The organism is Shewanella olleyana (genome assembly GCF_023283825.1).
In the GTDB taxonomy this organism is placed as follows: Bacteria; Pseudomonadota; Gammaproteobacteria; order Enterobacterales; family Shewanellaceae; genus Shewanella; species Shewanella olleyana.
The window spans coordinates 115,343-155,980 of record NZ_JAKILD010000011.1 but is presented as its reverse complement, the minus strand read 5'-3'; the positions used below and the strand labels follow the sequence as shown (position 1 = coordinate 155,980).

The 40,638-nt window shown below is 40.7% G+C and carries 32 protein-coding genes (1 of these 32 running past the window's edge); 11 read left to right on the top strand and 21 right to left on the bottom strand.

Annotation, left to right across the window (positions count from 1 at the left end):
* Positions 1–454: 454 nt before the first annotated feature.
* From L2735_RS09985 to L2735_RS09970, 4 genes are read left to right on the top strand one after another with little or no spacing between them, the layout of a single operon-like run.
* On the top strand, positions 455–850 hold the full coding sequence (locus tag L2735_RS09985) for an STAS domain-containing protein (RefSeq protein WP_248984564.1): 396 nt from the start codon (positions 455–457) through the stop codon (positions 848–850).
* Between the two features lie 60 nt (positions 851–910).
* Positions 911–2,119 carry a polysaccharide biosynthesis/export family protein gene (locus L2735_RS09980; protein WP_248984563.1) on the top strand — a complete coding sequence of 403 codons (1,209 nt, stop codon included), beginning with the start codon at positions 911–913 and terminating at the stop codon, positions 2,117–2,119.
* 10 nt (positions 2,120–2,129) lie between these two features.
* Complete coding sequence (locus L2735_RS09975; RefSeq protein WP_248984562.1) at positions 2,130–3,797, top strand: GumC domain-containing protein; 1,668 nt, start codon at positions 2,130–2,132, stop codon at positions 3,795–3,797.
* Positions 3,737–5,020, top strand: a complete 1,284-nt coding sequence (locus L2735_RS09970) for an O-antigen ligase family protein (protein WP_248984561.1) — start codon at positions 3,737–3,739, stop codon at positions 5,018–5,020. Before L2735_RS09975 ends, L2735_RS09970 begins: the two co-directional genes overlap by 61 nt.
* Positions 5,021–5,123: 103 nt before the next feature.
* Here L2735_RS09970 and L2735_RS09965 read toward each other — a convergent pair whose 3' ends face one another.
* The 3 genes from L2735_RS09965 to L2735_RS09955 form a co-directional block, all read right to left on the bottom strand.
* Entirely contained in the window at positions 5,124–5,780 is a 657-nt protein-coding gene (locus L2735_RS09965; protein WP_248984560.1) for a nitroreductase family protein, read from the bottom strand.
* Positions 5,781–5,899: 119 nt separating this feature from the next.
* Positions 5,900–6,445 carry a thioredoxin family protein gene (locus L2735_RS09960; RefSeq protein ID WP_248984559.1) on the bottom strand — a complete coding sequence of 182 codons (546 nt, stop codon included), beginning with the start codon at positions 6,443–6,445 and terminating at the stop codon, positions 5,900–5,902.
* 253 nt (positions 6,446–6,698) lie between these two features.
* The gene (locus L2735_RS09955) at positions 6,699–7,064 is read right to left on the bottom strand and encodes a hypothetical protein (protein ID WP_248984558.1); all 366 of its coding nucleotides are present in this window, start codon (positions 7,062–7,064) and stop codon (positions 6,699–6,701) included.
* Positions 7,065–7,473: 409 nt separating this feature from the next.
* Here L2735_RS09955 and L2735_RS09950 point away from each other — a divergent pair, with 409 nt between their 5' ends.
* Both L2735_RS09950 and L2735_RS09945 read left to right on the top strand, forming a co-directional pair.
* On the top strand, positions 7,474–8,817 hold the full coding sequence (locus L2735_RS09950) for an oligosaccharide flippase family protein (RefSeq protein ID WP_248984557.1): 1,344 nt from the start codon (positions 7,474–7,476) through the stop codon (positions 8,815–8,817).
* Positions 8,818–8,827: 10 nt separating this feature from the next.
* Positions 8,828–9,886, top strand: coding sequence for a glycosyltransferase family 2 protein (locus L2735_RS09945; RefSeq protein ID WP_248984556.1), 1,059 nt, complete (start codon positions 8,828–8,830; stop codon positions 9,884–9,886).
* An 84-nt stretch (positions 9,887–9,970) separates the two neighbouring features.
* On the opposite strand, the gene L2735_RS09940 is transcribed toward L2735_RS09945, so the two are convergent.
* Positions 9,971–10,183: a hypothetical protein gene (locus L2735_RS09940; RefSeq protein WP_248984555.1), complete on the bottom strand. Its 213-nt coding sequence runs from the start codon at positions 10,181–10,183 to the stop codon at positions 9,971–9,973.
* On the opposite strand from L2735_RS09940, the gene L2735_RS09935 reads away from it, so the two are divergent.
* The 4 genes from L2735_RS09935 (at position 10,154) to L2735_RS09920 (ending at position 15,334) form a co-directional block, all read left to right on the top strand.
* Positions 10,154–12,118: a WecB/TagA/CpsF family glycosyltransferase gene (locus L2735_RS09935; RefSeq protein WP_248984554.1), complete on the top strand. Its 1,965-nt coding sequence runs from the start codon at positions 10,154–10,156 to the stop codon at positions 12,116–12,118. The two genes, L2735_RS09940 and L2735_RS09935, sit on opposite strands and share 30 nt — an antisense overlap.
* An 8-nt stretch (positions 12,119–12,126) precedes the next feature.
* Positions 12,127–13,521, top strand: coding sequence for a sugar phosphate nucleotidyltransferase (locus tag L2735_RS09930; protein ID WP_248984553.1), 1,395 nt, complete (start codon positions 12,127–12,129; stop codon positions 13,519–13,521).
* Positions 13,522–13,583: 62 nt separating this feature from the next.
* Complete coding sequence (tagD, locus tag L2735_RS09925) at positions 13,584–13,976, top strand: glycerol-3-phosphate cytidylyltransferase (protein ID WP_248984552.1); 393 nt, start codon at positions 13,584–13,586, stop codon at positions 13,974–13,976.
* 107 nt (positions 13,977–14,083) lie between these two features.
* Complete coding sequence (locus L2735_RS09920) at positions 14,084–15,334, top strand: CDP-glycerol glycerophosphotransferase family protein (protein WP_248984551.1); 1,251 nt, start codon at positions 14,084–14,086, stop codon at positions 15,332–15,334.
* 143 nt (positions 15,335–15,477) lie between these two features.
* On the opposite strand, the gene L2735_RS09915 is transcribed toward L2735_RS09920, so the two are convergent.
* The 4 genes from L2735_RS09915 to L2735_RS09900 all read right to left on the bottom strand — a co-directional run bounded on the left by L2735_RS09915 (position 15,478) and on the right by L2735_RS09900 (position 23,256).
* Positions 15,478–15,855, bottom strand: coding sequence for a hypothetical protein (locus tag L2735_RS09915; RefSeq protein WP_248984550.1), 378 nt, complete (start codon positions 15,853–15,855; stop codon positions 15,478–15,480).
* Positions 15,856–15,991: 136 nt separating this feature from the next.
* Positions 15,992–16,810, bottom strand: a complete 819-nt coding sequence (locus L2735_RS09910) for a hypothetical protein (protein ID WP_248984549.1) — start codon at positions 16,808–16,810, stop codon at positions 15,992–15,994.
* Positions 16,811–17,922: 1,112 nt separating this feature from the next.
* Complete coding sequence (locus tag L2735_RS09905; protein ID WP_248984548.1) at positions 17,923–21,183, bottom strand: DEAD/DEAH box helicase; 3,261 nt, start codon at positions 21,181–21,183, stop codon at positions 17,923–17,925.
* Positions 21,184–21,303: 120 nt separating this feature from the next.
* Positions 21,304–23,256, bottom strand: coding sequence for a monovalent cation:proton antiporter family protein (locus L2735_RS09900; protein ID WP_248984547.1), 1,953 nt, complete (start codon positions 23,254–23,256; stop codon positions 21,304–21,306).
* 190 nt (positions 23,257–23,446) lie between these two features.
* On the opposite strand from L2735_RS09900, the gene dgcS reads away from it, so the two are divergent.
* Positions 23,447–24,343, top strand: a complete 897-nt coding sequence (gene dgcS / locus L2735_RS09895) for a diguanylate cyclase DgcS (protein ID WP_248984546.1) — start codon at positions 23,447–23,449, stop codon at positions 24,341–24,343.
* A gap of 71 nt (positions 24,344–24,414) precedes the next feature.
* On the opposite strand, the gene tilS is transcribed toward dgcS, so the two are convergent.
* The 13 genes from tilS to uppS form a co-directional block, all read right to left on the bottom strand.
* Positions 24,415–25,815 (bottom strand): tRNA lysidine(34) synthetase TilS, encoded by a 1,401-nt coding sequence (gene tilS / locus L2735_RS09890; RefSeq protein ID WP_248984545.1) that lies wholly within the window; start codon positions 25,813–25,815, stop codon positions 24,415–24,417.
* A 116-nt stretch (positions 25,816–25,931) separates the two neighbouring features.
* The gene (gene dnaE / locus L2735_RS09885; protein WP_248984544.1) at positions 25,932–29,405 is read right to left on the bottom strand and encodes a DNA polymerase III subunit alpha; all 3,474 of its coding nucleotides are present in this window, start codon (positions 29,403–29,405) and stop codon (positions 25,932–25,934) included.
* A 205-nt stretch (positions 29,406–29,610) separates the two neighbouring features.
* Positions 29,611–30,240, bottom strand: a complete 630-nt coding sequence (gene rnhB / locus L2735_RS09880; RefSeq protein WP_248984543.1) for a ribonuclease HII — start codon at positions 30,238–30,240, stop codon at positions 29,611–29,613.
* Positions 30,240–31,406 carry a lipid-A-disaccharide synthase gene (gene lpxB, locus L2735_RS09875; RefSeq protein WP_248984542.1) on the bottom strand — a complete coding sequence of 389 codons (1,167 nt, stop codon included), beginning with the start codon at positions 31,404–31,406 and terminating at the stop codon, positions 30,240–30,242. Before lpxB ends, rnhB begins: the two co-directional genes overlap by 1 nt.
* Before the next feature lie 8 nt (positions 31,407–31,414).
* A complete protein-coding gene (lpxA, locus tag L2735_RS09870; RefSeq protein WP_248984541.1) occupies positions 31,415–32,185 on the bottom strand; it encodes an acyl-ACP--UDP-N-acetylglucosamine O-acyltransferase in 771 nt (256 codons plus the stop codon).
* A complete protein-coding gene (gene fabZ / locus L2735_RS09865) occupies positions 32,182–32,643 on the bottom strand; it encodes a 3-hydroxyacyl-ACP dehydratase FabZ (RefSeq protein ID WP_248984540.1) in 462 nt (153 codons plus the stop codon). The genes lpxA and fabZ overlap by 4 nt, the downstream gene beginning before the upstream one ends.
* Positions 32,644–32,681: 38 nt before the next feature.
* Positions 32,682–33,701, bottom strand: coding sequence for a UDP-3-O-(3-hydroxymyristoyl)glucosamine N-acyltransferase (lpxD, locus tag L2735_RS09860; RefSeq protein WP_248984539.1), 1,020 nt, complete (start codon positions 33,699–33,701; stop codon positions 32,682–32,684).
* A complete protein-coding gene (locus L2735_RS09855; protein WP_248984568.1) occupies positions 33,701–34,198 on the bottom strand; it encodes an OmpH/Skp family outer membrane protein in 498 nt (165 codons plus the stop codon). Before L2735_RS09855 ends, lpxD begins: the two co-directional genes overlap by 1 nt.
* 56 nt (positions 34,199–34,254) lie before the next feature.
* Positions 34,255–36,738, bottom strand: a complete 2,484-nt coding sequence (gene bamA, locus L2735_RS09850) for an outer membrane protein assembly factor BamA (protein WP_248984538.1) — start codon at positions 36,736–36,738, stop codon at positions 34,255–34,257.
* 30 nt (positions 36,739–36,768) lie between these two features.
* Positions 36,769–38,139, bottom strand: coding sequence for a sigma E protease regulator RseP (gene rseP / locus L2735_RS09845; protein WP_248984537.1), 1,371 nt, complete (start codon positions 38,137–38,139; stop codon positions 36,769–36,771).
* A 14-nt stretch (positions 38,140–38,153) separates the two neighbouring features.
* Complete coding sequence (gene ispC, locus L2735_RS09840; RefSeq protein ID WP_248984536.1) at positions 38,154–39,344, bottom strand: 1-deoxy-D-xylulose-5-phosphate reductoisomerase; 1,191 nt, start codon at positions 39,342–39,344, stop codon at positions 38,154–38,156.
* 6 nt (positions 39,345–39,350) lie between these two features.
* Entirely contained in the window at positions 39,351–40,208 is an 858-nt protein-coding gene (locus L2735_RS09835) for a phosphatidate cytidylyltransferase (protein ID WP_248984535.1), read from the bottom strand.
* A 22-nt stretch (positions 40,209–40,230) separates the two neighbouring features.
* A protein-coding gene (uppS, locus tag L2735_RS09830) for a polyprenyl diphosphate synthase (protein WP_248984534.1) crosses the window boundary here: on the bottom strand, positions 40,231–40,638 show its final stretch. The gene runs 417 nt beyond the window's last position; only the last 408 of its 825 coding nucleotides appear in the window; its start codon lies off the right edge, out of view; its stop codon occupies positions 40,231–40,233.

Below are 40,638 nucleotides of genomic sequence, written 5' to 3'. Positions count from 1 at the left end.
ACGTTGTTGCGCTAATTTATAAGGTACCTACATTACCGCATTAACGCGCCTAGTATTGAAAACACGGTGAAGCTCTGAAACACGTATCTTCAAGTTGTTTGGGTATATAAGCCAATGAGCTTGTAATCAGCAAGTTTAAAACTCAACTACCTTCAAAGTCATTTAGCTTACAACGTAATTCTCCTTTAATTCCTTTAATTCCTTTAACTTATAGCAAGCCAACATCTTATTTCACAGCATTATTTGCATTTCGCAAAATGCGAAATTGTCTATTGGCTCACTTTCTTCTTTTGCAAACAGCAATAATTGGCTTCGCAAACAGCAAACCTATTTCCATTCAACATAAACAAAACAATCTAAACAACTGAATTATAACAACTTAAAAGTTGGCACGCTAACTGCTACCTATAGATTATCAATAAAGCGTAAGCAGAGAATTATCTAGGAGCAGGTTATGAAATTTGAATTAAAAGTCGCACAACATGCAAGTGTCGTCACGCTTCCAATCAGAATGTTTATGGCGCACACACCAACTTACAGAGCGGCCCTTGTTGATTATATCGATAGAGGACATACCCGTTTAGTGATTGATATGCAGCATCTTGAATATATTGATTCAAGCGGTCTGTCAGTACTCATCTCAGCACGTAATCAAGCACTGAATTATCAAGGCAATATCGTGTTGTTATCGCCATCACCAGCAGTGAGATCGTTAATTGAATTGACACGCTTGCACCACATTTTTGAAATTTTTGAAACTGAAGCGCTGGCATTAGATTTTCTGCGTCATAGCAGCATTGTTGAAGAGTCAGACTTTGATAAACGTGTCATCGCAGATTTAGCAAGTTAGCCAAACCATAAATAGATTCAACAGTTAGATTTATCTAAATCACTAATAGGGAATAACGCAATGAAAACGATTAATACTCTAGTTTCAATCGCAATGATCGCAGGCTTAACCGCTTGCGTGACCCCTTCGCAACCTGCACAACAGGATGTCTGTGATTTAGAAAAACAGTTAACCAGCTGTCACTACTTCGGTCAGCAAACACCCTATAACCGAAAAGTCAGTGCGGTAACGTCAAATCACACCACATTCCCTACCGCGCCTATATTTGGCAATAAAGCCATGATTGTCGATACTGAACAAGCACTATCATTGTCAGTCGGAGATAAAATCTCGATTAAGATATTGAATGGCGAAGAATTTAGTAAAGATGTTGAGGTGGATGCCGATGGTAATATTTATCTACCTTACTTGCCTGCTATTGCAGCAAAGGGCTTAACGCTTGCGCAATTAAACCAATTAATTAATGACTTATTAATTGATGAAAACTTAATGTTATCCCATGCGGTTCGCATCAGTATTTTGCCTATTAGCTGGGCACCGATTGAAATCACCACCTCAGGTGCAGTGTTCGAGCCTGGACAGCACATGATAAACAAAAAACTACCAATAGAATTAAAAGATGATGGTAGTAACTTTGCAGGTGACCAAGCGATTAAACGTAGTGTGGGATCGGCTGTAAAATCTTCTGGTGGCGTGCGCCCAGATGCCGACATTTCAGCCATAAAAGTGATCCGTGATGGACAGGTTTTCAATATGGATTTACGTGGTATGCTAACGGGTGAGAAAGTACCCAGTATGACCTTAATGGCGGGTGATCATATCCATGTTCCATCAACACATTCTTTTAATGATCAATTAGCTAGACCATCACAACTGACAGCACCAGGGATTAGGGTTTTTATGTCAAACTTAACACAACCAGCAAGCTCGAACAGTCAATCTGCGGTTGACCGTGAAGCCACTCGCTTCCCTTATGGCACTCGACTATTAAATGGTGCTATTGCTGCAAACTGTGTTGGTGGCGCCCAAACAACCAATGCCAGTCGTTACGTGATTTTAGTGACTAAAAACCCACTTTCAAATCAAATTGACATCGTTGAACGTTCAATTGATGGCTTAATACAAAGTGCATGGAACGACCAATCAAACCCAGTGTTATTACCTGGTGATGGATTAGCTTGTTATGACTCTCGTGTAACCAATATGCGTGAAATTGCCAGAACAGTGACTGAGCTAGTAGTACCAACCACCCTTATTGGATGGTTGTAAGGAGCAAGCAATGAGCCGAATTCATGATGAAGATAAGACTCAACAGAGCACGGATAGCCAACAAAGCGGCGAAAGCACTAATCAAGTGACCTCCCAATCAAACTCTGTTAATAAAGCCGCCTCTGTGCAAGAACAGCTTGAGCAAGAAGCAATTGAAAGAGCAATGACTGAAAGTCACTCTCAAAATCAGAATAAAGATAAAACAAGTAGCCAGGAACAATCTACTTCTATAGATGAAGAATATGTTGAGCAAACAAGCTTTTCTGAATTGGCTTACTTATATTGGATAAAACGTGCAACCCTAGAGGGCAGTAAACTAACCCCTAAGTTACGTAAACGCCTTTACCTTAAAACCGCTTTTGGTGCCTTGTTTATTATCTGGGCTTTCGCGGCATTATTTATTTATCTTGCTCCCACTCAGTATGTCAGTAAATGGGTATTAATTTTGCCTGGTGCGGCGGCGGGGTCATCACTGAGTCTTGACAGTTTAGGTCAAGCTAGCACCTCGAGTATTTCGCCTTATATGAGCTCAGCTATTGATCCACGAGAAAACTATAAAGCGATTTCAATGAGCACATTACTGATGCAAAGTGCTGCTCATTATCTTGATGTGCCAACTTCAGCAATTAATAAGCCTAAGCTTAAACTGCCTAGCCAAACTGGTTTGATGGAATACAGTGTAAAAGCCGCAAGTCCAGAGGCTGCACAAGAGCGAGGTTGGGCTATGTATCGTTCACTGCAAAATATATTGACTGACTTACGTGCAGATGAAATCGGCCTGCGTGAAATAGGGATCAGAAGAGGCCTTAAAAGTTACTCGACACGGGTCAAAGAAACTCAAAAGCAATTACTTGATTTCCAATCTGAACGCGGTCTAGTCACCCTTGATCAGTTTAAAGAGTTAGCCATTACCATTGAACGACTAAGGCACAGTAAAGTCACTATACTCGCCGAACTTCAAGGGCTGAATGCCAGTTACTTTTTATATGAAAAGCATCTAGGTATAACAGATGGCCAAGCTGCGATTCTACTTAAACTGAATAACGATAAATTATTTCAACAACTAGTAGAAAAACATAATACTGCCAATACTCAATATATTGAAAATGCGGGCCGTTTAGGCACTAGGCATCCTGTACTGGTCTCATTACAGGCCGAATTAGACAGTATTTTAAAAAGCATGAAACAACGCTTTAAAATCATCATAGGTTTTCAAGATGATGAGTTACTTAACATGCTAACCGTCAATGATTTAGATGGTCGCGCGGAAATGATGCAAGAATTTATTACCCTTGCTTCAAACCGTAAGGCAACCCAATCTGAAGTTGATTCTTTAACGTCTCAAATCAATACGTGGGAGCAACGCCTTCAGCACAGTAATGACGATGCAGCTAAGCTAGCCGACTTACAACGAGAGCACCAACTGGCATCAGCAGTATTAACTTCTGCGATGGCAAAAATGGATGTGGGTAAATCAGATATATACACTGCTTACCCTATGTTACAGCTTCTGTCAGCACCAAGCTTACCTTCGACTTCCGATAAGCTTGCCATTATTCTCATTGCGTTCGGTGGGTTGTGCGCCTCATTCATGTCACTAGTAGGATTAAGCATTTTATGGATTCGCAAACCATTACTGCGGAAAATGTTGACGAAAAAATCATCTACAACTGCATAAGTTTTAGTTACTTATTTTGGTTGTTAGGTGCGTTATATGTCATTGCACCAGTGATTGCTTGGATTCTATTTTTACGCCTGTTATATAAAAAGCTGGCTCGACAACCTGCTGCACGTATAAGTATCAGCCACTACGTTTGGGCTCTAGGTATGTGGGTGATGTTAATTGCTCTTGTCGTTGGCCACCTTCAATATGGCTTGGGCACAGGTAAATTAATTAAGTCCTCAATTGGCTGGGCAAAAGGTTGGGCTTTATTAGCCATTTTCCCCATCATTGGCTGCTTACCCATTAGGCCTGAAATCATCTATCGCGCTTGCTGCAGAGTATGTAAACATACCGTCTTACTGTTTCCATTTTTCGTATTTGCTTGGATAGTAGGCTTACCCAGTACATTGTACGTTTCGCCATTAAGCATTATTGGTGGGCCGGGCCCTGAGTTTTTTAGTGTCAGCCTTTATGAAATTGATCCTGGAAGCGGTGTCCCCCGTTGGCGATTATTCACCCCTTGGGCTCCGGCTCTAGGGATGCTGGGTAACTTATACTTCATCTTTGCCCTACAAGAGAAAAACCAAGCATGGAAAAGATGGGGATTTGCAGGCAGCTTGTTAATGATTTTAATGTCTCAGTCTCGGCTTGCTATTGTGTGCTATTTAGCTCTAATTGGTTTCTTTTCTACACTACGTTTTGTGCGTTCCCCTTGGCTGTACCTATTATTGAGTCCAGTCATGTTATTTGTTGGCATTATTGGCGAGTCGACAATTACCAAGATTGAGCAAAGTATTTCAGCTGTAAAAGCGGCCCGTGCAGATTCGACTCGGGTTAGGCAAGCGTTAGCTGATATAGCCGTTGAAAGATGGCTCAATGAAGCCGTGGTATTTGGTCATGGTATTGTTGAACGCGGTCCACACATGGTGGAATATATGCCCATTGGTTCCCATCACACTTGGTATGGATTGTTATTTGTAAAAGGCGTTGTCGGTGCAATAGCGTTGGCTATTCCAATGTTAGTTACCTTCATTTTTTTACTAATTAGACTATTCAGCAATCCTTTAGCTAAAGTAGGCATGGCGATTTTAATGATGCTGGGCTTATATACCTTTGGTGAGAACTTAGAGATTTTGGCTTACTTGTTTTGGCCAGGTTTGATTGTGCTAGGAATGGCATTGAAAGCTGAAGAACCTGAAGCTGTATTTAATAAAGCTAAAGCGCTTGATGAAGTCTAATCAGATGAAAAATAATGTTAGGGACGAAAGTTAAAACTGAAACTGAAACTAAAACTAAAACTAAAAAAGCTATCTTCGAGATAGCTTTCATTTAAATACTGTTTTAAACAATGGTCAGCACTTGCTCTTTTGCTAAGCGAGATTTAGGTAAGTTTGCATTATAATCTTCTGAGCTATGGTGATAACCAATCGCTAAAGCCACTTCACATTTAAATCCGCCTAACTCTTCAGCAAAAATGTCACCAATTAAATCACCATCAACACCTTCCATTGTGGTTGAATCAATACCAAGACGCGCTAAAACATGCAATGTATTACCCAGTGCTAGGTAAGTTTGTGACTTTGTCCAAGCAGCATTATTGCCTTTTTCGTCAGTATTTAAATCAACAAAAGCGAAAGCTCCGAATGCAGCTTCTCTGTCTTCAACTTTAGTGCGTTTGTCTTCAATCCCTTTATCGACGACTTTGGCGTAATCTTCACGGGTATAATTCGGGTTATGTGCAAATAAAATCACCTGAGAACAAGCCTTAATATGCGGCTGATTAAACTGAAACTTATTAGCAAAAGTGTCATGCATTCTCTGTTTCGCTTCATCACTTTCAATCACAATAAATTTCCAAGGTTGTGAGTTTATTGATGATGCCGATAATCTCATCGCTTCATATAGAACTTCGAGATCCTCTGCTGAAACTCGTTTGGTTGGATCGTAACGTTTAGTTGTGTAACGACCATTTAAATCTGAAATAATTGGATGGGTCATGCTCTACTCCATATGTCACTTGGTGTTTGGTTTGTATGTTAATAGCTAATGTTTAGATTTAAATATGAGTGTTTGGAACAAATAAGTCTTTTGGGTGCTTTTAGTGATATCGGCATCCATCACCGCCATTTGATTGAACAACCCATACTGGCAGACTGTTGCTGTGGCCCTTTGCCGGTTTCAGCTATCATTTTCATGGCATTAACTAACTCCGGGATGCGACTACTGTCATCAGCCATTTTGGCATCATCTAATCTGCCTCGATATTGTAATTCCCCGTCTTTGTTAAATCCGAAAAAGTCAGGGGTACAAACAGCATCATAACGTTTTCCGATACTTTGCTGTTCATCCACTAAATAAGGGAATTCAAAGCCATACTGTTTGATAAAGGCTTTCATATTTTCAGGCGAATCAGCAGGAACAGCTTGATAATCATTAGACATCACGGCTAACACATTGATGCCCTGCGACATTAACAGCTTAGTGTCCTCTGCAAGTCGGTTCCCGATGCGTTTTACATAAGGGCAGTGATTACAAATAAACATCACCAATAGCCCCTTATTGCCAAGGTGTTGGCTCATGGTAAATGACTCGCCAAATGGGTCTTTCAAAGTAAATTCGGGCGCTTTCCAGCCAAAGTCACAAATTGGGGTATCAAGTAACACTAGATCATCTCCTAAACCATCTGCTAAACCCAGAATGTCGCTGAGCTTAGTTTACATTTCCAGCCCTTATTCTAAGTTTTAAGTTCTAAGTTCTAAGTTCTAAGTTCTAGGTTTTAAATTCTAAATTCTAGGCGTAAAAGCTGAAATCTGATTAAACAGTATTATTTTAAATTAGCCTGTTAACTATGTCGGGTAAACAGCTTAAAGATTGAAAGAGAATCTCATTATTTTTGATAATCAGATAACACAGCGATTAATAGCTCGTCTCTATTTTAGACTTTATATATTCACACCACACTGGCGTATCTCTTGCCGGTACTTCAGCTTTCCCGCGAACACCTAGCTTAAACTCGATAACTGACTTCCATTCTTCTGAACCTAAATCTGGCCCGTGCCCTTGGCCATCGCCTGAGGAAATTAGACTCTCAATTTCAGAAAAATAGGTCATGTCACACTGAATCTTTTTACTATTTACGGGCTTGATATTATCTACTTCCTTTACAGCGCTCACTTCCGCTGCGTCTTCTTTACTAGCATTTTCGGATTGCTCACTGCATCCAGCTAATACTAGTAAGCCAAGTATCAAGATGGCCAAAACCGTTATGTTAGAACTTTTCATATGACCTCAGTAATCAATTGGTTTATCACTTCGTTAATCCATTTTTTATCATTAGTGAAACTTAACAAACCTTTCTTGTTTCAATATTAATCTAATTTTTCACTCGTTTTTGTGACTAAAGCTCTTGCGAAGCAATTTGGGGGAACAAACTTACTGTAAACAACATCTGCACTATTAGCTTACTAAACCTCAAAAAATACCACTAACTCTTGTTTCTAATAGGCTCGCATTCTGCAAAACAGCTATCCCAAATTGCTAAACCCTATTTAGAATAATTATCAAAAATACAAAATAAACAATTAAAACAAAAACTTAAAACTTGGCACGATAACTGTAATACCTATGTATCGACGCAACTTGCTTTCAGTTTCAATCAGCAAATTGCAATTCATTTATAAGGGTAGCGGTTATGCAAAACATCACCAAGCTTCAAGTTGAACAGAAGCCATCGCTGAACCAAAAGCTAGCGCTTAATGAAATGCTAAGTCATGGCATTCGCTCATTAGGTAAAAACCTTTTGTGGTTAGCGAGCGCGCAGTTCAGTGGTCGCGTGGTGAGATTAGGCGCCAGTGTTATTACCGCACGTTTATTAACCCCAGAAATATTTGGTCAAATAGCAATCGTCTTAACCTTATTTGAATTAATTTGTACTCCAACAAGACGCGTGACCTCAGCTGCACTAATCCGTATGAATGATGCTGAGTTTACCGACAATTTAGCCAGTGCCAATGCAATTAACTTTGCCTCTTGCATCAGCGCTTTCGTGTTAATGAGCTTAATCAGTTTCCCGCTAGCTTATTACTACCAAGATACCCAATTAATATTGCCAATCCTCTTTGTCGCGAGCAGCTACTTATTACTCCCATTTGGCATGATGTACGCCACGGTTAATTTACGTAATAACAATATGCGTAAAGTGGCCAGTGCAAACCTTTGGCAGACTGTCGGCGACGGCGTGTTAACCGCCATCTTAGCCCTAAGCGGCTTTGGAATTTGGGCAATCATTATTCCTAAAGTTGTTATGGTATTTGTGTGGATTGTCATCCATAAGCAATCAACGCCTTTACCACGTTTTACCCAAGCGGTTTCGTTAGCACGTATTAAAGCGTTACTTAGCTTCAGCATACCAGTGAGCTTAAGCGACTTAATCAACACCTTGAGACAGAGTATTGATTACCTCGTTATCGGTTACTTCATGGGCGTTGAAGCATTAGGTGTTTACTTTTTTGCTTACAACGTGAGTTTAGGAGTCAGCTTAGGGTTAGTGCAAAGCTTCGGCACCGCTTTTTATTCACATCTTTGCAGTAACAAAGATGAAGAAAATAGCCAATCAACAATTCAGTCAGCACAACAAAAGTACCGTAACAGCGTTATTGCGATTACCGCTATCGCTGCCCCAATCATCATCTTACAAACCAGCTTAGCGCCACTGTACGTTCCTTTTGTATACGGTGAGCAATGGTTAAGCACTGATGCATTATCGGTTTTCGTTTTCTTATGTTTAAGCGGCTTAGTTCGACCAATGGCGGAGGCTGCAAGCCAGTCACTACTCGCCAATGGCCACAGTCGTTTGAATTTCAATTTAAATATCGCCATCACCGCATTGCTAACCCTGGTTATCAGTATTGCAAGCCAGTTCGACTTAGCCACAGTCGCAATGAGCGTGATGGTCACTTATTTAATCACTATGCCTTGGCTTTGCTGGTACAGCAGCCGCATCTCATTCAGTCAATCAACTGTTAAACACAGTTAAGGAAAACATTATGACTCCAAGAATCTCTGTAGTAATGCCTGTATATAACGTTGAAAAGTTTGTTAAATCGGCAATCGAGTCTGTACTAAACCAGACATTTGATAACTTTGAATTACTCATTATTGATGATCGTGGTGATGATCGCAGTATTCAAATTTGTAAGCAGTTTATTGGCGACCCACGCGTTCATATTATTCGTCATGTTAAAAATAAAGGCTTAGCCGCTGCACGTAATACCGGTATTCGTCATGCATTAGGGGAGTTTGTTGCTTTTATCGATTCAGACGATTTATGGCACTCAGAAAAACTTGCTCGCCATGTAGAACACTTAGATAGCGACAGCCAAATTGGCTTAAGCTTTTCTCGTTCAAGTTTTATCGATTACGACGGTAAATTTATTGATTTTTATCAAATGCCTAAACTGAATGATATCGATGCAGCTCACTTACTTTGTCGTAACCCTGTTGGCAATGGTAGTGCTCCAGTTATTCGCCGTACTACATTAAACGACATCCGTTACCAATCAATGAGCACTGCTGAACGCTATAGCTGTTATTTCGATGAAACTTTCCGTCAATCGGAAGACATTGAATGTTGGTTACGTATTGCAGCAACCACATCTTGGAAAATCGAAGGTTTACCTGAGCCTCTTACCTATTACCGCTTAAATCACGGTGGTCTATCTGCAAACTTGATGAAGCAGTATGCTTCATGGGAAAAGATGATTGAAAAAGCCCGTGATTTTGCGCCTATTTTGCTTGGCCGTCATGAAAAAGCCGCTCGCGCTTATCAATTACGTTACCTTTCAAGACAAGCGATTCGCTTAGGGGATGGTAAAGCAGCGGTTGAGTTAGTTAATAAAGCCATTTCTACTTCTCCAAGTATTTTACAGGCTGAGACAGGTCGTACATTGACCACTCTAATTGCAGCTTATGCTCAATGGATAATGCCATCTTGGGGTTACATCGTCATCGAAGGTGTTGGCCAAAAATGTATTGGGCTTATGCAAAAAATGCGTATTGCACGTGATGGTGTCACCAGTGAGTTTATGCAAGATAACAAGCTTTAACTAACGATGATACGCCACTTAGATTAACTGAGGCTTGCGCCTTACTAACAAGGATTCAACCAGCATTAAATGAGAACAACTTCCCTATTCTGACTTTGCAGTGTCGTTCGCAGTCTGCAAAGTCAGCTTTTTATCTGCAGATAACCCCAACAGTAAAACCTTACCAAATACCATCAAAGTACTATAAAACAACACCTTATAAAACTGGAACAGTTCGTGCTTATACAAGGTATCAGACTTATTTAAATCGTCCTTGTGAGGCAATACATGAAAACAACCCACTTTGAAAATACTCACGATAACACTCCACTTTCTATCATGATGTTGGATTGGATAATCGCGTTTTACGTGATGATAATTACCAGCCCAATTTTCATCTTTAAAGTGATCACTTTAGCTTGCTCAAAGCACGCTGTGTTCGAAACCCTGTATATACACGCAGATGAAAAACAAATAGCTATTCGTCTTTTCTCTCAAGGACGCTTTAAGTCATTACCTCTGTTTTATAGCGTACTGAAAGGTGATATTGGTTTATTGGGCAGTGCATTTGAATATGCCGTGTTTGATGCGACTCAAGATAATAGCCGTCCTGGAATATTATCTGTTGAACAGATGCAGCGCCGCATGGGGATTCAACATATAAAGGGCACTTCAGATAATCCAACACGTTTGATAACTTACATAGTCAACATTATTAAATGCCTATTCAGTAAGCTCGTCGTTGTCTCTACTCAACTGAACTACCCAAATCAATTTAACTTGTTAGGGGTAAATATTGATAACAACACCATGAGCGAAAGTGTTGATTTGCTAATCCGTTCATCTCAGTCAGCGACAACCAAACAGTTTGCTTTTGTGAATGCTGATTGCCTTAACCTTGCTGCAACCAATAGCAATTATCGCAATACCGTCAATCAGTGTGACCAAGTTTTTGCTGATGGTAGCGGAATACGTATCGCATGTCAGTTACATAAAATTGGCCTTAAAGATAATGTAAACGGGACTGATATGTTACCGCTATTGTGTGAGCAAGCAGCTGAACAAGGCATTTCACTTTACTTTTTAGGCGGTAAAGAAGGCACCGCTGCAGAAGCTGCTGCAAATCTTAAAAAACAATTTCCCACTTTAAATATTGTCGGTTGTCATCACGGCTTTTTAAACCAAGCCAATGCTCCCAAAGAGAGTGAGCAGCAAGTGATTGAACAAATCAACCAATCTGGCGCACAGATACTGCTGGTTGGTATGGGCGCGCCAAAACAAGAGCAATGGATTAGTGCGCATAAAGCTGAGCTAAATGTTGGCGTCGCTGTTGGTGTCGGTGGATTGTTTGATTTCTTTGCCAATAACGTATCAAGAGCACCTGTCGCGGTGAGACAAGTCGGCATGGAATGGGTCTGGAGACTCGCCCAAGAGCCTAAAAGAATGTGGAAACGTTATGTTGTGGGTAATCCGTTATTTCTTGCTCGTATATTAAAGCAAAAACGTTCAAGTAATATGTCTGTGTCCCCTACAAATACTAGCGCCGCTAAAACAAACAACTCGGCCTCAGTAAAACAACCACAGCCTTCGCTATCAAGCTTAGGGCAAAGTACACAGAATAAACGTCGTTGGTACTTCTTTGGCATCAAATGTGGTCAATTTGCAAAACGCACATTTGATATTGTCGCCGCTAGCATTTTGCTAATGCTACTGGCACCACTATTCGTCTTTACAGCCTTGAGTATTCGTATTGAATCAAAAGGAGCCATCTTTTTTTCTCAAACTCGCAGCGGCCGTAATAACCAACCTTTTACCATGTGGAAGTTTCGCTCAATGTATATCGATGCTGAAGCAAGACTTGAAAAAATCAAACAAAACAATGAAATGCAAGGTGGTGTGTTATTCAAAATGAAAAAAGATCCGCGCATTACTAACGTAGGAAAACTGATCCGCAAAGCTTCTATCGATGAGTTACCACAACTTTGGAACGTATTAATCGGTGATATGTCACTAGTTGGCCCAAGACCTGCACTACCTAGTGAAGTAAGCCAATATCAGTTAAGTGATCGTCGCAGATTGGGAGTTAAACCTGGTATTACTTGCATTTGGCAAGTAAGCGGACGTTCAGATATTCCTTTTGATAAGCAAGTAGAACTAGACATAGATTACATCTACCAGCAATCACTAAAAGAAGATATCGCTCTGTTACTGAAAACGATTCCAGCAGTACTTTTGGCGCGTGGCGCCTACTAGGAGATGTTATGCAAGCTATCGTATTTGCAAACCGAAACGGAAATGAATTAGCCCCTTTAAATCAACACTATTGCCCTGCTTTATTGCCTGTCGCTAATAAAGCACTCGTGGAATATACCTTAGAGGATTTAGCTGCTGCAGGCATCACTGACGTAAAAATGGTTGTTTGTCATGAAGCCCAAAATATTGAGTCAAAAATGGGTAATGGCGAACAGTGGGGCTTAACTATCAACTACTTTTTAAGTAAGCCAGAAGAGCAAGTTAACAGCGTTCTGTCGCGTATGAACATCGATAAAACTGCGCAAGCATTAGTTGTTCGTGGCGATATGCTTCGTAGCCCTTGCTTAGCACGTTTCATTGAGTTTTCACGTTTAATGCCATCGAAATTTGTCCATGCAAAAATGGATCAACGTAACCCTGCCATGATGATGCTGCCTGCAGGTTGGAAGCATAATCAATTATTAAATTGGCCTTTAGAAACCACAGAAGTTGACCATAACAACAGCGTTGCTCAGGTTCTTCATGGCGAGTGTTTTTACATTGACAGCTTAGCCGCTTATGTAAAAGCATCTGAGTATGTCATCAATAGCCAAGATTTTTGTGTTAAAGGGCGAGTTATCAATACCAATAACGCACACCAAAGTTTAGTGGTAGAAGCCCAATGTCAGCTACCTGATTTATCAGAAACTCAAGCATATGGCGCAATTGGGGAGTACACAAAAGTGTCTAATAAAGCGAAGTTATCCCAAGGAGTTGTTGTTGGCGAATATTGTTTCATTGAAGACAGTCAAATCCAAGACAGTATTATTTTACCTAACACTTATGTGGGTCCACAGCTATGCGTCGAAAATAAAATCATTTCTCAGGATTTAATTATCGATCCAGTAACTAACAGCTGGACCAAAGTCGAAGACCAAAGCTTAATTGCAAAATCGACTCAAGAGACGACTAACTATAACGGCATTTTTCAGCGCGCTGTTTTGTTAACACTATATGTATTGTTATCTCCGCTATTGCTAGCTCTTTTTCTAGGTTCGTTAATGTTAAAACCAAGAAAACCTATCGTAACTGAGTCGGTGATTAATAACGAACAGCAGCCCGTTAAAGCACATAAATTTAATATAAAAAGTCCAAGCTTTGCATTACTACCACAGGTTTGGTTAGTGATTAAAGGTGACCTTAATTTATTCGGCGCCTCAACTAAATATCAAAATAAACAGGACGGAAATTCAACTTATGGTGTTTATGGCCCCGTACAGCTAAATTTTGATGAGAATACCCCAATCGAAGAAATCCAAATGGTGGAAATGGAATTTGAGCAATCTCAAAAACCCTTATACCTGATGAGCATGCTGCAAAAGCAATTTGATAAAACCAATGCCGCCATCGAGTTTAAAAGCTAACAAGTAAAAGAATTTATTGAGTAACAACACCAAGCCGAGCACTTTATTAAAGGAATACTATTATGAAAACCATCATCACTTACGGAACATTTGATCTATTTCATTTTGGCCACGTTAGATTACTTGAGCGTTTAAGCAATATGTGTGACCAACTCATTGTTGGTGTTTCAACGGACGAGTTTAATGCCCTCAAAGGTAAAGCAGCATTCTTTAGCTATGAGCAACGAAGCGAGATCATCGCCGCCTGCAAATATGTCACTAAGGTCATCCCTGAGCAAAATTGGCAGCAAAAATCGTCAGATATTGAACGTTATAACGTAGACGTATTTGCCATTGGGGATGATTGGGCTGGTGAATTTGATCACCTAAATAGCCAGTGTGAAGTATTGTATCTCACCAGAACAGATGACATCTCAACCACTGAAATAAAAAATAACCTTGCTGTTGGTGTGTAGGACTAAATCTTTAGTATTTTTTAACGCTTTAATTAAAGCTGGTCGCGTAAGTTAAAAATCATGCTATCTTTGTATTTAAAGGATTTTTTATATCACGGAGGCGAAATATGAGCCAATTTATTTTTAATTGCATTAAATATGTTGTGACTCAAACCCTGTATTTTATTGCAGGTTTCAGCCCTCGCTCCCGTAAAGCTGTAATGGGGTGTTATAAAAACAAATTTGCCGATAACAGTAAGTATCTATTTTTACATTGGCAACGCGCGATGACCATAAGAGCTATTTGGCTCAGTGGTGATAAAAACTTGGTTACAACATTAAACCATCAAGGGTTTGAAGCATATTATCGCTGGAGTGTAAAAGGCATTTATCACGCTTTAACGGCTAAATATTATGTATATAACAGTTATATTGGCGATGTGAATCAATATTTTGCTCGCGGCGCGATTAAAATTAACCTGTGGCACGGCTCGCCACTAAAAAGAATCGAATATGATATTAACAACGGCCCACTTCTTAAGGTATACCACCCAAAAACACTTCGAGATAAGTTTGTTTCCAGCACCCAATTTCATCAACAAAAAATTCGCCCAGATCATATGGTTGCGCCAAGTGATCTAGTTGCTCAGTTATTTGCAGGGGCGTTCAGAATAAACCAGCAACAGATGATATTAAGTGGTAACCCACGAACAGATTACTTCAAGCGTTATCCGCAGCAATCTAAGCGTATTAAAAGCGATCTAAAGCTGTCACTCATCGATGAATTGAAACAAATCAATCAAGTAAAGCAAGTTATACTGTATGCCCCTTCGTGGCGTGACAATTCAGCCTTGGCTAAAAGTAGCAAGCCTGCTGATAGTAATCAGTACACCAAAGCAATTGATTTTGAGGCTCTGTCGGCATCCTTAGTCAAAAATCAGCAATTGCTTTTACTTAGGCTACACCCTAACGAAGCGGAACTTGCTGAGGCAATGAAAAATCATCCAAACATACTGAATATTTCAGACTGGCAAGACACCTACGAAATCATCAATGACATCGATTTACTAATTACTGATTATTCATCCTTGTACATAGACATGCTGCAAACCAAAGCTGATATTGTATTCTTTCAGTTCGACCAACAAGAATATCAATCTGATAGCAGACAATGTTATCCCTATGCCGATGATCTACCCATGGCAGGAGAAGTGTTAACAGAGTACCACCAGCTGGCTGATTACCTTGAAAACTTAAGTCAAAATCCGAATATCATTTCTTTAGCTAATAAAAAAAATAGAGCTGAGTTAGCTCAGCTCTATTGGCAATATCAACATAATGAATGTTTCAATCAATTGGATAAACTCGTCAGCGCATAACCTCACAGCGTTACAATGATTATAACGTTTGATTATTTTTCAACTCACTTGTGGACATATATGAGTTTGTAATTAGCCTTGGCTCATGAGCTATTTGATTGAAAAATAATTAAGTTTACTCTGGTCCCACTTGTTGTTGAGGCTTACGAGCCTATTGCAGATTTACAAACTGGACAGCTTCGGAACCTGCTATTTACGCGGTTTGTCATACTTTTATTGCGTTTTGAATCCCAGCAACCTGTGCAATATAAACCCGAGTCATCAGGGAATTGATAGCAACCCCATTTAGTGCCAGTAGGTTTTTCGTCTGGCGCAGGAGCTGTTGATTTTAATACTCTTACTTCATCCTTAAGAGCCGCCAACTCTTCTTTTAGAGATGCAGATTCTAATTTTACATCGGCTAATTCCATAGAAAGATCATCTAATAAATTACTAAACTCAGCATCAGAAATGTTTTTCGATATTTCTCTTAAGCGCTTCACAAGATTGATCGAATTATTGACAGTAGAAATTATATCCATTGATACTCCGTGTAAGCCTAACGCCGCTTTAAGTGGTGAGCAACGCAACCACCTTACGTAAACCATTGTGCCGTAAACACTAAAGCTGAATCAAACCGAAAATGCCAAGCGTTGGGAATCCATCTTGAACGCTTTGTTAAATAAACGATTGCACCCAAGCCCATACTTTATCAAGATTTACACAATAAGATGTTTTTATAATACCCGCTTGGAAACCTGTAAATATTGCTAAAATTATAGTTAAAACAACTATCGCCCGCTGATTATTCAAATCAGATTTAGCCCTAGCTATTTCAATTTGATATTGCTCAAGTGTCGCTATAGCTTTACCAGTAACTTTATAATCAAAACTACTTGGACTACTTAGTTCTCCTGAAGCAACAAACGACTCTAAATAGAGTTCCATTTTTTGTTTAACTTCGGTTTTCTTAGGGTGTAAATACCAACGCATGCCATACACATAAGTCATAATATCTAATGAGCTAAATGTTTTGTGTGGTTTCACAGATTGCTTTGCAATTACCTTTTCTAAAATTATCATTCTGCTTGGTAACTGAAGCGGTTTCTTATTAAAGAAAAATTGTGGAACTTGATGTTTCATTGAAGACAGAAATGATTGAACCTTATAAAAACCAGTCCATTCATGCCAACAGTAATCAAAAACCCCCTGATAAACATGAGTATATAATCCGTGATAATGCTCAATTCTAATTGTCACACCATACATTAAAGTAAAAGGTAGACTAGCTCTTGGATTAAAACGATTACTTTCAAAATATGAACCAACGAACCCATCATTATTAACTTCGTCAACTAGTAATAATGGAGTGTCCCCTGCATACAAGCTTATTGAATAACAATTTACGACTTTACCATCATCTCCTGTTCTAGGTATTCTTACTGGGCACGGTTTTCGTAACAACTTTTGTATAATATTAATTTGATAACTATTCATAAACTCTACCTAGTTCATTTAACAGCTTATTAGCGAGAATTCCGATACCCCCTAGGCCACTTACCAAAAACCAACTATCCTACATCTTTATTTATTAATTTTTTCAACAACTTAACACCAACCAAGATTTAAATCAATCGACTAAATAGTGGGTAAAAACGAGAGTTTAGATAACCGAGAATTATGTTGGGTCGTTATGTAAATTCTTTCAAGTATAAAACATATGCATTTCAATAACATAAAGTCGTTAGCTTAGTGAAACCGAGAATGCTTTCATTTACATAACAAGAAGAAATACTCTCAATTACTGCATTTTAATTATGTCTGTATATTTATACAGTTATGCGTAACATAATCAAAAGCAATGCTGGATTTCAATGACGAGATAAATAGATGTAGAGGATAACAAGCTTCGGGGCACAATAAGTAGGGCCAGAGGTGAGCTAGCTCTTAAATTTGTAAAACGCATTCTTGATTATGATCGTCTGCCCCAAAATTCATTTCCAAACTTCGTTTGAATTAGGATCAAAGTCGTGGCGCTTCGCCCACACCAGACCAAAAGGGAGTGAACGGCAACTCCCTCTTGGAACACCCACCCGCCCCTACGAAATTTTCTGAAAAGCGAAAGATTTCAATGGGGACTTTCATAGTGTTAAACTTTATCTGTAGCCCGCTTCGACAAGCTGCAAAAATCACTAACGCTTACGATGGGGCGTCCCTTCCCCTCGAAAGCTAGCCAGACATCCCTGTCTGGACTCACGTAATTTTCTTGCTTACCTCAATTCAAATTGAACATTTAAGCTTTAAATAGAATTTATTTAGCTATGACAAATGAACCAGCGGGCTCAATAGTCTCCGTTGGAAGTGTCCGAATGCGTTGAGCTAATTTGCGTGATGGAGGCAGGACGCCGACATAGCCTCAGTTGAGCCATGGATGGCGAATCTGAGGCGGTAGCAAATTCGCTCTATAGCATAAGGAACAACACTTCGTCGGAGCGGCAAGGGATATCGAAAAGGGAAATGCTGTTATTTCCCTTTCGTCTGGTGTGGGCGAAGCGCCACGACTTTGATCTTGAGATTGCTTTTAACTACAAATAACAAACAGCAGCTAACTAACGCAATAATGACAATAAATCATCAGCATTACCTTGCCATTGACTCTTAGCGCTACCCGCTAAAATGCTGTCGGCTAAGCTTTGTTTATGCTGCTGCATTTCTTGAATTTTCTCTTCCACAGTCCCTTGGGCAATCAGCTTGTACACAAACACCGGATTTAGCTGACCTATGCGGTGCGCTCTATCAGTTGCCTGCTTTTCTGCTGCTGGATTCCACCAAGGGTCGAAATGAATCACTGTATCTGCCGCGGTTAAGTTAAGCCCTGTACCACCTGCTTTTAAGCTGATCAAAAACACGGGTACTTCACCTTCTTGGAAAGCGTCAATTTCAACCTGACGATTGCGGGTTTGGCCAGTAAGCTTACTGTAGCTTATGCCCATATCGATAAACTCTTTTTCGATAAGTGCCAGCATGCCGGTAAACTGACTGAATATGAGTATCTTACGCCCCTCTTCCACCATTTCAGGCACGTTTTCAGTCAGCCATGTCAGTTTGGCATTGTTTTCAACATATTGAGCTTGTTCAAGCTTCACTAAACGTGGATCACAACAAGCTTGGCGCAGTTTAAGCAATGCATCTAAAAATTCGATATGACTACTTGAAACACCTTGCTTAGCAAACAGTTCACGCAGTTTTTTCTCCATCACCAATCGAATACTTTCGTATAAATTACGCTGATCTTTTTCAAGCTCTAACGTCTGCACAATAATGGTTTTTTCAGGTAGCTCCGACATCACTTCAATTTTAGTTCGGCGCAATAAAAATGGAGCGATACGGTTAAGCAATATTGCTGACTTTTCAGTGTCAGCTTGCTTTTCAATCGGGCCTCGAAACTCTTTATTGAAATAAGCATGTTGCCCTAAAAGCCCTGGTAAACAAAAATCCATCAAAGACTTAAGTTCACCTAAATGGTTTTCTAACGGCGTACCCGAAAGACATAATCTGAACTGGCCTTTAAAGGTTTTTAGTGCTTGTGTGACTTTGGCTTGGGCATTTTTAATTTGCTGAGCTTCATCCAAAATGATGTGTTCAAAGCTGTATTCACTGTAAACAATCTCATCGCGCAAAATCAGCGGATAAGTGGTTACGATGACGTCAAAGTCTTCAATTTGATCGAGTAAGGCTTGACGCTTATTACCATGAACCACCAGCACTTTTAAGTCTGGGGTAAATTTCTGCGCTTCTTTATACCAGTTGCCTACCAAACTGGTTGGACAAACAATAAGGCTCGGTCTGGTTTTTCCAGAAGTTGCCCTTGCTGCGCCGGTTAAGGTAGAAGTCACTGCCGCCGCTTTCATTTGTTTTGCTTTAAGTAAAAATGCCAATGTTTGCAGGGTTTTACCTAAGCCCATATCATCAGCCAGAATACCGCCTAATTGGTATTCTTTTAAGAAACAAAGCCAATCGTAACCTTGCTTTTGATAATCACGCAAAGTGGCATTCAAGCCTGTTGGTAACTCTACAGGTTGAATGCCTTTAAACTCTGACAGTTTAGTTGCAAGGTGTCTTACTCGTTCACCGTTGAGTAAACGAATATCGCTTTCAGATAACTCATTAAGTAAATCAGCACGATTACGTGGCACTTCTAATAAGTCACCGCCGCCTCGTTGGAACAATTCCTGGATAACAGAAATTAACGGTTTAATGGTTTTAGCTTTAATTTTAACAAAGCGACCATTAGGGCCTGGCAGAATAAGCTCTTGCTCATCATCAGGCTCACCATTTTGTTGTAACCAGCGAGCCACTAGACTTAACAGCGGCACGCTTTGGCCTTCAATATCGGCATTAAGCGACAACGAAAACCAGCCACTATCTTCGTCGTCATCTAAGTCAACTTCGATGTCCGCTTCGATAATGTTTAAATCAAACTCAGGGGCAAACTCAACGTTATAACCTAAGTCTTCAAGGGTCATTATGCCAAACGTAGTTAATTGCGCCCATTCATTGACCATTTCAGGCATGAGGCCAAGGCTGTAGTAACTGACGGCATTATTGGTGTAAGTCAGCAAACCGTTATCAATGGCTTGAAGTTGCAGGCTTTGCAAACATTCAATAGCTTGTGCTTCACAGTCTAATTCGCGGTGAATTTGATACTGAGTTTTACCTTGTTTAATTAAGCTGATTTTCTCACGGCTTAACTTACCTGGAATTGTGATATCACCATACGCAAACTCAAGTTGTAATACGGGCTGAATGACTGCACTGTCGTTAAGCTGCACCATAGTAAAGGTTAACTTTACTTTCAGCGGATCTTCGATTTCATAAAACTCAATTTCGCTGGGAACAGGCACACTTTTAGGCGAAAAGTGACGCAGCATTTTATCGCTAATACTATCTACTTTATCCAGCGGCACAGGTGGCATTTGCTGCAGTAGCTTGAGTTTTTCAACGGTTAAATCCGTTGCTACTGCACCTATTTTTAAATAATCCAAATCGACAAACATAGGTGGGCAAGTGGCGATGAACTCCCAGTTATCAAGCTCTGGCATGCTCATACTAATTTGAGTGTGTCGGGCATCGGTTTCTTGCCACATGAAGTCTGGAACAACAGGCGTAGTGATAGTGAGCGGAGTGCGGCTTTCTTCCCAAAAGCAGGTGCCAAGTTCGAGCATTTTATTTAATGCTAATGCACAAATCTCACCTTCTAAATAGATTTTTGATGCACTTTTAGACGAGGATAATAACAGGCTTATAATTTGACTATCTTCAGGGTTAATCCACCAAGGGAGATGATACTTAACATCGTTTAAAGCAACTTTACTGCCCTTGTTATAGAGGCCTTTCTTATTCAATTTACTGCGTTTGAAGTCAACAAAAATACCATGATGATCGCTAGACAAAGTGAAGATGATACGATCTTTTTCTTCATCCTCTTCTTCAACAGGATTAATTAAGTCTTGTTTCTCAAGCTGCATTAACCACTGGCTTAAGCGCTGCTCTTCCACTGGTTTTTTATCGATTAATGCTAACAGAGCGGCGGCTACATGCTTACAGTTAGAGCCAACAGGACAGGAGCAATGAGATTTCATCATTATTTTATGGTTGACGTTAACCAAGGTAATATCTTGGCGATAAGGCTCAATAGCAGAGCCCACCACATAAGATTCGATATTATGGTTTTCTTGGCTTGCATGTACTTCAAGTACACGCCCTTCAATTAGGTAGTTCTGCGCTTTTTGCAGCTGAACAGAAGAAAATAACTTAGTAATGAGATCTAAGCTAATTTTAATTGGAAGATTAAACAATTTGGCCGACATGCACTATTCCATACAAGCTGTAGCAAGAAAAATTGGCTACACAACAACGAACGTAACCATCCATTGTATGGAAGAAGATGGCAAAATTCTACTGTATTTAGCCATCTTCAAAAAAAACCATCACCCTTGAAGTAAATACTCTTCAGCTGTTTCAATTTCGCGAGGTTTCCCAACGAGCATAATAATGTCTTTTCGCTGAAACACCCATTCTTCAGGCGGCGGACTCAGCTCCTCTCCTTTACGCCTAACGGCGCGAATTTCAACACCTAACTCTGACCAAGGGATCGCTGTTAATGTTTTGCCCACAGCGTTTGAACCAGTATCTAGCGATACAGCGTGCAATAGTTCAAGGGTAAAATCGGTTTCTGCACCAGTAAAGAAACCGTGTAAATATTGGTAGTGGTTACGCCTTTCTGATTCAAGTCGTTTAATAATCCGTGGTAAAGGGACTCCGCACTTATAGAGCACTTGCGAGACTAGCATCAAGCTTCCTTCTAATTTTTCAGGGATCACTTGAGTCGCCCCCATTTCTTTAAGGCTATCGAGTTCTGCATCATCGGTAGTGCGAACAAGGATTTTAGTCTCTGGTGCGAGTTTACGAGACAAGGCTAAACAGTCTTCCACCTGCCTTGACTCACCAAAGGTAATAACCACCATACTTGCACGGCGAATACCTATTTGTTTAAGTAAGCCCATTTTACATGCATCACCAAAGAATACGGGTTCACCGGCAATCTTGGCTTCTGATACACGCTTTGGATCTAAATCCAATACCACAAAAGGCACCGCTTCTGTTTTCAAAAATCGAGCAATCGTTTGCCCAACACGTCCGTAACCGAGAATAAGGACCAAATCTCCATCTTCAGGTGGCGGTAACGTAAACTCATCTTCTAGTTGTGATTTTTTCGAGGTCCTGCCTTCAATCTTTTGCGCTATTTCAAGGCTATTTCTTACCAACCACGGGGCTATAGACATAGAAAGCACGGCAACCATAACGAATATGGTGCTCATTTGTGTTTCAAGCAATTCGTAATTAACCGCCAAAGCCAGCACCACAAAACTAAACTCGCCAACCTGTGCCAGGCTAATCGCTGTACTTAACGCCACCTTGAATTGCTCACCACCTAATTTGAGAATACCAAACACAACAATTGTTTTCGTCAGCAGTACGGCAATAAGGATCAGTAAGATTTGCCACCAAAATTCAGCGACTATCGAGAAATCGAGCAACATGCCAATCGAGATAAAGAACAATCCCATTAGCAAGTCACGAAACGGCCTTATATCAGCCTCAAGCTGTCTTCGATATTGGCTTTCGCCCAATAGCATGCCAGCAATAAATGCCCCTAATGCCATCGATAGACCAAGCCACTGAGTGAAGGCTCCAGTAACCAAAACCACCACTAATGTTGAAAGAACAAATAATTCATTGGAGCGAGAGCGAGCAACTTCATCAAAAATGCGCGGTAATATCCACTTGCCAAAAGACATTAAACCAATAAAAGCAAGGATCCCCGTTAGCATCCCCCAAGCAATATCGAGAAAGCCCATTGGCTCCCCATTGGTGGATAACAAGGGTAAAATAATCAATAAAGGTACTACGGCAATGTCTTGAAATAACAATACACTGACTGAGAGCTCACCATGGCGCCTTCGCATCCAGCCTTGCTCATTAACAAGCTTAAGGACAATCGCAGTAGAAGAGAGCGCCACAGCAGAGCCAATCACCACCGCAGCAACCATATTTTGGCCAAACATTAAGGCAACTAAGCCGGCAATGAGAGCGGTGAAAGTAACTTGGGCGCTGCCTAAACCAAATACAGTCCGGCGCATTGACCAAAGCTTAGGGACTGAGAATTCGAGCCCTAAACTGAACATCAGCAATACCACCCCTAGTTCAGCCACTGAGTGCATTTGCTGCTGAGTGAACCAATGAAAACCACTTGGGCCACTGACAACACCCGTTAACAAGTAAGCTAAAATTGGCGGCAAACCAAATCGTCGAAGTAAAGCAATCGCTACAATAGCAATCACCAACATTGAGAGAATATGGATGAAAATGCTGTGCTCCATAAATACGTGTTCTCCGAGTCAAAAAACCAACGATGAAAGAAACAGTCTATTAACAAAGTCGTTCATTAACAATAACCATCTGAAAATAAGCAATAAAAAAAGTTCGGCATGTTTTTTGCTTTTAATTAATACAACTCAATAACAAACATCTCGTTATTGTACGAAAGAATTATTAAATGAGGTAAGCCAGATGGATTACGCAATTGCTTCACAGCCATATCCTGAACAAAATTGGAATAAATCAGCACCTTATGAAAATGGTCATGCTGATAGCCAACAAAGTACTTTGGTAAAAATTCTTCAGCAAATGCATTCGAGTTTAGATCCAAGAACGGTATTTGCCAGCTACGGCAAGACGCTTGGCCAATTATTGCCGATTCAAGGAATACAGCTAAATCACCAATTGAAACTCAATTGGGGTCGTTGCCATGGCTTAAACCAGCAGCGGGTTATTAGCGGCTTTGGCGAACCATATAGCATTAAATATTTCCTTAATGCACCGCTAACACCTAATCAATTATTGCAACTCAACGAGCTTGAGACCTTATTCTGCCAGCCATTTTTTAATGCTGTGAAATTCGATCAAATGTCTACCCAAGCGATGTTCGATGCGCTGACGGGGTTGGGAAATCGTTATTACTATCGCAAAAGTATTAAAAATGCCTTAGCAAGATCAAGCCGCAAACAAGGCGATATCTCATTGTTAGTATTAGATTTAGACAACTTCAAAGGTCTAAATGATCAACATGGTCATAAACTCGGCGACACTATTTTGTCTGAGTTTGCTGAATTGATTAATGAAGCGATTCGTAATACCGACCAAGCTTTCCGTATTGGTGGCGATGAATTTATAATTATAGCCCAAGGAAATGAACTCGAAATGACACCTTTGTGTCAGCGAATTATCAAGGCGATGGCTGAGCACCCGTTAATGAGTGCATTTAAGGTGCAGTGTAGTTTGGGGGTAGCAGATTCTGCGATGACAACAACTCAAGATAAGCTTTATGAACGTGCAGACACAGCATTGTATGCGGCAAAAGCGTCAGGTCGAAATTGCTTTAAGTTAAGCAGTGAAACAGCTGCCTAAGTTTATAAAATAAACCTAGAACAGAGTCGGAAGGCTTATATAGCAGTTATGAGTGTATAGCTGTGATGAGTTTACAGCTTAAAACCTAGATTTTGACCCTGAGCTAAAAAACGTTTATCTACCCAAAGCCCCAATGCTGCTACTAGATTATCATTATAAAAAACCAAAGGGGTTTGATTTCTCTGCCAAGGAGGCACGGCAAGCTCTTGCCATATTTTTTTAAGTTCACGTCCTTTATCTCTAAAATGAGGCTGACAACGAGTACTCCCCTTCGCGCCAAAAACAACACTCACTTTCTCAGTATTGGGTAAACGTAATCTAACCCCATCATGACTCAATGTTACTTGGTACTCTTGCACACCCAGGCTGTTAGCCCCTTCAGAGCCACTTCCTGTAATGAAAGCGGATAATTCGTCAATAGTATTAGTCTGTTGCGCTTTTAAGCTGTTCTCGTTAGCGACAGGAACAATATATGCCCGTCCCGCAAAACGCTTTATCGAATAGTCACCGCAGTGAACATCGACTTTAGCGTCATCTGCCGCATTCAGCACTTGATCAAGAATTTGTTCGAGTTGTGAGTGCGATGGTAAAGGGAGTTTTTGGCTTTGAATATAGCCTCTTAATAACAAGCTTTGCCATTGCGGTGACTCGCTCTTTAATTCCAATAACTTAAAGGCAGGATACTTGCCACCAACGGTGATATCGATAAAAGCAGGTAAGCGATTATTCACTTCCTGTTCTATGACTATTTGCTGCTGAGCACATAAATTTGCACTTCGCGATGCGGTTACTGCAATACTCGGCCAGCGCTGCTTTAATCGGGGAATGATATCTTGGCGTAAAAAATTACGATCAAACTGTTCATCCTGATTACTTTCATCTTCGATATGCTTAAGCTCTACTGAAGTAGCAAAGGACTCGATTTGCGCTCTAGAGATATCAAGTAACGGTCTGACAATCCACGAATGCTGATTAAAAGGTTGAATGGCGCCCATGGCTGCTAAGCCTTTGGGGCCTTGACCGCGTTTTAATGCAAGCAGAACGGTTTCTAGTTGGTCATCCTGATGGTGAGCGGTTAATAAAATATCTCCTTGATTGAGATACTTCTTAAATACGTTATAACGGGCATCTCGCGCTATGGCTTCCAAGCTTTGTCGAGGCGATTTGGTTAAATTGACTCGTTCAATCTGGATCGGAAGTTGATACTTATTTGCCTGTGCTAAACAGTGGTCTACCCAAGTGTCAGCGTTATCACTCAAGCCATGATGAACATGCACTAATAGACATGGAATATGCGGATGCTGTTGAGCAAAAGCACTTAATCCATATGCCAAACACTCAGAATCAACACCGCCGCTGTAAGCTAATACTAACTTAGGCTGATTTGGGCTTACTGAACTAGACTGCAGATTAGATGACAGCAATGCTAAAGTATATTGTTCAATAGCTTTACTTATTTCATTCACTGTCATCGTTTATACCTATGTTTACTACACTAGTTATTGCACTATTTACTAATTTAGCTCTTGTTTTAACCTTGATTTAGCTCAGTTAATTATTGCTTACCTTTTTACTTATGAAAGGTTAACTAAAAGACTATCTTAACGTTTTTCGAACCAACAAGGCTTTCAATCGCGAGCATTAGCTCATCCGTTGGATTAACGCGCCATTCATCCCCAAGGTTTAATTGCCCAGCCGCTTCTTGCTGTTGGTAATGAATCACAACTGGAACGCTGCCATTTTTCCAAGGTGTTAAAGCTTGTTCAAATTTCTCAAGCCACGCTTGATCAATATCATCAGCAGTGACGTTAATTTCAACCGCATTGGCAAAGTGACTGCGGGCTTCACCGATTTCAATAATATTACGTGCCGTCATACGATTGCCGCCAGCAAAGTCATCAAAGCTGACCTCACCTTCACAAATCAAAATACGATCTTTTTCTAATAAGTGATTGAACTTCTCAAACGCTTCAGTAAACAACATCACTTCTAAACGAGCACTTTTATCATCTAAGGTCACTAAGCCCATTTTAGAGCCACGCTTAGTGATCATCACACGCGTCGCAATTACTAAACCTGCCGCCTTCATGGTTTTACCACGATCAGTAGGATGCACATCTTTAAGGCGACCTGAGGTGTATTGCTTTAACTCTTTTAAATACTGGTTGATTGGATGACCAGTCAGGTATAACCCTAAGGTATCTCGCTCACCTTCAAGCCAGACTTTATCAGGCCAAGTCGCACATTCAACAAAGCTCTGTTTGTTATCTTCAGGCTCGGAATTAAGTAGGCCAAACATATCATTTTGACCAGTCGCCTCAGCTTTTGCATGCTGAGCTGCAGCTAAAATAGCCTCAGGAAGTGTCGCTATCATAGCGGCGCGATGCGGGCCTAAATTGTCCAGCGCACCAGCACAAATGAGTTTTTCAATAACGCGTTTATTAAGCTTTTTCAAATCGATTCGAGCACAAAAGTCGAATAAATCGGTAAACGGCCCATCTTTACGCGCATTGAGAATCGATTCAACAGGGCCATCACCGACACCTTTAATCGCGCCAATTCCGTATACGATGTTTAAGTCATCATCAACAGTGAACTTGAACAAGCCCTTATTCACATCAGGCGGAATAATCGGTATGCCCATACGTTCACATTCATCAACTAAGATAACAATTTTATCGGTGTTATCCATATCCGCAGACATTACAGCAGCCATAAACTCAGCTGGGTAATGGGTTTTTAACCATAGCGTTTGATAAGAAACTAATGCGTATGCTGCTGAGTGAGATTTGTTGAAACCATAACCGGCGAATTTTTCCACCAAATCGAAGATTTTCATCGACAGTGGGCCATCAACACCGTTTTTAATCGCCCCTTCTTCGAAAGTACCGCGCTGCTTAGCCATTTCTTCTGGTTTTTTCTTACCCATTGCACGGCGGAGCATATCCGCGCCACCAAGGGTATAGCCAGCAAGTACCTGCGCAATTTGCATCACTTGTTCTTGGTACAAAATAATGCCGTAAGTGGGCTCAAGTAGTTCTTTTAACGACTCATGCTGATATTCAGCATCTGGATACGAGACTTCTTCACGACCATGCTTACGTTCAATGAAGTTATCTACCATGCCCGATTGCAGTGGGCCTGGTCGGAAAAGTGCCACCAGTGCAATCATGTCCTCGAAACAATCGGGCTGAAGACGTTTAATCAAATCTTTCATACCACGGGATTCCAATTGGAATACCGCTGTAGTCTCGTAGCGTTGTAGTAACCTGAATGATTTAGGGTCGTCTAAAGGAATGGCTTCGATACGCACCGGATCTTTCCCTTGCTTAGCTAAGCGAGGGTTAATCATTTGCAGCGCCCAATCGATAATAGTCAGGGTTCTTAACCCCAAGAAATCGAATTTAACTAGGCCCGCAGTTTCTACATCATTCTTATCGAACTGAGTGACTGGGTTTAAGCCTTCAGCATCACAGTATAAAGGAGAGAAATCTGTAATTACGGTAGGTGAAATAACCACACCACCGGCATGTTTACCCGCGTTACGTGTGACACCTTCTAAACGGCGACACATATCAATAAGCTCACGAACATCTTCATCAGCATTATAGGCTTCAGGAAGTGATGGCTCTACTTCAAATGCTTTTGTTAATGTCATCCCAGGCTCTGCTGGGATCATTTTAGTTAGGCGCTCAACAAAGCCATAAGGATGGCCTAAAGCACGCCCAACGTCGCGCACAACCGCTTTTGCAGCCATGGTACCGAAAGTAATAATTTGCGATACCGCATCTCGGCCATATAACTCAGCAACATGGTCAATAACTTCATCACGGCGATCCATACAGAAATCGACATCAAAATCAGGCATTGATACACGTTCAGGGTTCAAGAAACGCTCGAATAATAAATCATATTCTAACGGGTCTAGGTCGGTAATTTTTAGTGCATAAGCGACAAGTGAACCCGCACCAGAACCACGACCTGGCCCCACTGGAATATCATTATCTTTACCCCACTGGATAAACTCCATAACGATCAAGAAGTAACCAGGGAACCCCATCTGGTTAATCACTTTGAGTTCGATATCTAAGCGTTCATCATATTCAGGTCTTTTCTCTGCTCGTTCTTTTTCGTCTGGAAATAAAAACTCTAAACGCTCTTCTAAACCCTTCTCTGAGACTTCAACCAGAAAGTCTTCAATGGTTAAATCACCCGTTGGAAAATTTGGCAGGAAGTATTCGTTTAAACGTATAGTGACATTACAACGTTTGGCAATTTCAACACTGTTAGATAAGGCAGATGGAATGTCAGCAAACAATTCACACATTTCTTCTTCTGAACGAAGATATTGCTGATCACTATATTTCTTAGGGCGACGCGGATCAGCTAAGGTGAATCCATCATGAATCGCAACGCGGATTTCATGGGATTCGAAATCATCGGCTTTTAAAAAAACCACTTGGTTAGTGGCAACAACAGGTAAGTCTTTTTCTGAAGCAAGCTTAACCGCCAAGTGCAAATAGCGTTCTTCATCAGGACGACCTGTTCGAATTAGCTCAAGAAAATATCGGTCTTCAAAATGAGTCTTATAGAACTCAACCAATTCATCAACTTGAGTCTGATTGTCTTTTAATAACGCTTTACCGACATCCCCATCTTTTGCCCCTGAGATCAATAAAATACCGTTATTGAATTTCACTAGCCATTCTTGGTCAATCACGACTCTGCCGTTAATTTGTCCACGTAAATATGCTTCGCTAATTAACTGAGTCAAACTCTGATAACCATCATTATTCAACGCAATGATGGTGATGGCACAAAAATCGTTTTCAAACCCAGGGACTTTCATCCAAAAATCTGCACCAACAATGGGCTTTATTCCTGCGCCATGAGCACCGCCGTAGTACTTCACTAAGCCGCAAAAGTTATTTTGGTCTGTTATGGCTAATGCGCCCATCCCAAGTTCAGCTGCTTTTGCTAGGATAGGTTTTACTTTTGCCACGCCATCAGACATGGAAAAATCACTGTGAACACGAAGATGGACAAAACGAGGATCGGACATAGATTATGGTATCTTTGGAATGCTTGATTAAAAGGAAAAACCGCTGACCAGATTAGCAAAATAAGCCAATTTTTAATAGCGAATAATGAATTTCACAGTGTTATAGATAATATTGAATTTAGGCGCATAACGTTAAAATTCGCTACCTTATCTAACTGTTATCAATAAAGTAACGTTTTATGAAGGCCAGATATTTAATTGTCTATCAAGGCTTATTTAACCGTTCAAAAACCGGTTTAAAACTTTTACGATGTTCATCTAAAACACCATGGGCCTCTAGGGCTTCAAAATGAGCTTTTGTCGGGTAGCCTTTATGTTTAGCAAAACCGTATTGAGGATATCGACTATCAAGCTCTGCCATTTCTCTATCACGGGTAACTTTGGCGATAATAGAGGCGGCACTAATTGCAGCAACTAAACCATCACCTTTTACTATCGCATGACTTTGTATTCCGAAATCAGGGGAACGGTTTCCATCGACTAATACTCGCTCAGGCAAGATAGATAAACCACTGACAGCACGTTGCATCGCTAGCATCGTGGCATGCAAAATATTAATCTCATCAATTTCAATAGGCGTTGCGCGGCCAACACTGATCGCTAATGCTTTATCCATAATTTCGACATACAAGGCTTCACGGCGCTTCTCTGTAAGCTTTTTAGAATCATTTAGGCCTGTAATAGGATTATTTGGATCTAAAATAACTGCAGCAGTTACAACATCACCCACTAATGGGCCACGGCCAACTTCATCGACCCCAGCGACTACACCACGGCTTATATATTCAACCTGTTCGTGAGTGATGCCTTTTATTACTGCAGGAATTCGGCTCATTAGTTAGTCTCTTGTGATTGAGGGTCGTTTATCACTTTGATCACTGCATCAGCCGCTCTATCACTAGCATTACAACGCAGTGTTAGATGTAATTTTTCAAACTCTGCTTTCAAAGGCGCAAAATCGATATTCAGCTGCTCAATAACGGCTGCAGCAATATTGTGTTCATTACACTCATCTTGCACAATCTCAGGAATTAACGCTCTATCTGCTAATAAATTAGGTAAAGAGTAATGCTCAAGACTCATCAACCTTTTAGCTATGCTGTAAGTCAGTCCATTCACTCGATAAGACATGACAGTTGGGCGCTTAATTAACATCGCCTCTAAAGCTGCGGTTCCTGATGCGAGTAATATTGCATCCGATGCCGCCATGACTTCACGAGATTGGCCTTCTACCAGTTCAATCTCAAGATCAGGTGCAAATGCTTTAAGCGCTGCAACAAACTGCTCTCTTCGAGTCTGATTCACTAACGGAGTGACAAATTTAATATCGGGATACTTTTGTTTAACGAGGACGATAGCTTTGATAAATGGCTCAGCGAGTTGCTTAAGCTCACTACCTCGAGAACCCGGTAGTACTGCTAAGTATTCTGCTGTTGGATCTAGCCCAAGTAATTTTCGCGCAGCAAATTTGTCACTTTCCATGGGGATATCATCAGCCAGAGTGTGACCAACAAAAGTGCAAGGAACTTGATATTTATCGTAAAAGGCTTTTTCAAAAGGCAGTAACGACAATACCATGTTAGTGGCTTTCGCTATTTTAAAGATACGCTTTGGACGCCAAGCCCAAACTGATGGACTGACATAATGAACTGTTTTAATGCCTTTATTCTTAAGCTTTAACTCAAGACCAATATTAAAATCAGGAGCATCAATACCAATAAAGCAGTCAGGTTTCGCTTGGCATATTTTTTCAATGAGCGTAGCTCTAACCTTCAGTAATCTTGGTAATCGTCCAAGGACTTCAACAATTCCCATCACCGCAAGCTCTTCATAAGAAAAAAAGCTTTCAAAGCCAAGCGCTTCCATCTGAGGACCGCCAATGCCAATAAATCTGGCATCAGGATAGTGCTTTTGCAGAGACTTAATTAATCCTGCACCTAAAATATCGCCTGAGATTTCTCCGGCGACCATTGCAAATATACGAGGGGTATTATTTGTCATTGTTTATTCTATCGAATGATCCCACGGGAAGAGCCATTAATAAAATCAACCATACCTTTAACGTACTCATCAGATTCAGCATCTTCAGTAATTTCAGCCAATGCTTCTTCGATAGTTAAGTTTTTACGGTACAGAGATTTATAAGTACGACGGATCGCATGTTGCGTCTCTTTAGTAAAACCACGGCGTTTAAGCCCTTCTACATTTAACCCGCGAGGGATAGCAGGACTACCAGCGGCCATGACAAACGGCGGCACATCTTGGAAAATAGTTGACGAGCCAGCTGTAAAGGCGTGAGCACCAATATGCACAAACTGATGTACACCAGTCATACCACCTAAAATAGCCCAGTCACCAACATGTACATGACCTGCAATAGATGCATTATTTGCCATGATGATGTTATCGCCTAGGACACAATCATGGGCAATATGAACGTAGGCCATTAATAGATTATTAGAGCCAATGTGGGTTTCGCTATTATCTTGAATCGTGCCACGATGAATGGTCACGTTTTCACGGACAATATTATTATCGCCCATGATCAATGTGGTTGGCTCACCCGCATACTTTTTATCCTGGCATTCTTCACCAATCGATGAGAACTGGAAAAAACGGTTGCCTTTACCAATAATACTTGGTCCTTTGATAACAACATGTGAGCTTACCCAAGTGTCGTCGCCAATTTCAACATCAGCGCCGATATAACTCCAAGGGCCAATAGTGACGTTGTTACCAATTTTTGCGTCTGGATGTACGAATGCTAACTTATCAATCACTTGTTGATCTCTCTACGTGCACACATAATTTCGGCAGAACACGCTAACTCGCCATCGACGAAAGCTTGCCCTTCAAATACACCAATCCCTCGGCGTTCTTTAATCATTTTGACATGGAAATGAACTTGGTCACCAGGAGAAACAACGCGTTTAAAACGCGCCTTATCGACACCAGCAAGTAGGTATAAAACATCTGGTGAAGGATCTGGGCTCATGGTCTTAAATGCTAATAAACCTGTTGCTTGTGCCATAGCTTCAATGATTAATACGCCTGGCATTACAGGTTTTACAGGGAAATGACCTTGGAAAAATGGTTCATTAAACGTCACGTTTTTAATCGCATGTAAAGATTCACCAACGGTATAATCTAATACACGGTCAACTAACAAAAATGGATATCTATGAGGAAGATACTGAAGGATTTCTTCAATATCCATTGTATTTAATTGGTTTGACACGCTTAAGTCCTCGCAATGGCTACTTTGAGCCATGACTTCTAATCTTTGATTTTCTTTTCAATCGTTTTAACACGATTAAATAATTCGTCTAAATGACGGAAACGAACGGTATTACGTCGCCACGTCTTGTTATCCATAGCAATTGTAGCAGATGAATACAGACCCGGTTTACGTATTTCACTGGTAACATTAGTACTGCCAGAGACATGAGTGCCATCAACTACATTCAAATGGCCAGCAATACCACTGCCTCCACCGATGATGCAATACTTACCAATAGTGGCACTGCCTGCAAGGAAAGACGTCCCCGCTATAGCACTATTGAGTCCAACAACGCAGTTGTGTGCGATCTGAACTTGATTATCAATTATCACACCGTCATGAATTTCAGTGTGTGACAACGCACCTCGGTCAATTGTCGTTCCCGCACCAACTTCGACTCTATCACCGATTCTAACACCACCTGTTTGCGGTATTTTAATCCAGTTGCCTTTTTCATTGGCATAACCAAAGCCGTCAGAGCCTATGACACTTCCAGAATGAAATATACAATCCTGTCCAACGACAACATCATGATAAAACGTCACATTGGCTTTTAAACAACTACCAGAACCAATAATGGACTGCTCGCCAATCACACTCCCCGGACCAACTTGGACATTATTTCCAATAATAACATTGGCACCCACGACGACATTAGCAGCAATGGCGACATCCTCACCCAATTGCGCAGAAGGATCGATTTGAGCAGAAGGATGAATACCTAAAGTCACTTTAGGTGTAGTATCAAGAAGTTGGGCAATTCGGGCAAAACCGACATAAGGATCTTTCAAAACCAAAGCATTACCTTGGTAATCTTCAGCATCTTTTTCACTCAATAACACCGCGCCAGCTTGAGTTTTATCAAGCTGTGCACGGTACTTACTATTGGCTAAAAAAGAAAGTTGATCTTGGGTAGCATCTTCTAAAGTGGCCACACTGGTAATTTCCAATGATTCGTCACCTTTAATAGACGCTCCCAATAGCTGACCAAGCTCTTTTAAAGTCACAGTTTTCATTAGTTGCCTTTACTTAACGCTTGAACAACTTGATTGCTGATGTCTGCATCAGGCTTAACGAAAATAACAGCACCACGTTGAAGAACGATATCGTAAGACTCTTTTGCAGCGATAGTGTTGATCGCTTCTTGCACTTTTACTAAAAGTTTATTTTGCTCTTCGCCTTGACGACGACGCATATCTTCATCAAGTGCTTTGCCTTTTAGTTGGAAGTCTGATTTAAGTGACTCCATTTTACGTACAAGATCCGTTTTTTGACTATCGCTCATCAACGCACCATCGCGCTGCTGCTTCTCAACCATACCTTGCATTTCTTCTTGCATCTTTTGTACTTCAGCGACTCGATCACCAAACTCAGTTTTAAGAGATTGAGAGATTTGTTCACGTTGTGGTAGCTGCTCAAATACTTCGCCCATATCAACCACAGCAATTTTTTCAGCATGTGCCATCATAGGTGCACTTAAAAATGCCATTGTTACTAACGCGCGATTTACCATCTTTTTCAAAATAGACTCCTTATTATTATCAGCAAAACTTGCCGAGTTTATTTGTTTTAGAACGTTTTGCCAATATTGAACGAAAAGATCTCTGTTTCATCATCTTCGTATTCTTTAATCGGCCAAGCCAAGCTAAACACCATAGGTCCCATCGGTGATAACCACTGAACACTCATACCCCAAGAGGCACGAATTCGACTTGGGTCACTATAATCTTCCAACTTATCAAACTCATCAGCTGGAAGATATCTGTACGAGTCATAATCAAACTCGGTATCCCATACGTTACCAGCATCAACAAAGAAACTAGTACGTACTGAATTAGAATAAGCCTCATCCAAGAATGGAGTTGGAACAATCACTTCCATACTCGCAGTCGCGATGGCATTACCACCAATTGAGCGACCTGAACTCACTTGAATTTGGTTTGGTTCACCAGGTAATGAGCAAGTGTCGCCAGAAGGGTCTGGTGCACATGGTTCGCTACCACGGTATAAATAGAATGAACGTGGGCCAACAGAGTTAGATTTAAAACCACGCAATGAACTGCTACCACCTGAATAGTAGTTCTCCCAGAAAGGAAGAATTTGGTCGTTATCATTAAACTGACCATAACCATTCGCATAACCTAATCGAGCACGCGTTAATAATACGAAGCCATGATTACGCGATAAAGGCAGATAGAAGTTAGTGTCTAAATCGGTCTTAAAGTACTGCAAGTGTGAACCAGGTATTGTCGCTTTAGCACTGAAACGTTGTGATGAACCATCTGTTGGGAAGGTACCACGGTTTAATGTACTGCGAGACCAACCACCATTTAGCTCAAAGTTATCAAAACTTAAGTCGGCATTTGGATCATCTGATTCACGATATACATTATAAAAACGTAAGGCTTGCTCATAAGCCGATATCTCAGAAATTGAGTTATGACGATAACCAATACCACCGTTTAAACGGTTGTATTCGTTAATTGGGAAACCGGAGTTTAAGGCAATACCGTAAGATTTGTTTTTATAGCGCTCAAGGTTAGCCTCGTTCGCATCAAATTCATTCCAGTAAATGCTACCACCTAAACTCACGCCATCTTTAGTAAAATATGGGTCAGTATAAGAGAAGTTAACGTTCTTAGAATATTTGTTGGTATTTAAACTCACACCAGCTTGGTTACCTGTACCTAAGAAGTTGCTTTGCTGAACGCCAAACTGAAGACTCAACCCTGATTCAGTACCGTAACCCACACCAGCATTAAATGAACCTGAAGGTTGCTCTTTTACATTAAATGCAACATCAACAAGATCATCACTTCCCGGTACTTGAACGGTCTCTGTATCAACGGTTTCGAAATAGCCTAAGCGATTCAAACGTGATTTAGATTGTTCAACTTGCGCTGAGTTTAACCAAGCCCCTTCCATCTGACGTAATTCACGACGCATCACTTCATCTTTAGTAACTGTGTTACCACTGAAGTTAATAGAACGCACGTAAACACGTTTTCCCGGATTAATATTGATATTTAACGCAACTTCTTTAGTTTCGTCATTAATTTCTGGGAAAGTTTTCACTTCAGGATAAGCATAACCAAAGCGACCTAGATACTTGCTGTACATTTCTTCGGTGAAGGTTACATCACCGCCGTTGTACATATCGCCTTCTTTAATCGGCAAAATCGCTTTCATCAACTTGTCACGGCCCATTAGCTCGCCAGTTAAGTTAACTTCAGAGACTTTATATTTTTCACCTTCATCAACATTGATGGTGATATATAGACCTTTTCTGTCAGGCGTCATCGCAACTTGAGTCGAAGTAACTTCAAATCGTATATAACCCTGATTGTGGTAGTAAGTTTTAACCGTTTCTAAATCAGCTTGTAGCTTTTGTTTCTGATAGCGACGCTCACCAAAAAGATCCCACCAAGCGACATAGTCTTTAAGTTCTAATAAACCAATTAACTCTTCATCAGAAAATACCGTATTGCCAACAACGTTAATTTGGCGAATTTCAGCAGCTAAACCTTCAGTGAAGTTGAACTTAAGCTCAACACGGTTACGAGGTAAGTTGATCACTTCAGCTTCTACCTTCGCGCCGTACTTACCTACGCCGTAATAGAAGTCTTGCAGACCTTTCTCAATCCCAGATAGCATGGTTCTATCGAGTGATTCACCGATTTTAATGCCAGAGCCATCCAAACTTTCTTGAAGCTGCTCGTCTTTAATATCTTTGTTACCTTCAAAGGTAACAGCACTGATAGTCGCACGCTCTTTAACTTTAACAATCAGCACACCATCTTCACGGGCGACACTGATTGTTTCAAAGTTAGTTGAGGCATATAAGCTTTTTATCGCTTGTTGTAATTTAACTTGGTCAACAGTATCACCCACTTTTACGGGGAGACTTAACAAGGCAGCACCAAGTGCAACTCGTTGTAAACCATCAATCTGGATGTCGGTCACTTCAAATGGTTGGAAAGGTTCAGCCACACCATTGCCTGAAAATGACGCGCCGACTAAAATCATCGAGGCAAAAAGTTTATTCAATCTCATAGAGCACTTCTAATTATTTGTGTTCCCTGCTCAGAGTCTGGAGAAATCGTTAAAGAGTGCAATACTCATCAACAATAACAGCATAGCTGCACCAAACCTGAATCCTATGTCCTGTACCTTCTCTGGCACAGGCTTACCCGTAATCACTTCGATAAAGTAATACAGCAAGTGTCCCCCATCGAGTACTGGCAAAGGCATTAAATTAATGATGCCTAAGTTCACACTGATGAGTGCGATAAACCCAAGAAAATACACCAATCCATAGTCAGCACTGGTACCAGCACCTTGAGCTATAGAAATCGGACCGCTCAGATTTTTCACCGACACATCGCCGGTAAATAATTTTCCAATCATCTTAAAGCTGACAACCACAAGTTGCCATGTTTTATCTGCTGCTGCAGCAAAGGAATCTACTATGCCATACTCAAGCTGGAAGCGCATACTTTCAGGCCAATCAATTTGAGTTGGGCTAACACCTACCACACCGATTGTTTCTCCATTGGCATTTTTTTGTGCTTGAGGAGTCACCACCAATGTCTTTTGTTGGTTATTTCGAAGAACAGTTAGCTCTACATCCTTTTCTGCAGACGTTTGTATCACATCTACAAAACCATTCCAATCTTGATAAGGCTGACGATTGACCTTGATAATTTCATCACCTAACTCTAAACCTGCTATCTCAGCAGCACTGCCTTTTGATATAAGTCCAATAACGGGTTCAATTCCTGGGCGGTATATTCCTAGCCCCATGGCCGTTATTGGCGACTCTTTATCAGGATCGAATTGCCAATTGCGAATATCGAGGGTGTAAGTTTGTAAAGGAGTCTGGTCTGTCGCTGAAGCAGATAAGGGTTTAAGGCTGATATCAAGCTCTCGGCCACCAATATGACTCACTAATGCAAGATTAACTTCTTCCCAGTTTCTGACTTTTTGGCCAGAGACTGACACGATTTGCATTGGTTGTTGAAGTTCAATTTGGGCTGCGGGTGTATTTTCTTTTGTGGTATCGATAACCGGTTTAAGCGATGGTACGCCTATCAAATACATTAAATACAAGGCAACGATAGCAAAAATAAAGTTTGCAATTGGGCCTGCTGAAACCACAGCGATACGCTGCCAAACAGTTTTACGATTAAATGCTTGATCTTTTAGTTCTTCAGGAACGTCTTCTACGCGTTCGTCGAGCATTTTGACATAGCCCCCCAGCGGGATCATCGCGACGACATATTCAGTGCCATCTTTGCCAACTTTACGCCAAATAGCTTTACCAAAACCAATAGAAAAACGTTCTACTTTGATACCGCAACGACGTGCGACCCAAAAATGTCCGTATTCATGTGCAGTAATCAAAATACCCAGTGCGACAATAAATGACCCCAGGTTCCATAAAAAATCGAACATCGTTCTCCTACGAACTAGTTAATTGCTTTGATTGCTTCTTTTGCGATATCTCGAGCTTGAGCATCTAAATTCATAATATCTTCAATGGTACTTAATGAAGATTGAGGTACCTTGTCTAAACAGGTCTCATTCACTCGTGCAATATCGGTAAATTTTATGTGTTGATTTAAAAATGCATCAACAGCTATTTCGTTAGCGGCATTCAGTACCGTTGTCGCTTCCTGTCCTTTTTCACACGCTTGCATTGCAAGTGCTAAACAAGGGAAACGATTATAGTCAGGTTCACAGAAGCTTAATTCTCGGACTTTGAAAAAATCCAAAGGTTCAACTCCAGCGTAAATTCTTTCAGGAAAAGACATACAATGTGCAATTGGTGTGCGCATATCAGGGTTCCCCATTTGCGCAATAACAGAACCGTCTAAATATTGCACCATGGAATGAATAACACTTTGAGGGTGGATAACAACTTTAAGTTGCTCTGCGTTGGTATTAAATAACCAGCGAGCTTCAATAAACTCAAGGCCTTTATTCATCATCGTCGCTGAGTCAACGGATATTTTAGGTCCCATAGACCAATTAGGATGATTACAGGCTTGAGCAGGTGTCATCGCATCTAACGTAGCAAGATCTGCAGTTAAAAACGGGCCACCAGAACCTGTCAGTAAAATATGCGATATACCTGATGCAGTTAAATCACATTCACCAAGATTTGATTGAACTTCAGTCGGTAGGCATTGAAAAATGGCATTATGCTCACTGTCGACAGGCAGCAAGGTTGCGCCGCTGTCACGGGTGGCATTCATAAACAGCTCACCAGACATTACCAGTGCTTCTTTATTGGCTAATAGGACTCTCTTGCCTGACTTAACGGCTGCAAAAGTCGATCTTAAACCTGCAGCGCCAACAATGGCTGCCATTACGGTATCGACTGCTGATGCTGATACTAAATCAATAAGCTCATCTTCACCCGTTATCACTTCTGTTGATAGATTTACTGGCAATTTAGCTTTAAGGGCTTTAGCGGCGTTTGCATCAACCATGTGAGCATAACGAGGTTTATGCTCAATACAAAGAGCAAGCATTTTATCTACGCTTGAATTGGCAACGAGTCCATAAACATTATATTGCTCTGGATTATGACCAATAACACTTAATGTGCTACTACCAATAGAGCCTGTCGCTCCGAGAATAACCATATTTTGCATGGTAAATTAAATCCAGAATGCAAGGTAAATAAAGGTAAACACTGGTAGTGCAGCAGTAAGACTGTCCATTCTATCTAGCACTCCACCGTGTCCAGGTAAAATTTTACCTGAATCTTTAATATTGGCTGCACGTTTAAACATGCTTTCAGATAAATCTCCAAAAGCCGATGCTATAGCCGTAATCAGCGTCACAGCTATCACTAAACCTAATTCTTGTTCTGGTGAGTAATACATAACACCAATAACAACAGCCATGGTTGCAACTAAGCCACCGCCTAACCCTTCTAAGGTTTTATTTGGGCTCACATTAGGCATCAGTTTATGTTTACCTAATGAACGACCTGCAAAGTATGCACCTGTATCTGCAGCCCAAACGACTAGCATAACGAGGAAGACTAATGAACCGCCAAAGTATGGTTCAACATTGCTACTAATAGATTTAAGTGTAATAAGCGATACAAAACATGGAATGAGCGTTAACTGACCAAACATCGACTTTAACATCGGACTGTTTTTCCAGGTCTCGCCACTCTTTGGAAAAGTAAAAATCAGTAAAGTACTAATGATCCACCAAAATAAACCAATGGTAATGATGGCTAAAAAGATTGGATGGACTTGGCCTTTAAGCCATAAAGCCTCGACTGGCACAAAGATATTCAATGACAACAGAATTAATGTCACGGTTGCAGTAAAGGTCCATTGCGTTGCTGTACATTGTGGGTCAATGAAACTTCCCCACTCTTTAGCACCAATCATAAAGACAGGAATAAGTGCCCAAGCAAAATACTCAGCAGGTAAGAAGAATATGGCACCTATCACTAATGGAAGTAACCATAAAACTGTTATAATTCGTTGTTTTAACAAAGCAAAAGCCTCTTAAATATTTTTAAATAGCACGTATTTCTTCAATCTGACTACCCGTCAAACCAAATCTACGTTGCCTACTGGCAAAAACAGCAAGTGCACCTTTAAATGCTTGCTCATTAAAATCTGGCCACAAAGTCTCAGTAAAGACCAATTCAGCGTATGCAGCCTGCCATAAAATAAAATTACTAATGCGGTAATCACCGCCTGTACGTATCATTAAATCAACTTCATTTTGCTCGTTCATACAAAGCTGTTGATTTAACGCTTCTTCAGTTAATTCGCTAGACTCTAGTTCACCTTGAGCGACTTTATCAGCTAACTTTTGCGCAGCTTGTAAAATATCCCAACGGCCACCATAGTTTGCTGCAACATTTAGAACCAGCCCAGTATTATCTGCAGTTTGTTGTTGTGCTTTTTGGATCTGTTT

What these genes read in the sequence shown, in the direction of transcription:
- L2735_RS09985 (WP_248984564.1), top strand. Translation starts at nt 455, where the DNA reads ATGAAATTTGAATTAAAAGTCGCACAACATGCAAGTGTCGTCACGCTT.
- L2735_RS09980 (WP_248984563.1), top strand. Translation starts at nt 911, where the DNA reads ATGAAAACGATTAATACTCTAGTTTCAATCGCAATGATCGCAGGCTTA.
- L2735_RS09975 (WP_248984562.1), top strand. Translation starts at nt 2,130, where the DNA reads ATGAGCCGAATTCATGATGAAGATAAGACTCAACAGAGCACGGATAGC.
- L2735_RS09970 (WP_248984561.1), top strand. Translation starts at nt 3,737, where the DNA reads ATGGATTCGCAAACCATTACTGCGGAAAATGTTGACGAAAAAATCATC.
- L2735_RS09965 (WP_248984560.1), bottom strand. Translation starts at nt 5,780, where the DNA reads ATGACCCATCCAATTATTTCAGATTTAAATGGTCGTTACACAACTAAA.
- L2735_RS09955 (WP_248984558.1), bottom strand. Translation starts at nt 7,064, where the DNA reads ATGAAAAGTTCTAACATAACGGTTTTGGCCATCTTGATACTTGGCTTA.
- L2735_RS09950 (WP_248984557.1), top strand. Translation starts at nt 7,474, where the DNA reads ATGCAAAACATCACCAAGCTTCAAGTTGAACAGAAGCCATCGCTGAAC.
- L2735_RS09945 (WP_248984556.1), top strand. Translation starts at nt 8,828, where the DNA reads ATGACTCCAAGAATCTCTGTAGTAATGCCTGTATATAACGTTGAAAAG.
- L2735_RS09935 (WP_248984554.1), top strand. Translation starts at nt 10,154, where the DNA reads ATGAAAACAACCCACTTTGAAAATACTCACGATAACACTCCACTTTCT.
- L2735_RS09930 (WP_248984553.1), top strand. Translation starts at nt 12,127, where the DNA reads ATGCAAGCTATCGTATTTGCAAACCGAAACGGAAATGAATTAGCCCCT.
- tagD (WP_248984552.1), top strand. Translation starts at nt 13,584, where the DNA reads ATGAAAACCATCATCACTTACGGAACATTTGATCTATTTCATTTTGGC.
- L2735_RS09920 (WP_248984551.1), top strand. Translation starts at nt 14,084, where the DNA reads ATGAGCCAATTTATTTTTAATTGCATTAAATATGTTGTGACTCAAACC.
- L2735_RS09915 (WP_248984550.1), bottom strand. Translation starts at nt 15,855, where the DNA reads ATGGATATAATTTCTACTGTCAATAATTCGATCAATCTTGTGAAGCGC.
- L2735_RS09910 (WP_248984549.1), bottom strand. Translation starts at nt 16,810, where the DNA reads ATGAATAGTTATCAAATTAATATTATACAAAAGTTGTTACGAAAACCG.
- L2735_RS09905 (WP_248984548.1), bottom strand. Translation starts at nt 21,183, where the DNA reads ATGTCGGCCAAATTGTTTAATCTTCCAATTAAAATTAGCTTAGATCTC.
- L2735_RS09900 (WP_248984547.1), bottom strand. Translation starts at nt 23,256, where the DNA reads ATGGAGCACAGCATTTTCATCCATATTCTCTCAATGTTGGTGATTGCT.
- dgcS (WP_248984546.1), top strand. Translation starts at nt 23,447, where the DNA reads ATGGATTACGCAATTGCTTCACAGCCATATCCTGAACAAAATTGGAAT.
- tilS (WP_248984545.1), bottom strand. Translation starts at nt 25,815, where the DNA reads ATGACAGTGAATGAAATAAGTAAAGCTATTGAACAATATACTTTAGCA.
- dnaE (WP_248984544.1), bottom strand. Translation starts at nt 29,405, where the DNA reads ATGTCCGATCCTCGTTTTGTCCATCTTCGTGTTCACAGTGATTTTTCC.
- rnhB (WP_248984543.1), bottom strand. Translation starts at nt 30,240, where the DNA reads ATGAGCCGAATTCCTGCAGTAATAAAAGGCATCACTCACGAACAGGTT.
- lpxB (WP_248984542.1), bottom strand. Translation starts at nt 31,406, where the DNA reads ATGACAAATAATACCCCTCGTATATTTGCAATGGTCGCCGGAGAAATC.
- lpxD (WP_248984539.1), bottom strand. Translation starts at nt 33,701, where the DNA reads ATGAAAACTGTGACTTTAAAAGAGCTTGGTCAGCTATTGGGAGCGTCT.
- L2735_RS09855 (WP_248984568.1), bottom strand. Translation starts at nt 34,198, where the DNA reads ATGGTAAATCGCGCGTTAGTAACAATGGCATTTTTAAGTGCACCTATG.
- bamA (WP_248984538.1), bottom strand. Translation starts at nt 36,738, where the DNA reads ATGAGATTGAATAAACTTTTTGCCTCGATGATTTTAGTCGGCGCGTCA.
- rseP (WP_248984537.1), bottom strand. Translation starts at nt 38,139, where the DNA reads ATGTTCGATTTTTTATGGAACCTGGGGTCATTTATTGTCGCACTGGGT.
- ispC (WP_248984536.1), bottom strand. Translation starts at nt 39,344, where the DNA reads ATGCAAAATATGGTTATTCTCGGAGCGACAGGCTCTATTGGTAGTAGC.